53 protein-coding genes and 2 pseudogenes (1 of these 55 running past the window's edge) are annotated in these 55,280 nt (G+C 63.5%); 34 read left to right on the top strand and 21 right to left on the bottom strand.

What is annotated here, in order from left to right:
- From ACYVHT_RS10800 to ACYVHT_RS10820, 5 genes and pseudogenes are all read left to right on the top strand, one after another.
- Positions 1–749, top strand: a pseudogene (locus ACYVHT_RS10800) (DNA polymerase III subunit gamma/tau); the annotation flags it as partial.
- Positions 750–952: 203 nt separating this feature from the next.
- Positions 953–4,015: a M16 family metallopeptidase gene (locus ACYVHT_RS10805; RefSeq protein WP_460551076.1), complete on the top strand. Its 3,063-nt coding sequence runs from the start codon at positions 953–955 to the stop codon at positions 4,013–4,015.
- A gap of 139 nt (positions 4,016–4,154) precedes the next feature.
- Positions 4,155–5,420 (top strand): isocitrate/isopropylmalate dehydrogenase family protein, encoded by a 1,266-nt coding sequence (icd, locus tag ACYVHT_RS10810; RefSeq protein WP_460551079.1) that lies wholly within the window; start codon positions 4,155–4,157, stop codon positions 5,418–5,420.
- A 90-nt stretch (positions 5,421–5,510) separates the two neighbouring features.
- On the top strand, positions 5,511–6,008 hold the full coding sequence (locus ACYVHT_RS10815) for a hypothetical protein (protein ID WP_460551082.1): 498 nt from the start codon (positions 5,511–5,513) through the stop codon (positions 6,006–6,008).
- Positions 6,009–6,246: 238 nt separating this feature from the next.
- On the top strand, positions 6,247–6,615 hold the full coding sequence (locus ACYVHT_RS10820) for a hypothetical protein (RefSeq protein ID WP_460551085.1): 369 nt from the start codon (positions 6,247–6,249) through the stop codon (positions 6,613–6,615).
- Between the two features lie 5 nt (positions 6,616–6,620).
- Here ACYVHT_RS10820 and ACYVHT_RS10825 read toward each other — a convergent pair whose 3' ends face one another.
- Positions 6,621–8,021 carry a mercuric reductase gene (locus ACYVHT_RS10825; protein ID WP_460551087.1) on the bottom strand — a complete coding sequence of 467 codons (1,401 nt, stop codon included), beginning with the start codon at positions 8,019–8,021 and terminating at the stop codon, positions 6,621–6,623.
- Between the two features lie 240 nt (positions 8,022–8,261).
- On the opposite strand from ACYVHT_RS10825, the gene ACYVHT_RS10830 reads away from it, so the two are divergent.
- Entirely contained in the window at positions 8,262–8,903 is a 642-nt protein-coding gene (locus ACYVHT_RS10830; RefSeq protein ID WP_460551089.1) for a hypothetical protein, read from the top strand.
- Positions 8,904–8,963: 60 nt separating this feature from the next.
- On the opposite strand, the gene ACYVHT_RS10835 is transcribed toward ACYVHT_RS10830, so the two are convergent.
- Together ACYVHT_RS10835 and sucD are read right to left on the bottom strand one after the other, a co-directional pair.
- Positions 8,964–10,538: a S1C family serine protease gene (locus ACYVHT_RS10835; protein ID WP_460551091.1), complete on the bottom strand. Its 1,575-nt coding sequence runs from the start codon at positions 10,536–10,538 to the stop codon at positions 8,964–8,966.
- 103 nt (positions 10,539–10,641) lie between these two features.
- Positions 10,642–11,523 carry a succinate--CoA ligase subunit alpha gene (gene sucD / locus ACYVHT_RS10840; RefSeq protein ID WP_460551093.1) on the bottom strand — a complete coding sequence of 294 codons (882 nt, stop codon included), beginning with the start codon at positions 11,521–11,523 and terminating at the stop codon, positions 10,642–10,644.
- A gap of 304 nt (positions 11,524–11,827) precedes the next feature.
- On the opposite strand from sucD, the pseudogene ACYVHT_RS10845 reads away from it, so the two are divergent.
- Together ACYVHT_RS10845 and ACYVHT_RS10850 are read left to right on the top strand one after the other, a co-directional pair.
- Positions 11,828–12,802 (top strand): annotated as a pseudogene (locus ACYVHT_RS10845) (PLP-dependent cysteine synthase family protein); the annotation flags it as partial.
- 85 nt (positions 12,803–12,887) lie between these two features.
- Positions 12,888–13,286, top strand: coding sequence for a response regulator (locus tag ACYVHT_RS10850; protein WP_460551095.1), 399 nt, complete (start codon positions 12,888–12,890; stop codon positions 13,284–13,286).
- Positions 13,287–13,383: 97 nt separating this feature from the next.
- On the opposite strand, the gene ACYVHT_RS10855 is transcribed toward ACYVHT_RS10850, so the two are convergent.
- Entirely contained in the window at positions 13,384–13,866 is a 483-nt protein-coding gene (locus ACYVHT_RS10855; protein ID WP_460551097.1) for a hypothetical protein, read from the bottom strand.
- A 133-nt stretch (positions 13,867–13,999) separates the two neighbouring features.
- Positions 14,000–15,655, bottom strand: coding sequence for an adenine deaminase (ade, locus tag ACYVHT_RS10860; RefSeq protein WP_460551099.1), 1,656 nt, complete (start codon positions 15,653–15,655; stop codon positions 14,000–14,002).
- Between the two features lie 88 nt (positions 15,656–15,743).
- Here ade and ACYVHT_RS10865 point away from each other — a divergent pair, with 88 nt between their 5' ends.
- The 5 genes from ACYVHT_RS10865 (at position 15,744) to ACYVHT_RS10885 (ending at position 18,951) form a co-directional block, all read left to right on the top strand.
- On the top strand, positions 15,744–15,893 hold the full coding sequence (locus ACYVHT_RS10865) for a hypothetical protein (RefSeq protein WP_460551102.1): 150 nt from the start codon (positions 15,744–15,746) through the stop codon (positions 15,891–15,893).
- A gap of 54 nt (positions 15,894–15,947) precedes the next feature.
- Positions 15,948–16,637, top strand: a complete 690-nt coding sequence (locus ACYVHT_RS10870) for a hypothetical protein (protein WP_460551105.1) — start codon at positions 15,948–15,950, stop codon at positions 16,635–16,637.
- 175 nt (positions 16,638–16,812) lie between these two features.
- A complete protein-coding gene (locus ACYVHT_RS10875) occupies positions 16,813–17,220 on the top strand; it encodes a hypothetical protein (RefSeq protein WP_460551108.1) in 408 nt (135 codons plus the stop codon).
- A gap of 31 nt (positions 17,221–17,251) precedes the next feature.
- Positions 17,252–17,944: a (d)CMP kinase gene (gene cmk, locus ACYVHT_RS10880; RefSeq protein ID WP_460551111.1), complete on the top strand. Its 693-nt coding sequence runs from the start codon at positions 17,252–17,254 to the stop codon at positions 17,942–17,944.
- A gap of 125 nt (positions 17,945–18,069) precedes the next feature.
- Positions 18,070–18,951: a 4-hydroxy-3-methylbut-2-enyl diphosphate reductase gene (locus tag ACYVHT_RS10885; protein WP_460551113.1), complete on the top strand. Its 882-nt coding sequence runs from the start codon at positions 18,070–18,072 to the stop codon at positions 18,949–18,951.
- Positions 18,952–18,994: 43 nt separating this feature from the next.
- Here the strand turns inward: ACYVHT_RS10885 and ACYVHT_RS10890 are convergent, their stop codons facing one another.
- Entirely contained in the window at positions 18,995–19,534 is a 540-nt protein-coding gene (locus ACYVHT_RS10890) for a macro domain-containing protein (protein ID WP_460551115.1), read from the bottom strand.
- Positions 19,535–19,745: 211 nt separating this feature from the next.
- On the opposite strand from ACYVHT_RS10890, the gene ACYVHT_RS10895 reads away from it, so the two are divergent.
- The 9 genes from ACYVHT_RS10895 to ACYVHT_RS10935 all read left to right on the top strand — a co-directional run bounded on the left by ACYVHT_RS10895 (position 19,746) and on the right by ACYVHT_RS10935 (position 28,279).
- Positions 19,746–20,057, top strand: coding sequence for a 2TM domain-containing protein (locus ACYVHT_RS10895; RefSeq protein ID WP_460551118.1), 312 nt, complete (start codon positions 19,746–19,748; stop codon positions 20,055–20,057).
- Between the two features lie 238 nt (positions 20,058–20,295).
- The gene (locus tag ACYVHT_RS10900; protein WP_460551120.1) at positions 20,296–20,787 is read left to right on the top strand and encodes an ATP-dependent zinc protease family protein; all 492 of its coding nucleotides are present in this window, start codon (positions 20,296–20,298) and stop codon (positions 20,785–20,787) included.
- Between the two features lie 54 nt (positions 20,788–20,841).
- Positions 20,842–21,795 carry a 30S ribosomal protein S6--L-glutamate ligase gene (gene rimK / locus ACYVHT_RS10905; protein ID WP_460551123.1) on the top strand — a complete coding sequence of 318 codons (954 nt, stop codon included), beginning with the start codon at positions 20,842–20,844 and terminating at the stop codon, positions 21,793–21,795.
- Positions 21,796–21,987: 192 nt separating this feature from the next.
- A complete protein-coding gene (locus tag ACYVHT_RS10910; protein WP_460551126.1) occupies positions 21,988–22,950 on the top strand; it encodes a succinylglutamate desuccinylase/aspartoacylase family protein in 963 nt (320 codons plus the stop codon).
- A gap of 19 nt (positions 22,951–22,969) precedes the next feature.
- Entirely contained in the window at positions 22,970–23,521 is a 552-nt protein-coding gene (locus ACYVHT_RS10915; RefSeq protein WP_460551128.1) for a GNAT family N-acetyltransferase, read from the top strand.
- A 46-nt stretch (positions 23,522–23,567) separates the two neighbouring features.
- Positions 23,568–24,275, top strand: a complete 708-nt coding sequence (locus tag ACYVHT_RS10920; RefSeq protein WP_460551131.1) for an OmpH/Skp family outer membrane protein — start codon at positions 23,568–23,570, stop codon at positions 24,273–24,275.
- Between the two features lie 241 nt (positions 24,276–24,516).
- Complete coding sequence (locus ACYVHT_RS10925; RefSeq protein ID WP_460551134.1) at positions 24,517–26,889, top strand: TonB-dependent receptor; 2,373 nt, start codon at positions 24,517–24,519, stop codon at positions 26,887–26,889.
- 12 nt (positions 26,890–26,901) lie between these two features.
- A complete protein-coding gene (locus ACYVHT_RS10930; protein ID WP_460551137.1) occupies positions 26,902–27,891 on the top strand; it encodes a DUF4249 domain-containing protein in 990 nt (329 codons plus the stop codon).
- A 103-nt stretch (positions 27,892–27,994) separates the two neighbouring features.
- Complete coding sequence (locus ACYVHT_RS10935; RefSeq protein ID WP_460551140.1) at positions 27,995–28,279, top strand: hypothetical protein; 285 nt, start codon at positions 27,995–27,997, stop codon at positions 28,277–28,279.
- Positions 28,280–28,358: 79 nt separating this feature from the next.
- On the opposite strand, the gene ACYVHT_RS10940 is transcribed toward ACYVHT_RS10935, so the two are convergent.
- Entirely contained in the window at positions 28,359–30,008 is a 1,650-nt protein-coding gene (locus tag ACYVHT_RS10940; protein ID WP_460551143.1) for a hypothetical protein, read from the bottom strand.
- A gap of 265 nt (positions 30,009–30,273) precedes the next feature.
- Positions 30,274–31,926, bottom strand: a complete 1,653-nt coding sequence (locus ACYVHT_RS10945) for a hypothetical protein (protein WP_460551146.1) — start codon at positions 31,924–31,926, stop codon at positions 30,274–30,276.
- Between the two features lie 314 nt (positions 31,927–32,240).
- Here ACYVHT_RS10945 and ACYVHT_RS10950 point away from each other — a divergent pair, with 314 nt between their 5' ends.
- A complete protein-coding gene (locus ACYVHT_RS10950) occupies positions 32,241–32,846 on the top strand; it encodes a hypothetical protein (protein ID WP_460551148.1) in 606 nt (201 codons plus the stop codon).
- Between the two features lie 78 nt (positions 32,847–32,924).
- Here ACYVHT_RS10950 and ACYVHT_RS10955 read toward each other — a convergent pair whose 3' ends face one another.
- The 3 genes from ACYVHT_RS10955 to ACYVHT_RS10965 are packed head-to-tail and all read right to left on the bottom strand — an operon-like array spanning position 32,925 to position 34,408.
- Positions 32,925–33,470 carry a dihydrofolate reductase family protein gene (locus tag ACYVHT_RS10955; RefSeq protein ID WP_460551150.1) on the bottom strand — a complete coding sequence of 182 codons (546 nt, stop codon included), beginning with the start codon at positions 33,468–33,470 and terminating at the stop codon, positions 32,925–32,927.
- Positions 33,467–33,925: a VOC family protein gene (locus tag ACYVHT_RS10960; protein WP_460551152.1), complete on the bottom strand. Its 459-nt coding sequence runs from the start codon at positions 33,923–33,925 to the stop codon at positions 33,467–33,469. Before ACYVHT_RS10960 ends, ACYVHT_RS10955 begins: the two co-directional genes overlap by 4 nt.
- Before the next feature lie 57 nt (positions 33,926–33,982).
- Positions 33,983–34,408: a DoxX family protein gene (locus ACYVHT_RS10965; protein ID WP_460551155.1), complete on the bottom strand. Its 426-nt coding sequence runs from the start codon at positions 34,406–34,408 to the stop codon at positions 33,983–33,985.
- Between the two features lie 281 nt (positions 34,409–34,689).
- Here ACYVHT_RS10965 and ACYVHT_RS10970 point away from each other — a divergent pair, with 281 nt between their 5' ends.
- The 3 genes from ACYVHT_RS10970 (at position 34,690) to ACYVHT_RS10980 (ending at position 39,524) form a co-directional block, all read left to right on the top strand.
- Positions 34,690–35,682 carry a GlxA family transcriptional regulator gene (locus tag ACYVHT_RS10970; protein WP_460551158.1) on the top strand — a complete coding sequence of 331 codons (993 nt, stop codon included), beginning with the start codon at positions 34,690–34,692 and terminating at the stop codon, positions 35,680–35,682.
- Between the two features lie 95 nt (positions 35,683–35,777).
- Positions 35,778–37,025 (top strand): serpin family protein, encoded by a 1,248-nt coding sequence (locus ACYVHT_RS10975; protein ID WP_460551161.1) that lies wholly within the window; start codon positions 35,778–35,780, stop codon positions 37,023–37,025.
- Between the two features lie 288 nt (positions 37,026–37,313).
- Positions 37,314–39,524, top strand: a complete 2,211-nt coding sequence (locus ACYVHT_RS10980; protein WP_460551164.1) for a TonB-dependent receptor — start codon at positions 37,314–37,316, stop codon at positions 39,522–39,524.
- Here ACYVHT_RS10980 and ACYVHT_RS10985 read toward each other — a convergent pair.
- The 4 genes from ACYVHT_RS10985 to ACYVHT_RS11000 all read right to left on the bottom strand — a co-directional run bounded on the left by ACYVHT_RS10985 (position 39,490) and on the right by ACYVHT_RS11000 (position 43,669).
- Positions 39,490–39,951 (bottom strand): response regulator, encoded by a 462-nt coding sequence (locus tag ACYVHT_RS10985; RefSeq protein WP_460551166.1) that lies wholly within the window; start codon positions 39,949–39,951, stop codon positions 39,490–39,492. The two genes, ACYVHT_RS10980 and ACYVHT_RS10985, sit on opposite strands and share 35 nt — an antisense overlap.
- 33 nt (positions 39,952–39,984) lie before the next feature.
- A complete protein-coding gene (locus ACYVHT_RS10990) occupies positions 39,985–42,456 on the bottom strand; it encodes a PAS domain-containing sensor histidine kinase (protein WP_460551168.1) in 2,472 nt (823 codons plus the stop codon).
- Positions 42,457–42,526: 70 nt separating this feature from the next.
- Positions 42,527–42,889, bottom strand: a complete 363-nt coding sequence (locus tag ACYVHT_RS10995; protein WP_460551171.1) for a glyoxalase superfamily protein — start codon at positions 42,887–42,889, stop codon at positions 42,527–42,529.
- 132 nt (positions 42,890–43,021) lie between these two features.
- Positions 43,022–43,669, bottom strand: coding sequence for a zinc ribbon domain-containing protein (locus ACYVHT_RS11000; protein WP_460551173.1), 648 nt, complete (start codon positions 43,667–43,669; stop codon positions 43,022–43,024).
- 176 nt (positions 43,670–43,845) lie between these two features.
- Between ACYVHT_RS11000 and ACYVHT_RS11005 the strand changes: the two genes are divergently transcribed.
- The 4 genes from ACYVHT_RS11005 (at position 43,846) to ACYVHT_RS11020 (ending at position 46,857) form a co-directional block, all read left to right on the top strand.
- A complete protein-coding gene (locus ACYVHT_RS11005; protein ID WP_460551176.1) occupies positions 43,846–44,748 on the top strand; it encodes a helix-turn-helix domain-containing protein in 903 nt (300 codons plus the stop codon).
- A gap of 82 nt (positions 44,749–44,830) precedes the next feature.
- Positions 44,831–45,670: a Rossmann-fold NAD(P)-binding domain-containing protein gene (locus ACYVHT_RS11010; protein ID WP_460551178.1), complete on the top strand. Its 840-nt coding sequence runs from the start codon at positions 44,831–44,833 to the stop codon at positions 45,668–45,670.
- Between the two features lie 23 nt (positions 45,671–45,693).
- Positions 45,694–45,978: an Atu4866 domain-containing protein gene (locus tag ACYVHT_RS11015; protein WP_460551181.1), complete on the top strand. Its 285-nt coding sequence runs from the start codon at positions 45,694–45,696 to the stop codon at positions 45,976–45,978.
- Positions 45,979–46,008: 30 nt separating this feature from the next.
- Positions 46,009–46,857, top strand: a complete 849-nt coding sequence (locus tag ACYVHT_RS11020; protein ID WP_460551184.1) for an SDR family oxidoreductase — start codon at positions 46,009–46,011, stop codon at positions 46,855–46,857.
- A 117-nt stretch (positions 46,858–46,974) separates the two neighbouring features.
- Here ACYVHT_RS11020 and ACYVHT_RS11025 read toward each other — a convergent pair whose 3' ends face one another.
- Entirely contained in the window at positions 46,975–47,580 is a 606-nt protein-coding gene (locus ACYVHT_RS11025; protein WP_460551187.1) for a hypothetical protein, read from the bottom strand.
- Between the two features lie 156 nt (positions 47,581–47,736).
- Between ACYVHT_RS11025 and ACYVHT_RS11030 the strand changes: the two genes are divergently transcribed.
- Together ACYVHT_RS11030 and ACYVHT_RS11035 are read left to right on the top strand one after the other, a co-directional pair.
- Positions 47,737–48,087, top strand: a complete 351-nt coding sequence (locus tag ACYVHT_RS11030; protein WP_460551190.1) for a DUF3140 domain-containing protein — start codon at positions 47,737–47,739, stop codon at positions 48,085–48,087.
- 209 nt (positions 48,088–48,296) lie between these two features.
- Positions 48,297–48,587, top strand: a complete 291-nt coding sequence (locus ACYVHT_RS11035; RefSeq protein WP_460551193.1) for a hypothetical protein — start codon at positions 48,297–48,299, stop codon at positions 48,585–48,587.
- 172 nt (positions 48,588–48,759) lie between these two features.
- Here ACYVHT_RS11035 and ACYVHT_RS11040 read toward each other — a convergent pair whose 3' ends face one another.
- Complete coding sequence (locus ACYVHT_RS11040) at positions 48,760–50,079, bottom strand: glycoside hydrolase family 28 protein (protein ID WP_460551196.1); 1,320 nt, start codon at positions 50,077–50,079, stop codon at positions 48,760–48,762.
- 244 nt (positions 50,080–50,323) lie between these two features.
- Between ACYVHT_RS11040 and ACYVHT_RS11045 the strand changes: the two genes are divergently transcribed.
- Complete coding sequence (locus ACYVHT_RS11045) at positions 50,324–51,019, top strand: helix-turn-helix transcriptional regulator (protein ID WP_460551199.1); 696 nt, start codon at positions 50,324–50,326, stop codon at positions 51,017–51,019.
- A gap of 182 nt (positions 51,020–51,201) precedes the next feature.
- Positions 51,202–51,609 carry a VOC family protein gene (locus ACYVHT_RS11050; protein WP_460551202.1) on the top strand — a complete coding sequence of 136 codons (408 nt, stop codon included), beginning with the start codon at positions 51,202–51,204 and terminating at the stop codon, positions 51,607–51,609.
- A gap of 123 nt (positions 51,610–51,732) precedes the next feature.
- Here ACYVHT_RS11050 and ACYVHT_RS11055 read toward each other — a convergent pair whose 3' ends face one another.
- The 4 genes from ACYVHT_RS11055 to ACYVHT_RS11070 form a co-directional block, all read right to left on the bottom strand.
- On the bottom strand, positions 51,733–51,963 hold the full coding sequence (locus ACYVHT_RS11055; protein ID WP_460551205.1) for a PIN domain-containing protein: 231 nt from the start codon (positions 51,961–51,963) through the stop codon (positions 51,733–51,735).
- Positions 51,942–52,142, bottom strand: coding sequence for a PIN domain-containing protein (locus ACYVHT_RS11060; protein ID WP_460551208.1), 201 nt, complete (start codon positions 52,140–52,142; stop codon positions 51,942–51,944). Before ACYVHT_RS11060 ends, ACYVHT_RS11055 begins: the two co-directional genes overlap by 22 nt.
- Positions 52,142–52,363 (bottom strand): hypothetical protein, encoded by a 222-nt coding sequence (locus ACYVHT_RS11065; RefSeq protein ID WP_460551211.1) that lies wholly within the window; start codon positions 52,361–52,363, stop codon positions 52,142–52,144. The genes ACYVHT_RS11060 and ACYVHT_RS11065 overlap by 1 nt, the downstream gene beginning before the upstream one ends.
- 345 nt (positions 52,364–52,708) lie before the next feature.
- On the bottom strand, positions 52,709–55,280 hold the final stretch of the coding sequence (locus ACYVHT_RS11070; RefSeq protein WP_460551213.1) for a T9SS type A sorting domain-containing protein. The gene runs 7,223 nt beyond the window's last position; only the last 2,572 of its 9,795 coding nucleotides appear in the window; its start codon lies beyond the right edge, outside the window — the gene reads right to left on this strand; it ends in the stop codon at positions 52,709–52,711.

Genomic DNA, 55,280 nt, shown 5'->3' on the forward strand with positions numbered 1-55,280 from the left:
CCGCGCCGCTGCCCATGCCGGCCGGCCCGCCCGTGGCCACCGGCCCGGCCCCGGCCGATGGCCCCGAGCCGCTGCCCGTGGAAAACGGCGTGGACGAGCTGCACGACACGCCCAGCATTGAGGCCGACCCGGACGCCGCCATCACCGAGCGCCACCAGATGCGCGACACGCTGCCGCACGTCGAAATCGGCGTGCCCAGCTTCGAGGGAATTGAGCCCGCGCCGCGCGCCACGCCACAGGCGGCCTTTGCCAAAATTCCCAGCCTGGCCAGCAAAATCCCCAGCCTGAAGGACCTGAGCAGCCGGGCTGCTGCCGCCGCCAGCCAGTCGGCCCAGGCTGCGGCGGCGTTGGCCGAGCCGCAGCATACCGGTGGCCCGATTGCGCCCATCGACCCCGCGCTGCTACAGCGGGTGTGGAAGGAAATAGCGGAAGAGCGCCGCGCTCAGGACCGCATGAGCGAATATTGGGTGCTGAACCGCCCCGTCACGGCCAATGCCGAGCACAGCATCGAGCTGGCCGTCGATAACCCCATTCAGATTGACCAGTTCAACGAAATGCGGGTAGAATTCCTGGCCGACCTGCGCCGCCGCACCGGCCACCCCCGCCTCAGCGTGCAGCCCGTGCTGACGGAGGCCGCTCCCACGGCCAAACGGCTCTATACTACTTCGGATAAATTCGAGTACCTGGCCGAGCGGTTCCCCGCCCTGCGCGAGGCCAAGCAACGTCTGGGCCTGGAAGCCGACTATTAGCGTAGCGCGGGCGTAGTCCGCGTCTCCGAACGATGCCCGAGCGGCTCTGCCGGTGGATGGGCGCGGGCTGCAAAATCGGCACTGCAATCCTGCAAACGATTGGGAAAGCTTGCTAGCGCTGATACGGCGGCTGGCTGGCAACGAAACAATCTGCCAAGATAAGACCAAATTTTGTTTTTTATTCCCCTATCACCCAGCTACCTTTGTTTTTTGAATCCCCCAGCTACCCGCCCGCGACTTTCGTGAAAAACAACTTTTTGCTGCTGTTTCCCGCCCTGGCGGTACTGGGCCTCACCACGCAATGCCAATCGAGCAAGCCGGCTGCTACTACTTCGGCCACTGCCGCCGCCCCGGCTTCAACCGCCGCCGCGCCCGCTGCCCCGAAGGAATACCGCTACGAATCGGTGCCCGGCGACCCGCTGGGCGTGCGTATCTATAAATTGGATAACGGCCTGACCGTCTATCTGTCCGACTACAAAGACGCGCCGCGCATCCAGACCTATCTGGCCGTGCGCGCCGGCTCTAAAAACGACCCTGCCACCGCCACCGGCCTCGCGCACTACCTCGAGCACATGGTGTTTAAGGGCACCTCGCAGCTGGGCACGCAGGACTGGGCCAGGGAAAAAGTAGAGCTCGACAAGATTGAGGCGCTCTACGAAGTGTACCGCGGCCAGCGCAACGACCCGGCGGCCCGCAAGCGTACCTACCACCAGATTGACTCCATCTCGGGCGTAGCGGCTAAGTACGCCGTGCCGAACGAATACGACAAGGTGATGGGCGCCATCGGCGCGAAGGGCTCCAACGCGCACACCTCGAACGAGGAAACGGTGTATCAGGAGGACATTCCGAGCAACCAGCTGGAGAAGTGGGCCGCCATTCAATCGGAGCGGCTGCGCGAGATGGTGCCGCGCCTGTTCCACACCGAGCTGGAGGCTGTGTACGAGGAGAAAAACCGCGGCTTGGATTCCGATTTCAATAAGGAGTTTGAGGCACTGAATGCGGCGCTCTACCCCACGCACCCTTACGGTACGCAGACGACCATCGGCACGATTGAGCACCTGCAAAACCCGTCCATCACGGAGATTAAGAAGTATTTCGGCGAGTATTACGTGCCGAACAACGTGGCACTGTGCCTGAGCGGCGACCTGGATTTTGACCAGACCATCCGGCTTATCGACAAGTATTTTGGCGCGATGCCGAGCAAGCCGGTGCCGGCTTTCAACGCGCCCGTCGAAAAGCCCATCACGGCCCCCATTACCAAGGAAGTGCTGGGGCCGGCGTCGGAAAACGTGATGCTGGGCTACCGCCTGCCGGGCAAGGCCTCGAAAGATGCGGTGCGCCTGCGGATGCTGGACAAAATCCTGACCAACGGCCAGGCCGGCCTCATCGACCTCGACCTGAACCAGCAGCAGAAGGTACTGGAAGCGGCCTCGTTCACGGACATGAACGACGACTACTCCACGCACGTCATCTACGGGACGCCGCGCCAGGGGCAGAAGCTCGATGATGTGAAGCGCCTGCTGCTGGGCGAGCTGGCCAAGGTGAAAGCCGGCAACTTCCCCGACTGGCTGATTCCGGCCATCATCAACAACGAGAAGCTGACCCGCACCAAAAGCTACGAAAGCAACGAGGCCCGCGCCAGCGCCATGTACGAGGCGTTTATTGAGCGCATCAGCTGGAAGGACTACCTGGAGCAGCAGGAAGATTTCGGCAAAATCACGAAAGCCGAAATCGTAAAATTCGCCAACGACAACTACGGCGAAAACTACGTGACCGTGTTCAAGCGCACCGGCACCGACCCCAACAAGGTGAAGGTGGTGAAGCCCGCCATCACGCCCGTGCCGGCCAACCGCGATGTGGCTTCGGCCTACTACAAGCAGCTCACCGCCATGCCGAGCACGGAGCTGCAGCCGGTGTTTGTGGACTACAAAAAGGACATTCAGGAAACGGAAATCAAGCCCGACCTGCCGCTGTACTACACCCACAACGACGAAAACGGCCTGTTCAATCTGTCCTACGTCTTCGACCTGGGCAAGAACAACGACCCGCGCTGGAGCCTCGCTTCCGATTACCTGCAATACCTCGGCACCGGCAACTACAGCGCCGCGCAGCTGCAGCAGGAATTCTACAAGCTGGGCTGCTCCTTCAATGTGAGCAGCGGCCCCGACCGCATTTTCGTCACCCTCAACGGCCTCGACAGCAACCTGGAGCCCGCGCTGAAGCTGTTTGAGCAGTTGCTGAACGCGCCCAAGCCCGACGCCGTGGCTCTGAAAGACATGGTGGCCGGCGTGCTCAAGCAGCGCCAGGATGCCAAGCTCGAAAAGCGCGTGATTCTGAATCAGGCGATGGTGAACTACGTGAAGTACGGCCCGAAAAACCCCTTCACCAACGTACTAAGTGAGAAAGAGCTAAAGGCTCTGAAGCCCGAGCAGCTTACGGCCATGATTAAGAAGCTGGAGTCGTACCAGCATCGGGTGCTGTATTTCGGGCCTAGTAATATGGTGAGTAGTGCCCATCCAGGCAGCCCCACTTTCAGAATCAAAGGTGTTAAATCCATTCTGAATGAGTTGCACCAAACCCCCGCTAAACTTACGCCCGCCCCGGCCGCGAAAGACTTCGTTGAGCAGCCGCTGAAAGACAAAAAAGTCTATTGGGTGGACTATAACATGGTGCAGGCCGAAATCCTGTTCCTGACCAAGGGCGACCTGTATAGCAAGGAACTGGCCCCCACGGTGGCGCTCTACAACGAGTATTTCGGCGGCGGCATGGGCAGCATCGTGTTCCAGGATTTGCGCGAGAGCAAGGCGCTGGCCTATTCGGCCTACTCCGGCTACAACAATGCCGACAAACTGGGCCGGTCCAACTACAACCTGAGCTACATCGGCACGCAGAGCGACAAGCTGCCCGAGGCCATGGCCGGCATGGAAGCCCTGCTGACGGATATGCCGGTGGCCGAAGCCAACCTGGAAATCGCCAAAAACGCCATCCGCAACAGCATCAGCACCGAGCGCATCACCAAAAACAACGTGCTGCTGAGCTACGAGCGGGCCAAGCGCCTGGGCCTCGACTACGACATCCGCCGCGACGTGTATGCCAGCACCCAGAAAATGACTTTCGATGAGTTGAAGAAGTTTCAGCTAGCCAAGATTCACGGCCAGAACCAGGTAATTCTGGTCATCGGCTCGAAAGAACGGCTGAATTTCAAGGAGCTGGCCAAGTACGGCCAGGTGCAGCAGCTTACGCTGAAGGAGATTTTCGGGTATTAACCGCCCCGTTAATTGTCATGCTGAGCACAGCGAAGCCCCTTGTCCCGCCTGCGCTCAGTTGAATTATTTCCCACGACCCTGACGCGATAAGGTCCTTCGCTGCGCTCAGGATGACAGACTTACACAAACGAATACCCACATGGCAGAGCAAAAAATCACCATTAAAAACGGCAAGCTGACCGTTCCGGACAAACCCACCATTCCCTTCATCGAGGGCGACGGGACGGGGCCGGACATTTGGCGCGCCTCCAGGCTGGTGTTCGACGCCGCAGTGGAAAAAGCTTACGGTGGCAAAAAGCAGCTGGTGTGGAAGGAAGTGCTGGCCGGTGAGAAAGCCTACAAAGCCACCAACAACTGGCTGCCCAACGAAACCCTCGATGCGTTCCGCGAATACCTCGTGGGCATCAAAGGGCCGCTGACCACGCCCGTGGGCGGCGGCATCCGCTCGCTCAACGTGGCCCTGCGCCAGGAGCTGGACCTCTACGCCTGCGTGCGCCCCGTGCGCTACTACGACGGCGTGCCCTCGCCGGTGAAGCACCCGGAGCTGACCAACATGGTCATCTTCCGCGAAAACACGGAGGACATCTACGCCGGCATCGAGTACATGAACGGCACGCCCCAGGCCCAGAAAATGCTCGAATTCCTGCAGGACGAGATGGGCGTGAAGAAAATCCGCTTCCCCGATTCGTCGTCGTTCGGCATCAAGCCGGTGAGCAAGGAAGGCACCGAGCGCCTCGTGCGCGCCGCCATCAAGTACGCCCTCGAAAACAAGCTGCCCTCGGTGACGCTCGTGCACAAGGGCAACATCATGAAATTCACCGAAGGCGCGTTCAAAACCTGGGGCTACGAGCTGGCCGAGAAGGAGTTTGGCCCCAAAGTGTTTACCTGGGCGCAGTACGATAAAATCGTGGCCAAGCAGGGCGTGGAAGTGGCCGAGGCCCTGCAGAAGCAGGCCGTGGAGCAGGGCAAGCTCATCATCAAGGACAGCATTGCCGATGCCTTCCTGCAGCAGATTCTGCTGCGCCCCGCCGAGTATTCGGTGGTGGCTACCCTGAACCTGAACGGCGACTACATCTCCGACGCCCTGGCCGCCATTGTGGGCGGCATCGGCATCGCGCCGGGCGCCAACATCAACTACCTCACCGGCCACGCCATCTTCGAAGCCACCCACGGCACGGCCCCCAAATACGCCAACCAGGACAAGGTGAACCCCGGCTCCGTCATCCTCTCCGGTGTGATGATGCTGGAGTACATGGGCTGGAAGGAAGCCGCCGCCCTCATCAACAAAGGCCTCGAAGCCGCCATCGCCAGCAAGCGCGTGACCTACGACTTCGAACGCCAGATGGACGGCGCCACCCTCCTCAAAACGAGCGAATTCGGCCAGGAGATTATCAAGAATATGTAGTAGCTTGGCCGCTGCCTAAGCACCAACAGAAACCCCCGCGTCGGCTGCAAGGCTGGCGCGGGGGTTTTGGTTTTCTAAACGATGCAAAATATGGAATTGATTCTAATATTATTCGTCACTTTATTCTCTACTAATAGTCCGAAGCAAGTTGTTCTTCCAAACGATTTTGCTATCAGGTTAAACAATGGAACAGATGCTTTAGACACTTTTTATGGAATGTATTCGCGTAGGGATGTTTCTAGGACACATGCCGATGGCTCTGATGCCGAGCCTGCAGATTCTACGATTAACTTTAAATTTTCTGCAAGCGAAAAACTTATCATTTACAAAGAATTATTAAAGGTTAATTATACTTCCTTTCCCAAAGAAATTAAGGTTAAGTGCCAGGCAGAGATGCTACCTAGTTCACTTTTTATTATGATTGTTAGGGCAAATGGCAAACAGAAGCTGATAAGATATGATGATGCATGCATCAGCACAGATAAAAGAGTGAAGGATTTCCAGCATTTGATTGCTTTCGTCTATGGTATGGCGAAGCGTCATGAAGAAGTGAGGAAATTACCTGCATCGATGAGCATCAAATTATAGTTGACTTCTCGGCTGGCGCGCGTCTGCGACGCGCTGCCTACTGGCGCCGAGCCTGCGGCTCGGGTATTGGCTGACGTTGCAGTCGTAAGCACGGCCCGAGCCACAGGCCACCCGGCAGCGCGTCGCAGACGCGCGCCAGCCGAGGGAGTTTCTCTCTCTGCCGCCCCTAGTGGAGCATTGAATTCTCTCGACCAATTCTTTTCTTCACGTATCCTTCCGCCCATTCGCCTGCCTCGCCATGAACATCAACAGCCAAGGTTTCCGCCTGCTTCTTCTGGTATCGGTTTGCATGCTGCTCAGCGCCTGGCTGCCGGCGCATTTCAAGCTGTGGTTTGTGAGCGAAACCGGCCATGTCGGCCACGGGCAGACACTGAACCTGCTGATGATTCTGCTGCTGTTTGGGCGGTGGCGGCACGCCATCACCCTGGCCCTGTTCGTAAACGGGCTGCAGTTCATTTTCGGCGCCATCATTCTGTTTACCGCCTGGAAATGGGGCAGCCCCATCCTCGGCTACAGCCTGACCACCCTGCTGCACTTCGTGGTGCTGAAGGTGCTGAACGACTCCCGCGCCGTGCGTGCATTCATGCAGGACAAGCAACTGGCCTAGCCATTTTATTCCCCCGGCTTCAGCCGCTGAAAGGCATTGTTCAGCACCTCGGCCCAGGTGGGGTGGGCCAGAATCATGTCTTCCAGCTCCTGGTAGCGCAGCTTGCCGGCCATCGCCAGCTGAAACATGGTCATGATTTCGCCGCCCTGCTCGCAGAACACGGCCGCGCCCAGCAGCCGGTCATCCTCACCCACCAGCACCTCCACGAAGCCATCGGTTTCGCCCGTCTGCACGGCCCGGCCGATGGTGCGGGCCGGCAGCCGGCTCACCCGGTAGGGGATGCCTTTTTCTTTGGCCTGGTTCTTCGAGAGGCCGATGCGGCCCAGCTGCGGCTCGGTGAACACCACGTAGGGGAGGGGCCGGTCGTGGGTGGTGCGCCGGCCGTGGTGCAGCAGCGCGTCGCGCACAATGCGGTAGTCGTCGTAGGCAATGTGGGTGAACTGCGGCCCGCCCTTCACATCGCCCAGGGCATACACGCCGCGCGTGCCGGTTTGCAGGTGCTCGTTGACTTCGATGTAGCCGTCTTCGTCCAGCTTAATGCCGGTGTGTTCGAGGCCCAGGGCTTGGGTGTTGGGCTCGCGGCCCACGGCCACCAGCAGGTGGCTGCCGTGCAGGCGGCGCTCGCCGTGCTTGGTGGCCACGGTGAGGGTGATGCTGCCATCGGCGGCGCGGCTCACGCGGCGGGTTTCGGCGCTGAGCACCAGCTCCACGCCGGCCTCGGCGAGACAGGTTTCCAGCGGGTGGCTCACGTCGGGGTCTTCGCGGGCCATCAGGCGCGGCTTGCTGTCGATGACCGTGACGCGGCTGCCCAGCCGCCGAAACAGCTGGCCAAACTCCACCCCAATGTAGCTGCCGCCCATGATGAGCAAGTGCTCGGGCTGCTCCGTGAGGTGCAGCAGCAGCGCGTCACTGGTGAGGTAGCCGCTGTCGGCCAGCCCTTCAATGTCAGGCACGGCCGCCCTGGTGCCGGTATTGATGAAGATGAGCGGGGCCGTGACCTGCTGCTCGCCGCCGCCCACCAGCGCCACCCGTAGCGTGTGCGGAGCTGTGAATTGCGCCCGCCCGCGAATGAGCGTGATGCCGTCGCGGTCCTCCGTCAGCTTGCGGTGCAGGCTGTCGCGCGAGTTCTGGCGCAGGCGGTGCATGCGCTCAATCACGGCCGCGAAGTCAATTTCCGGCTCCGGTGCCTTGATGCCCAGCTCGCCGGCCGTGCGCACGTGGTGCGCCCGCTGGGCCGAGGCCAGCAGCGCCTTGGTGGGTGCGCAGCCGTAGTTGATGCACGACCCGCCCAGCGCCTCGCGCTCAATCATGGCCACACTCCGGCCGGCTTCGGCCAGGGCGTAGGCCAGCGGCGTACCCGCCTGGCCGGCTCCAATAATAATGGCATCAAACGAATCGGCGGGCATAGCGGGCGGGGTGAGGTTGGCTCCTACATACGGCCCGGCTTGCCCTTGCGACTGACCGCCGCGAGTGAAATCCGCCGGAAAGTCCGGCAGAAGCACGAAATTGCCGGCTCAGGCGTTGCCTGGCCCTTGCTCACCACGCCCCGCCCCATGAAGCACTTGCTGCGTTTAGCCGTTTTGCCTGTCCTTACTGGCCTCCCGGGCTGCGCTTCGCTTTACTTTCCGCCGCCGCCGCACGCGCCCATGCTCACGCACCAGGGCGAGTTCTACGGCACCGTGAGCACCAACCAGCACACCAACTACGCCCTGCAAGGGGCCTACGGCCTCACCAACCACCTCGCGGTGGCGGGCACTTTTTCCTCCCTGCACCGCAAAAAATCCGACAAGACCGAAAACATCGACTTCGGCGAAGCCAGCCTGGGCTACTTCACCCGCCTGCCCGACAAGCGCGTGCTCGAAGTGTACGTGGGCGGCGGCGGCGGCGCTACCCAGCGCATCGAGCGCAACGACGCCCAGCTCACCACCCGCACCCTCGACGGCAGCCTGTCCAAGATATTCGCCCAGGTGAACTATGCCAAGAAGAAGCAAAACAGCCTGCACCTCTTTCACCGCGACTTCCCGCTCACCTACGGGGCGGCCATGCGCCTGAGCTACATGCAGCTCAACAACTTCACCATCGACGGCCTGGCCGCCCCCGGCGAAAACAACGTCTTCTTCGAGCCCATCACCTTCACCCGCACCCAGATTGCCGGCCCCGTGCAGCTGCAGCTCATGAGCGGCCAGATTTTCGGCTTCCGCAACAACAAGTACCTGAAAGCGGCTAATTCGGTGTTTCAGATTGGCATCGTCATCAATTTGGACAAGAACACGACGCTGGACGAATAGGGTATCAAAAAAGGCCCTGGCAGAAGCCAGGGCCTTTTTTAGGCCGGAAATACTTCCTGTTTAATCCACGAATTTGAGCTGCAAGGCGTCGGCTACCTGCTCGGCCGGAATGGCGAAGCCGATGCCCTCGACGCCGCGGCCCACCAGCTTGGCATTCACAATGCCCAGCAGCTGGCCCGAGCGGCCGACCAGGGCCCCGCCGCTGTTGCCGCCGTTGATGCTCACGTCGGTTTGCAGCAGCGCGTGGCCGTCAATCTTGCGCCGCCCGCTGATGATGCCTTTCGTCACCGTCTGGCTCAGTTCCTTGTCGGCGGGCGTGCCGATGGCGAATGCATCAGCGCCAATCTCGGCCACGCTCGCGGCCGGCAATTGGAAGGCGGTCAGGCCATCGGAATCCGTTTTGATTAGCGCCAGGTCCATCTCCGCATTCACGCGCACCACCCTGCCTTTGGCGGGCACGCCATCGGCCAGCAGCACTTTTACCTCGCGCGCATCGCCCACCACGTGGGCGTTGGTGACGATGTAGCCATCGCCCGAGATGATGCAGCCGCTGCCATGCCCGTCGCTGGTTTCCACCACGACGACGCTCCGGGCGGCCTGGGCCACGCCATTGTCGCTCGTGGGCTTGGCGGCGGCGGCGCGGTGCAGCGTAATGGCTGCCAGCGGCTCGGTACTGGTCGCCACCTTGTCGCTGCCGCTGCTGGTCTTCGACAGGGCCGTTGCCACGTCTTTATTCTCCAGGAAAGTCAGCAGCGAGTTGTCGAAGGCATCTTCGAGAGCAGCGCTGCCGCCTTTTTCGGCCTTGATGCTGGAGCCGGTTGTCTTCTGCTCGGCCACCGTCTGCCGGGCCTGGTTAACCAGTTTCCAGGTGACCGCAACCTTGCAGTTGGTGGAGTAATGGGCAAAATCCACGTACTTATTGGTGGCCATGACATCGTATTTTATCTCGTGCATCTCTCCCTGGAGCGTATAGCGCGCGGTGGAGTTGGTTGAGAACACGCTGCGGTCTTCGCCGCCGGGCACGGTGTAGCCCAGGTCCTTGAGGGTGGTATTGACGTTGTTGCGGAGGTTGCCGGCATCCACGTCGAGCGACTTGCCGAAGTACAGCACATCCGTTGGCTCGTTCACGATGTAGAAATTGCCCATTTTTTCGCCGCCCTTAATTCGCACATTGATGGGCCCGGCCTGAATGCTGGGGCTGCCCGCCACCGCCTTGTTCAGCCGCGGCATGACGGCGTGCACGTCGGTTTTGCTGAACTTGCGCCCGGCCCCGGTGCCCGCATCCACGAAGTAGCCGACAATAAACGGAATGACCAGCACCAGACCCAGAAAGTCGAGGTAGGCAACGGGGTTGGGCCGGTCGGCCGTCAGCGCCTCGTTGTAGTCCTTGTAGCCTTCGTGCTTCACTTTGAGCTCCGAGGTGCCCTTGCGCTTGAGCAGTACGCTTACGGTGCCAGGCGCTGAAGCTACCGGCCGGGCTTTGATGGCCTTGTCGTTGACGTAATACGCGCTGCCCTCCGGCTGCCCCGAGATGTGCATTGACTGCCGGGAACCGGAGATGATGGTAGCGCAGCTCTGCAACAGCACCAAGCTGATAAGCAGGCCACAAACAATTGGAGTAAAGATTTTTCTCATGCAGGGTAGGTAAGGGAGGCAACAAAAGAAATCGGTAGCAGCCGAAGTACAATACTCCGACTGCTACCGATTCAGTAAATATAGTCCAGCTGAAAAACGAGGGCTATTTGCCGCCCAGCACGCGCAGCATGGTGTCGCCAATCTCGGCGGGCGAATCCACCACGTGGATGCCGCACTCGCGCATGATGGCCATTTTCGCAGCGGCCGTGTCGTCGGCACCGCCTACGATGGCGCCGGCGTGGCCCATGCGGCGGCCGGGAGGGGCCGTCTGGCCGGCGATGAAGCCCACCACGGGCTTCTTGTTGCCGGTTTCCTTAATCCAGCGCGCAGCTTCGGCTTCCATGCCGCCGCCGATTTCGCCAATCATCACGATGCCTTCGGTTTCGGGGTCGTTCATGAGCAGCTCCACCGCCTGCTTGGTGGTGGTGCCGATGATGGGGTCGCCGCCGATGCCGATGGCCGTGGTCTGGCCCAGGCCGGCTTTGGTGAGCTGGTCCACGGCTTCGTAGGTCAGCGTGCCCGACTTGGACACGATGCCGATTTTGCCTTTCGAGAAGATGAAGCCGGGCATGATGCCCACTTTGCACTCGCCGGCGGTCATCACGCCGGGGCAGTTCGGCCCAATCATCGTGACGTTGGGACGCTCCGAGAGGTACTGCTTCACGGCAATCATGTCCTTGGTCGGGATGCCTTCGGTGATGGTGATAATCACCTTGATACCCGCGTCAGCGGCTTCCATGATGGCGTCGGCGGCGAAAGCCGGGGGCACGAAAATGATGGTGGTGTCGGCGCCGGCCTTCTCCACGGCCTCGGCCACGGTGTTGAACACGGGACGGCCCAGGTGCTCGGAGCCGCCTTTGCCGGGCGTCACGCCGCCCACCACGTTGGTGCCGTAGTCCATCATCTGCTGGGCGTGGAACGAGCCCTCGGAGCCGGTGAAGCCCTGCACGATAACCTTGGAATCTTTATTGACCAGAACGCTCATTCGGAGGTGTTTTTGGGTGTTGATGAAGTGGGGCGGCCGCCCGGTCGGGCAGCGGTGCTGCAAAAGTAGGGCATTTTGGGGCTAGGGCAAGGCCGGTGTATATCATCGGCGAACCATCTCTCAGCCTGAGCACAGTGCAGGACCTGTTCACGTCTGTTCTGCCTGCTTTAAATGAGGATTGCCACAGGCTGTTCAGCGGCGGCAAGGTCCTGCGCTGCGCTCAGGATGACAGACGCCAGCCCCGTCCCGCCTGCTAAATTCCTACCTTTGCTGTCTCACCCCAAAATCCCACCATTCATTTTCGATGTATTTCAACCACGTCATCGACGCCGTTGGCCACACGCCGCTCGTCAAGCTCAACAGCGTAAGCAAAGGCATTAAAGGCACCATCCTGGCCAAAGTCGAGTATTTCAACCCCGGCAACTCGGTGAAGGACCGCATGGCCATCCGCATGATTGAGGATGCCGAGAAAGCGGGCATTCTCAAGCCGGGCGGCACCATCATCGAGGGCACCAGCGGCAACACCGGCATGGGCCTGGCGCTGGCCGCCATTGCGAAAGGCTACAAAACCATCTTCGTGATGAGCGACAAGCAGAGCAAGGAAAAGCAGGACATCCTGCGCGCCGTGGGTGCCCAGGTGGTGGTGTGCCCCGTGGACGTGGCCCCCGAAGACCCGCGCAGCTACTACTCCGTGGCCCGCCGCCTCAACGCCGAAACGCCCAACTCCTTCTACCCCAACCAATACGACAACCTTTCGAACGCCGCCGCGCACTACGACACCACCGGCCCCGAAATCTGGCAGCAGACCGAGGGCAAAATCACGCACTGGGCGGCCGGCGTGGGCACGGGCGGCACCATCTGCGGCGTGAGCAAGTATTTGAAGGAGCAGAACCCGGCCATCGTAACGGTGGGGCTCGATACCTACGGCTCGGTGTTCAAGAAATACAAGGAAACCGGCATCTTCGATAAAAACGAAATCTATCCCTACAAAACCGAAGGCATCGGCGAAGACATTCTGCCCAAAAACGTGGACTTCGATGTCATCGACCTGTTCATCAAAGTGACCGACCAGGACGCGGCCGTGATGACGCGCCGCCTGGCCAAGGAAGAAGGCTTATTTGTGGGCTGGAGCTGCGGCTCGGCCGTTTTTGGGGCGCTGGAGTACGCCCGCGAGCACCTGAAAGAAGACGACACGATGGTGATTGTGCTGCCCGACCACGGCACGCGCTACCTCGGCAAAATCTACAACGACGACTGGATGCGCGCCCAGGGCTGGCTGTAAGTAAGCTGCACCATTGTGGAAAGAAGCTGCAATTGGTATCTTCGTAAGCTCTAAAAATAACCGTCTATCAATGTCCGCAAATTTGAATCATATCGTACTCGTTGACGACAACGAAACCACCAGCTTCCTCAACAACCGGCTGCTGGGCCGGCTGGCGGTGGCGCAGCACGTCAGCACGTTCTCGCGCGCCGACGAGGCGTTTGAACAGCTATGGGGCGACAACACGAGCGACAGCGCCGTGCCCGCGCCCGACCTGGTGTTTGTGGACCTGAAGATGCCCGGCGTGTCCGGCTTCGAGTTTCTGGAGCTCTACAACGCGCTGCCCAAACCCGTGCAGGACCAGACCGTAATGGCCGTGCTCACCACGTCGATGCACGGCGCCGATACCGCCCGCGTGGCCCAGTACCCCAACGTGGAGTACCTCACCAAGCCCCTCACCGAAGAAAAGATGCGCAAGCTGCTGGAAAAGCGGTTTCAGTAGCCTGCCATTGCGAACAGCGCGAATCAATCCGCCTTGTGCTCCGCAACTGCCCTCGTAACGTGAAAAGCCCCGGTGCTGCTACAGCATCGGGGCTTTTTTATAGCTTATCCAGCACCCGGAAAATCCCCTCCTTTTTCTTCCTGACGAAAATATAGCGGATGGAAAATGCGGTCGGAAACCGGTTCCAGTCGGCCGAGCCGTATTCGATGGTCGGCTTGAAATCGAGGGAAACGACGAACGGGATGAAGGCAATTTTATACTCGGCCCCGATGATGCCGTCGAAACCCCAGAAGTCGCCGTCGTCTTTGTTGCGGCCGTAGTGGCCGCCCGCGCCGAAATAGTAGTTCAGGCTGGGGCCGAGAATGCCGAAATGTCGCTCGGCCAGGAGCGTGGCGCTGCGCTCGCGGGGCGCAAACATGGCCAGGCCTTCCAGCGTGGCCTTGGGCAGAAACACCTGCTGAACGGTGAGGCCGTAGTTGCTGCCGTCGCTGCGCAGGCCGGCGGCGGTGCGGTATTTCTGCGCGGCGGCGGGCAGGGAGGCCAGCAGCAGCAGCGGTATAAGACGGAGCAGCAGTTTCATGAAGGGCGGAGTAGGAGCGGGGCTTGCCCCCGCCCGCTGTGTAGAACGGCCAGCTGGTGAAACCGTTCTGATGGCGGGCGGCGACAAGCCCCGCACCCATACGCAGAAACAACGCCAGAAATTGCGCGGGCAGCTACGCCACTGCGTCCACAAACGTGAACTGCTGCCCGTCGAACAAGCCTTTGTCGCTCAGCTTGAGGCTGGGAATTACCAGCAGCGCCATAAACGAAAGCGTCATAAACGGGGCGCCCAGCGGCGAGCCCAGCTGCTTGGCCAGCGCATCGACGGCGGCGTAGGCCGCGGCCACCGACTGCCCGTCCTGGTCCGACATGAGGCCGGCCACGGGCAGCGGCACCAGTATTTCCTGGCCGTCGGCGCCCACGGCGGCCAGGCCGCCTTTGGCTTCAATCACGAGGTTTACGGCGCGGGCCAGGCTTGCGTCGTCGCAGCCCACGGCGGTGATGTTGTGCGAGTCGTGGCCCACGCTGCTGGCCAGCGCACCGTGCTTCAGGCCGAACCCCTGGATGAACGCCAGCGCCGGCGCCACCTGCGGCTGGTAGCGGTTGATGACGGCCAGCTTGAGCACGTCATCGGCCACGCTGGGCACCACGAAGCCGTTTTCGATGGTGGCCGGCAAATCGACGCGGGCCGTAATGAGCTGCCCATCGAAGCACTCGATAACGCGCAGCGTGGCCGAATCTTTCGCGGTGGGCAGCTGAAAATCGGCCGCCGTCACGGGCCGGGCGTGGAAATTGTTGACCACGGCAATGGGCGCGGCGGGCAGCAGCGACTTCCCGTTCTCGGCCACCAGCTCGCCATTGAGGTACGTCTGCAGCACCTCGAAATCGCGCAAGTCCCTTACCACGATGAAGTCGGCCGGGTCGCCTTCGCCCAGCAGGCCCACCGGCAGGTGGTAGTGCTTCACGGGGTTGATGCAGGCCACGCGCAGCACGCTGAACACGTCGTGGCCCAGCGCCACGGCCCGCTGCACCAGCTGGTTGATGTGGCCGAGGACGAGTGTATCGGGGTGCTTGTCGTCGGAGCAGAACATGAGGTGGTGGTAGTGCTCGGGCATCAGCTCGATGAGGGCGTCGAAATTGCGCGCCGCCGAGCCTTCGCGAATAAGGATTTTCATGCCCACGGCCAGCTTGTCGAGCGCCTCGGCGGCCGTGAAGCACTCGTGGTCGGTGCTGATGCCGGCGCTGGCGTAGTGGGCGGCATCGTCGGCGCGCAGGCCGGGGGCGTGGCCGTCCACGGGGCGGCCGGCGGCGTGGGCGAGGGCAATTTTCTGCATCACGTCGGCGTCGCGGTGCAGCACGCCGGGCCAGTTCATCATCTCGGCCAGGTAGCCGATTTTGGGGTTTTCGAACAGCTTGGCAATGTCCTGAGCCGTGATTTCGGCCCCGGCCGTCTCGAATGGCGTGGCCGGCACGCAGCTGGGCGCGCCAAAGCAGAACTTGAACGGCGAGTGCGCCGCGTTTTCCAGCATGAACTCCACGCCGGCCACGCCCAGCACGTTGCCGATTTCGTGTGGGTCGGATACCGTGGCCACGGTGCCGTGCGTTACGGCCAGGCGCGCAAACTCGGTGGGCACCAGCAGCGAGCTTTCGACGTGGACGTGGGCATCGACGAAGCCGGGCAGCACGTAGGGCAGCGCCGGGTCCGCTTCGGCCTCGGCAATGGGCGCAATGGCGGCAATGCGGCCGTTTTCAATCTGAATAACGGCTGGTTGAATGGAACGGGCAAATAAGTCGACGACGTTGGCGGTGAGCGAGAAATCGGCAGGCATAAGCAGAGCAGTGGGCGGGGAAGAAACCGACCCAGTGCCGGTTTTGCGCAGGCAAAGAACCTTATATTTGACAAAAAACCAGTTTCCGGTGAAAAAGAACCTTGTCCTTATGCTGCTCGTGCTGCCGCTGCTGCTGGCCGAGGGCGGCTGCGCCCGCCGCACCGCGCAGCAGAAAAAAACCGCCTGGTACAAGCACCACAGCGGCGGCAAATCGGTGCCCTGCCCCTGCGGGCACTAGCGGCAGGGTAGCGCGCGGCCTATATTCGCCGAAACGATATACCCGCCGCGCTGTATGAAAATTGCTGCACTGGGCCTTGCCGCCCTGGCAATGGCCTTTGTTCAACTGGTTCCGGCAGCCCGGGCCCAGACGGCCCCGCCGCTGCCCAAGAAGCTGCCCCCGGCCGTGCCCGGCCGCATTCACCTGCTGAGCGGCAGCACGCTCGCGGTGCCGCTGGTGTACCTCGACTACAATAAGATTGTGGCCGTTGACAAGGAAGCCAGAAAAGTATATACCCCGCTGGAGGTGAGCAGCTTCGTGATGCAGCAGGATTCCTTCATCGTGCTGAAGGACTTCAAAGTAGCTGTGGGCGAAGACGAGCAGGAATATCGAATTGCCTTCGTGCGGGTGGGCGTGGTGGGGCCGGGTTTTGCGCTCTACCACTTCACGGGCACCATGCGGCGCGACGATGCCGTGCATTACGACGGGGCGCGGGCGTTTACCGGTTCCGGCTGGGTGGGCGGGGCGTACAAGTCGCAGGTGACGGAGTATGAGATGAGCAGGGTCTGGTTCGTCAAGCGCGACGACGACCCGCACTGGCTGAGCCTGCCCAAATCGGGCAGCCGCATTCGGACCATTGTGGAGCCCATTATTGCCGATGATAAGAAGCTGGTGAAAAGCGTAAGCTGGGCCTTCATCACCGCCGAGAAGGTGCAAAAGGTGCTGGCCGAATACGTGGCCGACAAAAAGGCCGGGCTGAATTAGCGCGGCGGCTGCGGGCGGGGGGCCTACCTTGCGCCCGCAAAGCCCGGCGGCCAGCCGCTGCTTTTGGGCGGCGGGCGTTGCGGGCTGTTTTATGGCTGAGCCGTAATTTGCTGACTTCAGCCCGTTGCGAATCCGGCGTCACGCGCCGCCTGTTAGGTTATTATCTACGCTATCTATGCCCGACGACACCCCGCAATCCCCCCTCGATACGATAACCGCCGCCGCCGAGCAGGTGCGCCAGCAGCTCAACCTAAAAGCCTTCGATGCCGAAGGCGTGGCCCACCTGGCCAACTTCATTCAGGCCCAGCGCGGCCAATTGGGGCCGGCCGAGCGGCCGGGCGTCATCATGGCGTTGGGCTGTTTTCTGGGGCAGTGCCTGGTGCAGGTGTACCGGGGCGAATGGGGCACCGGCAAGGACGGCAGCACCGGCATCGGACTGGCCAACCGATTTTTTTTTAACCCCTTTCATTTGGTCGATGCGCAACTGAATGAGGGAGAAAGCGCCTCCGTGGCGGCCTTTTTTGCCTCGGTTCCGCAGCGGCTGAAGACCCCGCCTGCCGTTCGTAAGGGTTGGATTTCGTAATCTTGCGGGGCCAATGGCCGCTCGCGTCGTTATGAAACAACTCGTTATCGCCATTGACGGCTACTCTTCCTGTGGCAAAAGCACCACGGCCAAGGCCGTGGCCAACCTCCTGCACTACGCCTACGTGGACACCGGCGCCATGTACCGCGCCGTGACGCTGTACCTGCTCGAACAACAAATCGGTTTCGACGATTTGGCCCGCATCGAGCAGGCGCTGCACGAAATCAGCATCAGCTTCCGCCGCAACCCCCGCACGGGCCGCAACGAGCTGTTTCTGAACGGCGCCAACCGCGAGGACGACATTCGCCAGATGCGGATTTCCAACTCCGTGAGCGAGGTGTCGGTCATTCCGATGGTGCGGCACGCTATGGTGGCCCAGCAGCAGGAAATGGGCCGCAAGCGCGGCGTGGTGATGGACGGCCGCGACATCGGCACCACCGTTTTTCCCGATGCGGAGGTCAAAATCTTCATGACGGCCGAAGTGGAGCTGCGCGCCCAGCGCCGCCAGGACGAGCTGGCCGCCAAAGGCGAAATCGTGCCCCTGGCCGACATCATCGAGAACCTGCGCAAGCGCGACTACCTCGACTCGACCCGCGCCGAAAGCCCCCTGCGCCGCGCCCCCGATGCCGTGCTGCTCGACACCACGCACATCACCATCACCGAGCAGGTCGATTTCGTGCTGGACCGCGTGTCGTCGGCGCTGTTTGCGGCGGGCTGGGACTAGGACACTGCTTTGGCAGCGCTCGGCATGACGCGCCTTTTTGCCCGGCCAATGTGCAACCCCGCCCGGCCGCCGTACCTTTGCGCCCGGCGAACTCCTCGCCGCCGCAGTGATGTTAAAGGCACAGCATGAAGGTCACGATTGATAAAAATTCCGGCTACTGCTTCGGCGTAGAATTCGCCATTCAGATGGCCGAGGATGAGTTGGCGCACGAAGAAACGCTGTATTGCCTCGGCGATATTGTGCACAACAGCATGGAAGTGGAGCGCCTGCACAAGCAGGGCCTGCGCATCATCGACCGTGAGCAGCTGGCCGGGCTGCACGATACCAAAGTCCTCATCCGGGCCCACGGCGAGCCGCCCGAAACCTACCAGTTGGCCCTGCAAAACAACCTGGAGCTGATTGATGCCAGCTGCCCGGTGGTGCTCAAGCTGCAAAACCGTGTGAAGCACGCCTTCGACCTGAGCCAGCGCCAGGACGGCCAGATTGTGATATACGGCCAGCCCGGCCATGCCGAAGTGGCCGGCCTCACGGGCCAGACCGGCAACCGCGCCATCATCGTGATGAACGAGGCCGACCTCGACCAGATTGACTTTTCGCGCCCCGTCACCTTGTTCAGCCAGACCACCAAAAGCACGGCCGGCTTCTACAAGATGAAGGCCCTGATGGAGGCGCGCATCCTGGCGGCCGGCGGCGAGTTGGACAGCTTTGACGCCAACGACAGCATTTGCCGGCAGGTGAGCAACCGCGAGCCCGCCCTGGCCAAGTTTGCCGTCGAGTACGACGTGGTGCTCTTCGTGAGCGGCCGCAAAAGCTCCAACGGCAAGGCCCTGTTTTCGGTAGTGAATGCGAAAAATCCGCGCAGCTATTTCATCGAAAACGAAACGGAGATTGAAGACGAGTGGCTGGCCGGGGCGCACACCGTGGGCATTTGCGGCGCCACCAGCACCCCGCTGTGGCTGATGAAGCAGGTGGCCGAGCGCGTGGAAGGCGTGGGCGAGCTGGCGTAGCACGTTTTTGGGGCGGCGCTCTGGACGACCGGCTTGCTTTTGGCTATTCAACAGCCCCCAGCGCCTGCTCGTAGAGCCGCTGGTTTTCCGCATCAAAGGCCACGAATACCACCGTTTGCGGAAACGCATGGGCCGCCAGCCACTGCCGCACTTCGTGCACGGCAATGGCGGCGGCTTCGGCTTTGGGGTAGCCGTAGATGCCCGTGCTGATGCCGGGGAAGGCTACGCTTTCCAGGTGGTTTTCTTCGGCCAGGCGCAGGCTGTTGCGGTAGCAGCTGGCCAGTAGCGCGGGCTCGCCTTTGTGGCCGCCGTTCCAGACCGGGCCCACCGTGTGGATGACGTGCGCCGCCGGCAGCCGCCCGCCGGTGGTGATGACGGCCTCGCCGGTTTTGCAGCCGCCCTGCCGGGCCCGGATGGCGCGGCATTCTTCCAGAATCTGCGGGCCGCCGGCGCGGTGAATGGCCCCATCGACCCCGCCGCCGCCGAGCAGGCTGGAATTGGCGGCGTTGACGATGGCCGCCACGGGCTGGCGGGTGATGTCGCCCTGCATAAGCTGAATGCGGGTGGAAAGGGGAGAAGCCATGCCTGGAAAATTTGGGAAAGGTGTAATGCAAAGTACGGGCGGGCGATTCAGTGCTTACATCGCCTAGCCGCGCTTGGGAAGTGATACAGTTCAGGACCACCAAATGACGCTTGAGCAGCCGCTAACAACCGTTCGGCAACAATAACTTGCCGGCAGCGCGACGAAAAACGAGCTTTGACCATCAATTCCAACCAACTTCATCCCCACACCCATGGAAACCCTGCAACGCGACCCCTACCTGTGGCAAAAGGCCAAAGCCCGCGCCAAGTTTCAATCGCACCTGGTCACCTACCTGGTGATAAATGCGATGCTGTGGGTGATTTGGGCCCTCACCAGCCGCCACTACGGCGGCATTCCCTGGCCCATCTGGACCACCGCGTTCTGGGGCTTTGGCCTGGTGATGAACGGCATTGCGGCCTACGGCAGCACAGGCATGAGCCGCGAGCAGCGCACCCAGCGCGAATACGAGCGGCTGGTGCGCGAGCAAAGCCCCGGCGCTGACCCGCTGGACCGCTACCGCTAGCCGGGGTCCGCAGCACTGCCCCGCAAATGGCGCCTTGGCAGTAATTAAAATACCGGCTGAACCGCCCCGGCCGGGGCCGGAAGCCCCGCAAGAGCATTTTGAGGAGAGCCGGACCGCGCCGGGCTCCTTAAAATGCTTTTTTAGGTAGTGGGCCAGCCGGCGGCGTAGCAGAAGTTGGCAGCGGCGGCAGTAGCTTCGCCAAACCCGTTCGCTCACGCGCCATCCTGCTTCGCCTGTCATGTCTCTTGTCGCCAAGCCTCGCCCTGTAAAACGCCTGCTCGGCCGCCGTGAGCTGGTTGATTTTCCGGCCTTTGCCCTCAGCGAGGTAGAGGCGAAGGTGGACACCGGGGCCTACACCAGCGCCATTCACTGCACCAACATCCACATCGAAACCCCGGCCGGGCAGCCGGCCGTGCTGGTGGTGAACCTGCTCGACCCCGGCCACGAAGGCGCCGACGGCCGGGCGCTCACCTTCACCGATTTTGCGCTGCGCGACATCCGCTCCTCCAACGGCGAGGTGCAGGAGCGCTACGTCATTCGGGCGGTGGTGCGGCTGTACGAGGAAGATTTTGAAGCCGAGTTTTCGCTCTCCGACCGCTCCGACATGAAGTACCCCGTGCTGCTGGGCCGCAGCCTGTTGCGGCAGGGCCGCTTCGTGGTCGATGTGGCCAAGCGCAACCTTTCTTACAAAGCCCGGGTTCGCCCCGGCGCCCGGCGCACCCGCTCCTGAGTAGTTTTGTGGCTCCCCGTTCGCTTCACCACCCCACATCACCAACCCTCCACGATGAAACTGGCCATTCTCTCGCGTGAGCCGAAATCCTATTCCACCCAGCGCCTGGTGGAGGCCGCCGCTGCCCGGGGCCACGAAGCCGTGGTCATCGACCACTTGCAGTGCAACATTGTGCTGGAGAAGGGCAAGCCGGGCATCATCTACCAGGGGGCGCCGCTCGAAGGAATTGATGCCATCATTCCGCGCATCGGGGCCTCGGTCACGTTCTACGGCACGGCCGTGGTGCGGCAGTTTGAGATGATGAAGGTGCGGACCGCCGTGGACAGCCAGGCCATTGTGCGCTCGCGCGACAAGCTGCGCTCGATGCAGATTCTGAGCCGCGCCGGCGTGGGCATGCCCAAAACGGCCTTCACCAACTACTCCGAAGACGTACCCGCCATGATAAGCCAGGTGGGCGGCGCGCCGGTCATCATCAAGCTGCTGGAGGGCACCCAGGGCCTGGGCGTGGTGCTGGCCGAGTCGGCCAAGGCCGCGCAGTCCGTCATCGAGGCCTTTCACAACCTCAAGGCCCGCATCATCGTGCAGGAGTTCATTGCCGAGAGCAAGGGGGCCGACCTGCGCGCCTTCGTGGTGGATGGCGAAGTGGTGGGCGCCATGAAGCGCCAGGGCAAGGAGGGCGAGTTTCGCTCCAACCTGCACCGGGGCGGCGTGGGCACCCTCGTCAAGCTCACCCGCGCCGAAAAAGCCGCCGCCCTGCTGGCCACCAAGGCCCTGGGCCTGGGCATTGCCGGCGTCGACATGTTGCAGAGCAAGCGCGGCCCGCTGGTGCTCGAAGTCAATTCCTCGCCCGGCCTCGAAGGCATCGAGAAAGCCACCACCCTCGACATTGCCGGCCGCATCATTGAATACACGGCTAACCTCACCGCCCGGAAAAAAGCCAAGCCCAAGGCCAAAAAGGGCCCCGGCCAGGCCGTGGATGCCCAGTCGGACGTGCCGGCCGGTAAGTAAGGAGCGGCTGACTCCCCTCCTTACCAAGGAGGGGATGTTTCAGCGAAGCTGAAACGGGGGTGGTTGTGGGCGGCGAACAACTGACAGGCGTAGCATTTGGCTACCGTTCATCGCCCACAACCACCCCAGCTGCCGCTGCGCGCCAGCGTCCCCTCCTTGGTAAGGAGGGGAGTTTTTTGTTCTTTCCCGCTTATGGCTGCTTCCTCTTCCGCCGCTTTTCACCTCAACGGCCTCACCATTCAGCCCGGCGAGCGGGTGCTCACGCGGCTGGTGATTTCGAAGCTGCCCTCGGGCACCGTGATTGACGTGCCGGTGCACGTGCTGCGCTCGGCCGTGCCCGGCCCCACGCTGCTGCTGATGGGCGGCATGCACGGCGACGAGGTGAACGGCATCGAAACCATCCGGCGGCTCATCCGGCGCGAGCTGCTGACGCCGCTGCGGGGCTCGGTCATCGCCATTCCGATTCTTAACATCTACGGCTTTCTGAATTTCAGCCGCGACGTGCCCGACGGCAAGGACGTGAACCGCTCGTTCCCCGGCTTCCCGCGGGGCTCGCTGGCCGGGCGCGTGGCCCACCGCTTCATGCGCGAAATCATGCCCCTGATTGACTACGGCATCGATTTCCACACGGGCGGCGCGGCGCGCTCCAACTACCCACAGGTGCGCGCCCTGCTGGGCATCGACCCCGAAGTGGACGCCATGGCGGCGGCCTTCGGGGCGCCCTTCACGCTGCACGCGGGGCTGCGGGGCGGCTCGTTGCGCGAGGCGGCGCAGGAACTGGGCAAGCGCATCATCGTGTACGAAACCGGCGAGAGCCTGCGCCTCGACGAGCCCGGCATTGAGGAGGCCGTGGCGGGCACGCTGCGGGTGCTGCACCACCTGGGCATGGGCCCCGAAGCGCCCCGGCCGGCCCGGCCGGGCATCATCTGCCGGCGGCATACGTGGCTGCGGGCGCGGTTTGCGGGCCTGTTTCGCGCGCACGTCGAGAACGGGCAGTTTATCGAGAAGGGGCAGATTTACGGCTCCGTGGCCGACCCCTACGGCGCGCAGTCGGTGCGGCTGGAGTCGCCGGTGAGCGGCTACGTGATTGGGCTCAACTACATGCCGGTGGTGAACCAGGGCGACGCGCTGCTGCACATTGCCGTGCCGGAATAATGCGTTGACTTTACCTGCCATGAGCTTCTCATTCCCTGCCGGCCGCGTGCGACTGCGCCACCTGCGGCCAACCGACTTACCCGCGTTCCTGGCCTACCGCTCCGACCCGGCAGTGGCCCGCTTTCAGGGTTTCGATGCCTACACCGAAGCCGAAGCGGCGGCGTTCATTGCCCGTCAGGCCGAAGCCGCCATACCCGCGCCCGCTGGCGAGTGGGTGCAGCTGGCCATTGCCCGGGCCGAAGACGACCTGTTGGTGGGCGATTGCGCCCTGCACCGCTACGCCCACGAGCCGCGCCTTGGCGAGATGGGCATCACGCTGAGCCCGCGCTGGCAGGGGCAGGGCTACGCCCGCGCGGCGCTGGCGGGCCTGTTGCGCTACTGCTTCGCCGAGCTGGCCCTGCACCGCGTGGTGGCCCTCACCGATACGCGCAACCTGCCGTGCGTGGCACTGCTGGAAGCCGTGGGAATGCGCCGCGAAGGGCATTTTCGGGAAAATGGCTGGTACAAAGGCGAGTGGTGCGACGAATACCAGTACGCCCTGCTGCAAGCCGAGTGGGTGCCCCGGCCGTAGGTTCGCCCGGCGGCGTACTTTTGTTTTTTCTCATCATTCGTTGTCAATGAAAAACCCTCTTCAGCTTACCATTAACCTTGTGCTGGCCCTGGCCGTGGCCGGCTTGTATTTCCTGCACTTCAGCCACAAGCCCGTCGCCCCGGCCCTCGCCACCGACAAGAATACGGCCGTGCTGGCTACGCCCGAGCCGGCCGCCGACACCACTGCCGACAGCGCCCCGGCCGCTGAAACCACCGATTCGGAGCCCGCCCCGGCCGCCGTGGTGGCGCCCGTGCAGGACATGACCGGCGACTTCTCGGGCAAGCTGGCCTACGTGGAGTCGGGCAGGATGCTGGACGGCTACCAGGGCATGAAGGACGCCCGCCGTTCGTTTGAGGGCAAGGCCCGCGGCTGGGAAAAGCAGAACCAGAGCATGCTGGCCAGCTTCAAAGCCGCCGTGGAGGCCTACCAGAAGCAGGCCCCCGGCCTCACCGCCGAGCAGCGCGCCGCCACCGAGCAGAAGCTGCAGGAGCAGCAGCAGCAGGTGGCCCAGCAGCAGCAGATGCTGCAGCAGCAGGCCCAGCAGGAAGAAGCCAAGCTCACCCAGACCGTGCTCGAGAGCGTGAACAAGAAGGTGGAAGCCTACGGCAAAGCCCACGGCTACAAGCTGATTCTGATTGCCGCGCCCAGCGGCACCATTGCCTACGGCGAGAAAAACCTCGACATCACCACGCCCGTGCTGGCGTACCTGAACGCGGCCTACCGCAAGAAGTAAGCGCCCGGCTTGCCCGCAGCAACGGCCAACCCTTAAGCACGTCAAGCTCAGCTTGACGTGCTTTTTTGTGCTCAGCCTGTGCCGCTTGGCAGCACGGCCTCTTTTTCCTGCAAACGCAGGCAACCCCTGCTGCCAAATCGTGCTCTTCATCCCACATTCATCTGGCCAATAAAACCCACCACCTGCCGTTAGGGCCGCGCGTCGGCCCATTTGGGCAGGGCCTTTCCACCTTTTCGTCTGCATGAAGACCTTTTTCCGCCTGGCTGCGCTGAGCAGCTTGGGCCTGCTGGGGGCCGCTACCACGGCCCTGGCACAGCAAGCCAACCGCTTCACCATCAGCGGCTACGTGCGCGATGGCGCTACCGGCGAGAGCCTGCCCGGCGTAGCCGTGGTGCACCCGGCCAGCGGCCAGGGCACCACCACCAATACCTACGGCTTCTACTCGCTCACGCTGGCGGCCTCCTCCGATTCGGTGCGGCTGCTGGTGTCGGCGCTGGGCTACGAGAAGCAGCGGCTGGCCCGGAAAGCCGACCGCAGCTTCGCGCACGATTTCCGGCTGAAAACGTCCTCGGCCGAGCTGGCCGACGTGGAAGTGGTGGGCAGCCGGGAGGAGAAAATTACCGAAAGCACGCGCATGGGCACCATCAACATCCCGGTGGCCCAGCTGAAGCTGGTGCCCGCGCTATTCGGCGAAACCGACGTGCTGAAGGTGCTGCAGCTGCTGCCCGGCGTGCAGGCCGGCGGCGAGGGCAGCAGCGGCCTCTACGTGCGCGGCGGCTCGCCCGACCAGAACCTGCTGCTGCTCGACGGCACGCCCATCTACAACGCCTCGCACCTGTTCGGCTTCTTCTCAGTGTTCAACGCCGACGCCATCAAGAACGTGGAGCTGATAAAGGGCGGGTTTCCGGCGCGCTACGGCGGGCGGCTGTCGTCGGTGGTCGATATTTCGATGAAGGAGGGCAACATGCAGAAGCTGCACGGCGAAGGCGCTATCGGGCTCATTGCCTCGCGCTTCACGCTGGAAGGCCCGATTAAGAAGGACACGGCCTCGTTCATCTTCTCGGCCCGCCGCACCTACATCGATATCCTGGCCCGGCCGCTCATCCTCTCGCAAACCAACGGCCTGACCGCCGGCTACTACTTCTACGACCTCAACGGCAAGCTGAACTGGAAGCTGAGCGCCCGCGACCGCCTGTACCTGAGCGGCTACATGGGCTACGACGAGTTTTACGCCAACGACGAGTCGCCCAACGACGACGGGGGCTATTTCAAGCAGAAAAGCGCCCTGGGCTGGGGCAACCGCATCGGGGCCCTGCGCTGGAACCACGTGGTGAACGACCGGCTGTTTCTCAACACCACGCTTACCTACACGCGCTACCAGTTTGATGTGGGCTCGACCCAGGAAAACCGCTACCATGACAGCAGCGGGCAGCAGCGCGACGAGAAATACTCGCTCAGCTACCTGTCCAACATTCAGGACATCAGCGCGAAGCTGGACTTCGACTACGTGCCCAACCCCATGCACTACATCCGGTTTGGCGGGCAGGTTATCCGGCACCAGTTCCGGCCCGGGGCCCTGCAAAGCGACGACAGCGTGGACCCCACCCAGAACCAGGCCCGGGGCCGCCGCATCGGGGCCAGCGAAGCCAGCCTGTATGCCGAAGACGACCTGAAGCTCACCAACCGCCTGAAGGTGAACGTGGGCCTGCGCGTAAACAGCTTTCTGGTCGATAGCAAGCTGTACCCGAGCGTGGAGCCGCGCGTGTCGGGCCGCTTCCTGCTCACCGAAGCCTGGGCCCTGAAGGCCTCCTACGCCCGCACCACGCAGTACGTGCACCTGCTCACCAACAGCGGCATTGGCCTGCCCACCGACCTGTGGGTGCCCGCCACGGCCAAAACCAAGCCCCAGACCGCGCAGCAGTTCAGCGTGGGGGCGGCCCGCAACCTGCGCTTCGGCGGCGAGGATTTTGAGCTGAGCCTGGAAACCTACTACAAGCCCATGCAGAACCTGATTGAGTTCCGCGAGGGCGCTGATTTTGTGGGAACTACCGACGATAACTACGAAGCCAAAATCACCAGCGGCCAGGGCTGGGCCTACGGCGCCGAGCTGTTTCTGCAAAAGAAAACCGGCAAAACCACCGGCTGGATTGGCTACACCCTGGCCTGGAACAACCGCCGCTTCCCGGACCTGAACCAGGGCCAGCTCTACCCTTACAAATACGACCGGCGGCACGACTTCAAGCTGGTGGTCATCCACGAGTTCAGCCCCACGCTCACGCTCTCGGGCACGTTCGTGTACGGCACGGGCAATGCCGTGACGCTCTCGCAAGGGCGCTACAGCCTGGGGCCCAGCGCTGGCCCTCCGTTTGAAGACTACGGCTCGCGCAACAGCTACCGCATGGCCGCTTACCACCGCCTCGACCTCGACCTGAGCCACACCAAGAAAAAGCGCTGGGGCGAAGTGGTGAACAGCTTCAGCGTGTACAACGCCTACAACCGCAAAAACCCCTATTTCATCTACCTGGGCCGCGCCGCCGGCAGCAACCAGCTCAGCTACCGGCAGGTATCGCTGTTTCCCATTCTGCCTTCGTTCAGCAAAACGTTCCGGTTTTAACGCCTCGTCCGCATGAAAAAACGTGTCCTTCTCGCCCTCGCCGCCAGCGCCCTCGCCAGCTGCGAAACCACCGTAGACCTGCCCGAGCCGCCGCACACGCCCCGCGTGGCGCTCATGTACACCCTCACGCCCACGCCGCAGGATTCGTCGTTCGGGGAGCTGTTTGGCGGGCGGCAGCTCTACATCAGCAACAGCCAGCGCGTGTTCGACACCAGCCAGCTCACCGGCCGCGCCGATGCCACTGTGGAGCTGCGCAACGCCGCCGGCGCCGTGGTAGAGCGCTACCGGCCGGTGAGCACGGGCGCCAACCCGCAGTATGGCTACCCCGGCACGCCGGGCTACTACCGCCCGGTGCTGGGCTTCCGGCCGCAGGTGGGGCAGGCCTACACCCTGCGGGCGGCACTGCCCGGTTTTGAAACGGCCGAAAGCACCCTCACGCTGCCCGCGCCGCCCGTGGTGGAGAGCGGCAGCTACGTGGCCCGCACCGCCGCCAACCCCAACTCCGGCGAATACCAGGGCCGCCTGAGCGTGGTGCTGCGCGACGACCCCGCCACCCCCAACTACTACCTGGCCTTTGCCCGCCTGCTCGACCGGCAGGGCCAGCCCGGCAACTGGGGCGCGGTGCAGGTGGACTACGACAGCCAGAGCAACACGGCCGGCAGCATCGGGCAGTTCCAGCTGTCGAGCCCGCAGCAGGGCTACAGCCTCTACCCCTTTGCCGACACCGACGTGAATGGCCAGCGCATCAGCCTGACCTCGGACGTGCGCTTTTACAGCAGCTGCTATCCGCCGAGCAGCAACTGCCCGCAGCCGGGCTATATCGAGGTCTATGTGAGCAGCATCACGCCCGAGGCGTATAATTTTTACCTCTCGCGCCGCCGCTACTACGACAGCGACGGCAACCCTTTTGCCGAGCCCGCGCCGCTGGCCTCCAACGTGCGCAACGGCTACGGCCTGTTCGGCGGGGCCACCGATGTCACCTATCGCATCGCCCTTCCGTAAAATACCTCACCGAACCATTAAACTCCGGTTCGGTGTTTTCGTCTAAATCCCATAAATTGGTTTTCCATCTGTAACCTAAACGACGCGCTCCGGCGCGAATATTATGCGGACTAAACCCTTGTTTCTGACGCTGCGCCTGTTTTTGCTGCTGTTGGGGAGCCACGCCGCCAACGCCCAGGTTTCCGTGACCATCGGGGCCGGTGGGTATTATCCTCCCCGCGCTTACTACGGGCCCCGCTACTACTACCCGCCGCGTCCGGTGGTGGTATACCCCGCGCCTCCGCCCGTTATCGTAGCGCCCCGCCCGGTTTATTACGCCCCGCGTCCGGTGTATTATGCGCCCCGGCCTTACTACTACCGTGGCCACGGCCACGGCCGTCGTTGGTAGGCATTCTGTAGTTTGTTAAATTGAAAAAGGCCGCGCTACTGTAGTAGCGCGGCCTTTTTATTGGCAGGTGACCTACCGTTTACTGCGCAGTGCTACGGAGCAGGCGCACGGTGAGCTTTCCGTCGGCGGAGCGGGCGGAGTAGAGTCCGGCGGGCACACTGGCCGCCGGGGCCCACTGCACCTTGCCATCGGGCTGGCTGGTGAGGTGGGCCACCACGCGGCCCAGGTTGTCGCAAACGGTGAGCTGCTGCACGCCGGCTGTGGGCAGCTGGAACTGCACCTGCTCGGTGAAGGGCGTGGGGTAGGCCGAAACGGACTGGGCCGCCGCGCCCCGCGTGGCCAGCGTGGTGCGGTACACATGAAACGTAACGGGCACGGTGGTGAGGTTGCGCAGGGGCGAGGCATCGTCGGTGACGCTCACGCTGACGCGGTAGGTGCCGTTGGGCAGGCTCAGGGGCGGGGTGAAGGTGAGGCGGCCGGTGCCGGCGGTGGCCCCGGCCTGGATGACGGCGCCGGGCACGGTGTTCTGCTCGAGGGTGAAGGCCAGGGGCGTGGAGCCGGTGGTGGTGGCCGTGAAACCAACCGAGACGGGCTCGCCGGCCTGCACGGCAATGGGCGTGGTCAGGGCCTGAGTGCGGGTTTGCGAGCCATTCTGCACCGTCACCATCGGGGCCACGCTTGGCATCGACGCAGTGGGGGTGTTGTACACCACCCACAACATGTCGCGGCGGGTGGTGCCGATGGCCACGTACACGCCGTTTTCGCGGCGCCACTCCGTCACCTTCACCACGGCCACGTACTTATTATCGCCGTTGGCGGAAGCCGTGGGGAGGTAGCGGTTGGGCGTAAAGGCGAAAGTGCCCTGCAGGGCCGAAAACGCAAACCGGGGCTGGACGGTTGCTACCACAATGTTATTGGGCGGGCACGCCGGACGAGTGGTTGACCCGTTCTCGAACACCGTATCCATGGTTACGGCCATGGGCGACGACTGCGTGTAGGTATTGGACGAATTGCCGCAGTTGATGAGCCGGCGGCCACACCGGGGGTCGATGAGGGGGGTGCAGGACGTAGTGGGGTATACTGCGTAGGGTTCGTAGCTGTTGCAGCCATTCAGGGGCCGTTCCAGGCTATACGAGAGCGAGTCGCCGTCGGCATCGAAGGCCCCGATGTGCAGCAGGTCGAGTTGATTGACCGGAATGAGCAGCGTCGGGATATTGCTGAAAACCACCGAGGTGTTGGTGCGCCCGCGGTTGTCGAGTGTCGCTTCGAGGCGGACCGTACCCGCCGAACTGAGGTTGGTGACCATTGGCCGGGATGCTTCTTCCACGGCCAGTATCCATTGGTTCGGGGCCAGCGTCACGGTGCCTTCGTAGCGGTGCACGGCATAGTTGGCGGGCGTGCTAACGGGCGCGCCGGTGTTGAGGGGGCACTGCACCAGCGGCTGAACCGCCGAGCTATAGGGCGCGTCAATAAACGGCTGCCCCACCGGAACCAGGGTGGTGGTCAGGCTGGTGCCGCCACAGGTTGTCTGGCAATTCAGCGTGAAGCTGGTAGGAGCCGAAATGCCCGAGCAGTCCCGGATGAAATCGGCCCGTACCCGGTAGCTGTTGCCGCCCAGCGAGGTGTAAGTAAGGCTGCCGCCCTGCGCGTGCGAGGCATGCGCCGGCCGGGCAAAGCCCAGGCCCAATCCAAACAGCAACAGCATTAAAAAACGTAGGCGTGAAAACATAGCATTGTGGAAAAATTGGAAGGAAAAAAAGCGAAAAAGTGACTGTGAAAAGCGAATGTGCCTACCCGTGCCAGGCTGCGTCACAGCGGTTTAACCGCTTCAAAAGCCAGCTTGGCAACTCCGTAGTCAATGCATATCCGCGTGCAATTTTAGCCTGCTAAAATGATGCCACTATATAGCTGCGCCTGAGATATTGGCCCTCCGTTTCACAAAAAAAAGAGCCCCGTCAGCGTGTGACGGGGCTCTTTTTTAGAAGAAGCGAAACTTACTGGGCGCTGCGGAGCAGTCGAACGGTGAGCTTTCCGTCGGCGGAGCGGGCGGAGTAGAGGCCGGCGGGCACACTGGCCGCCGGGGCCCAGCGCACCCGGCCATCGGGCTGGCTGGTGAGGTGGGCCACTACGCGGCCCAGGTTGTCGCAAACGGTGAGCTGCTGCACGCCGGCCGTGGGCAGCTGGAACTGCACCTGCTCGGTGAAGGGCGTGGGGTAGGCCGCAATCAGGGCCGAAGCAGCGGCGTTGTAAGTGGCCAGCGTGGTGCGGTACACGCGGAAGGTGACGGGCACGGTGATGAGGTTGCGAATCGGGGCCGCGTCGTCGGTGACGGTGACGCTGACGCGGTAGGTGCCGTTGGGCAGGCTCAGGGGCGGGGTGAAGGTGAGGCGGCCGGTGCCGGCGGCGGTCCCGGCCTGGATGACGGCGCCGGGCACGGTGTTCTGCTCGAGGGTGAAGGCCAGGGGCGTGGAGCCGGTAGTGGTGGCCGTGAAACCAACCGAGACGGGCTCGCCGGCCTGCACGGCAATGGGCGTGGTCAGGGCCTGGCTGGCGCTCTGCGAACCATTCTGCACCGTCACCGTGGGCGAGAGGCGCGGCTGGGTAGCGTTGGCTGCCCCGTCGTAGGTAATCCAGAGCATGTCGCGGCGGGTGGTGCCAATGGCCACATACACGCCGTTTACCCGGCGCCACTCGGTCACCTTCACCACCACTACCGACTTATTGTCGCCATTGGCCGAGGGCGTGAGCAGGTAGCGGTTGGGCGTGAAGCTGAAAACCCCTTGCAGGGCCGAGAAAGAGAAGCGCGGCTGCACCGTGGCCGTTACGATGTTGCCGGTAGCCGGGCAGGCCGGCCGGGTCGTCAAGCCGTTTTCAAAAATCGTGTCATTGGCCACGGAAATCGGCAGCGCCTGCGTGTAAACGCTGGAAGTACCGGTGCAGGTGATGAGGCGGCGGTTGCAAAGCGGGTCGAGCCCGGTCTGGCAGCCCGTGGGGTAGGCCGCGTAGGTTTCGTAGACATTACAGCCATTCAGCGGCCGGTCCAGCGCGTACGAGAGCGAGTCGCCGTCGGCATCGAAAGCGCCAATCTGCAGCAGGTTCGGCTGATTGACGGGGACGAAAAAGGTGGGAATATTGCTGTAGGCTGCCGAGTTGTTGGTGCGCCCACGGTTATCAAGCGTGGCTTCGAGGCGCAGGCTGCCGCTCGAGCTGAGGTTGGTAACGGAAGGCCGGGCCGACTCTTCGGCCGACAAAATCCACTGATTGGGGGCGAGGGTCACGGTTGCCTCGTAGCGATAGGCGGCAAAGTTGGCCGGGGCACTAGCCGGGGCGCTGCCTGTCAGGGGGCACACGGCCAGGGGCTGAATGGTAGAGTTGTAGGGCGTGCCAATAAAGGGCTGGCCTACTTGGTTTAGCGTTGTTGTTGTGCCGCTGCCGGCACAAACCGTTGTGCAGTTCAGCGTGAAGCTGGTAGGCGCGGCAATGCCCGAGCAGTCGCGGAAGAAATCGACCCGGACGCGGTAGCTGTTGCCGCCCAGCGAGGTGTAGGTGATGCTGCCGCCCTGCGCGTGCGAGGCCCGGGCCGGCCGGGCAAAGCCCAGGCTGAGCCCAAGCAGAACCAGTGTGAGAAAACGTAAAGTTGACAACATGGAAAGGAAGTGAAAAGGTGAAAAATGAGGTGAAAAATGAAAAAATGAATGAACGGAAACGCTGGGGAGTAGAAGCTGTTGCGGCGCTAATATGCGGCCCAATTGGTAGATTGACAAATCGATAGCTGCATTAATCAGAGCCGGGCGGGCTGGTTTTGCAGAGAGCGAAAAAAAACGTCCGATAGCAGCTAAAATTATGCCACTATATAGGCTTTCGTAGAAAAATATGGCTGGCTGCGAGGCCATTCACTTGGTGCGGGACGATTAGTTTTGCCTTAATCTTACAGACGCAAATTCCCGTTATCGGGCTTCTGATGAAGAACACAATTTTTATGTTGGGCGCCGCCGTGCTCCTGGCCGGCTGCAACCAAACGGCCCCCGTTACCTCCGCGCCCACGGCGGCACCTGAGGCCGCTGCCACGCCCGCTGCTACCGAGCGGGCCGATTCGGCCACCGCTGCCGCCGCCGCGCCGCCCGCCGATGGCACGGCAGCCACCACGCCCGCCGCCCCGGCCCTGGCCGAGGCCGAAACCATGAGCGTGTCGTTCAGCTTCAAGCCCGCGCCCGACCCCGACGACCCCGCCCACCCGCGCACCAGCGCCCACCTCGTGCTGCAGGGCCGCAAGCCCATGGACATCGACCTGGGCAAATTCGCGGGCCGGCCCGACGTGGTGGATGCCGCCAAAGCCAGGGCGGCCAACTTCCCCGCCGGCATGCTGCTGGGCTTCCGCAGCTACTCGGCCGCCACCGGCACCAGCCAGGACCTAGCCGTGCTGAGCGTGGACGGGCACCGCCTGCGCATTGTGCAGCGCCGCGTGGAGGAAACCGCGCCCGAAGCCGGCACCTTCGAAACCGCCCGCGAGGTACCGCTCCCGGCCAATACCCGGGTGGTGGCGGCACCTGCCGCCGCCAAAAAATAAGCGTTGGGCTTTCGCTGGCGCGCCAGCGAAAGCCCAACGCTTTCTTGAACCGTTACCAGCAGCCTGGCGCGTGCGGGCCTATGGCTGGGCGCTGGCCCGCACGTAGCTGAGCACGAGCACGCCCGTGCGGGTGGTGTGGCTCGAAAGCAGCTTCAGGCCGGCCTGGGCACTGCCGTCGGCAAACAGGCGCTTGCCGCCGCCCAGCACCACTGGGAAAATCATGAGGCGGTACTCATCGATGAGGCCTTTTTCGTGCAGGTGCTGCACCAGCCGGGCGCTGCCGTAGATGAGCAGGTTCTGGCCGGGTTCCTGTTTCAGGCGGGCCACCTCGGCGGCCACGTCGCCCTGAATGATGCCGGCATTCCACTCGGCGGCTTGCAGGGTGGTCGAGGCCACGTATTTGGGCAGGCTGTTCATGCGGTCGGCGCCGGGGGCATCCGGCATGTTGGGCCAGGCACCGGCAAAGGCTTCGTAGGTGACGCGGCCCAGCAGCAGGGCATCGCAGGCCGACAGCAGCTCGCCCTGAAACTCGCCCAGCTCCTCGTTGAAATAAGGCGCGGTCCAGGCAGGGTTTTCCATCACGCCATCGAGGGTGAGGTATTCGGCGGCAATTACTTTGCTCATGCGTTATGCGCTGGGGAACATTGGAGCACTGGCTCGCTGGTGGGAGTATCAAAATTGAGCATCCACTCCGTGCCAAACCGGTCGATGAGCGTGCCGAACTTGCCGCCCCAGAACATGTCGGCCAGCGGGTCGATGACGGTGCCGCCCTCGCTCAGCCTGGCAAAAAGGGTGCTGGTTTCCTCGTCGCTGGTGCAGTTCAGGCACATGGCAATGTTGTTGCCGGGCGCAAACGGGCGGCGGGTATCGAGGGCATCGCAGGCCATGAGCACAAACGAGCCGGTGGTGAGGGTGCCGTGCATAATCTGGTCCTGGGCTTCGGCGGGCAGGTGCCCGGCCATGGCCGTATCGCCCACGCGCATCAGCTTGAGCTCGCCGCCAAGGCAGCTTTGGTAGAAGGCGAGGGCTTCGCGGCAGGTGCCGTCGGGAAATGCGAGGTGAGGACTGAGGAAGGCCATGATTTGGAGGGTGTTAAGGAGTGAAAAATGGTGTCAGGTAAATGCATGAGCCAGGGGCTAGGTCGTGGCCGTGGTTGCGTAAGCCGGCGTTTCGCCGGCAGTGGCGGCCGGGCGGGCGGCCCGGTACTGCTTCCAGAGAAAGTAAATACCGGCTACGACCACCAGCATCACCAGCGCCGGAATGGTGGCCACCCCGCCCATGCCCGCCAACAGCACCGAGGCCGCCGCCCCGATGAAGTCGATAACGAAGCCCGCGAAGGCCCATTCCTGCAGGGTGCGGTACCTGGTCTGGAGCAGGGCCAGCGCGCCCAGGATTTTGGCCGCGCCCGTGATGTCCATGAGGTAGATGGGATAGCCGAGCTGCTTCATCGCGGCCACGCCGTTCGGCTCGTGCAGCAGGCCGGCTACGCCGTCGGCCAGCATCATCAGGCAGAAGAGAACGGTGAGCGTCCAATAGAGGCGGGCGGTGGTGCGGGGCTTCATGAGAAAAGGGGGTTGGGGGTTGAAGAAGGGTAAGCAAAAAGCAAAAGCCGGTGAGGCTGCGCGCCGCCGAAGCACTCGCGCGCAGCGGTAATCCAAGCGGCCCAGCGAAGCGGCAGCGATGCTTCGGCGGCGCGCAGCCTCACCGTTTTCTGACGGACGATGCTAAAAAATCGTGCGTCTAACTGGTTTAGCAAAGGTATTAGCAAAATATATCGGCCAACAGGGGCAATTGCGCCGAAACAGGGGGCTGAATGCGGCAGCGCCGTGCCTACATTTGGGCCATGAAGCACATCTCGATTCTGGTGCCGGCCGGCGATGCCGTGGTTGGCAGCATTGAAGGTCCGCACAAGGTATTCAGCCAGGTAAACGACCTGCTGGCGGGCATGGGCCAGCCGCCGGCCTTCCAGGTTGAGCTGGTGGGCCTCACCCGGCACAAGACCTTCAACCGGGGCCTGTTCACGCTGCACGCCGCCCGCACCATCGACGAGGATTTCCATACCGACCTCATCATCATTCCCGCCCCGCACGGCGACCTGGCGGAGGCCGTGGCCCTCAACGAAGACCTCATTGCCTGGATTCGCCGGCAGCACGAGGCCGGCGCCGAAGTGGCCAGCCTGTGCCTGGGCGCTTTCCTGCTGGCCGCCACCGGCCTCCTGAACGGCCGGCAGTGCGCCACGCACTGGCTGGGCGCGCCGCAGTTTGCGGCCATGTACCCCGCCGTGCACCTCGTGGCCGAGCAGGTGATTACCGACGAGCTGGGCCTCTACAGCAGCGGCGGGGCGTATTCCTACCTCAATCTGGTGCTGTACCTGGTGGAGAAATACGTGAGCCGCGAAATGGCCGTGTGCTGCGCCAAGGTGTTTCAGATTGACATTGGCCGGCGCAGCCAGTCGCCGTTCGTCATTTTTCAGGGCCAGAAAGCCCACGAGGACGAACCCGTGAAAAAGGCCCAGGAATTTATTGAGCAGCACTTCGCCGACAAGATTTCCATTGACGAGCTGGCGGCGCTGGCCTGCCTGAGCCGCCGCAACTTCGAGCGCCGCTTCAAGAAAGCCACCACCAACACGGTGGCCGAATACATTCAGCGGGTGAAGATTGAGGCGGCGAAAATGAGCCTGGAATCGTCGCGCGGGAACGTGAACGAGGTGATGTACTCGGTGGGCTACTCCGATACCAAGGCCTTCCGCACGCTGTTTAAGCGCATCACGGGCGTGTCGCCGCTGGCGTATCGGGACAAGTACAGCCGCAGGGGGACGGCGGCACTGGCCGCGTAGGGCAGGCGGCGCAACCATTGCGGGAGCAGGCCGGTCAGGGCACTACAGGCGGCTGCGGCGGGCCGCCATCCTCCCACCTCATTTCCCCTTTCCCCATGCTGACCACTACGCTTAAAACCACCGCGCTGGCCCTGCTGACGGGCGCGCTGTTCTTTGGCACGGCCTGCCAGAAGCAGGATGTGGCCGTGGCCGACGACGACCGAAAGGCCACGCCCCCACGCCCCCTCACCACGGCCGAGCGCAGCACCCTGACCAGCGCCAACGACTTCGCCTTTCGGGCCTTTGGGGCCTTGCACACGGCCGCGCCCGCTGAGAACCTGTGCATCTCGCCGCTCAGCATTTCGGCCGCGCTCACAATGGCCTACAACGGGGCCGACGGCACCACCAGGGCCGATATGAAGCAGACGCTGGGCTTCCAGCCACAGACGGATACCGAAATCAACGAGTCGTTCCAGAGCCTGTTTGCGCTGTTTCAGGGCCTCGACCCGCAGGTGACGTTTACCACCGGCAACTCCATCTGGTACGGGCAGCAGTTTCAGCTGCAGGTGCCGTTTGTGCAGACGAACCAGACGTATTTCGGGGCCACGGTGCAGCCGGTGGCTTTTGGCGCCCCCGCCACCACCAGCCGGATAAACAGCTGGGTGAATACCCAGACGCGGGGCAGGATTCCGACCATCGTGAACTCCACCACCCCCGATGACGTGATGTACCTGATAAATGCCCTCTACTTCAAGGGCGCCTGGACCTACCGCTTCGACCCGCGCAACACCCGCGCCGGCCTGTTTTACCCCGAAACCGGCGCGCCCGTGAGCAAGGATTTCATGAGCCTGACCACCGGCCGCTACCGCCGCTACCAGGACGCCCAGCAGCAGGTCATCGACCTGCCCTACGGCAACCGGCAGTTCAGCATGACCTTCGTGGTGCCGCAGGGCCAGAACACGCTGGCCAGCGTGGCCGGCCGCCTCACCCGCCCGCAGCTCGATGCCTGGCTGGCGGCGGCCGACAGCACCGGCCTGGAGCTGCGCCTGCCCAAGTTCCGGCTCGAATACGAGAAGGAGCTGCGCCAGTCCCTCACGCAGCTGGGCATGGGCTCGGCGTTCACCAACGCCAATTTTGGCCGGATGCTGGCCGGCGGCGGCTCGGGGCTGGCCATATCTTCGGTGAAGCACAAGACCTTTCTGGAAGTGAACGAGGAAGGCACCGAAGCCGCGGCCGTGACCTCGGTGGGCATAGTGGTGACCTCCCTGCCGCCAGTGGTGCAGGTGAACCGGCCCTTCCTGTTCCTGATTCGCGAGAAGTCGTCGGGGGCCATCCTGTTCATCGGCCAGATTACCAACCCGTGAGGTAGGGGCTTTGGGGGAGTAAAAAGGTCGCCGGGAAACTGCGCCAACGCGCCCCTTCGCGTCGCGTCGAACGATTGCCGCTGAATAGAGCCCATACGGCGCAAGCGCCGGGACGCGAAGGGGCGCGGCTCAATACAGCGGGCCGGTGCCAGCAAAAATTAACGTAAACATCTTCTGATTTGCCCGGGCCGGGAGCTGCAAATACAGATTTTGCACAGAGACACCCACCTACCTTCGCCAGACCAGGCTGCTGTGCTGCGGCCCGGATTTTCACGAAAAAAACGGTGCATGATGTGGGGTATTAGTGTTTCTTTCTGGCGGTTCGGCCTGCTGTCGGGCGTGTTTTTCCTGCTGCTGACGCTGAGTGGCCGGGCGCAGTCGCTCCGGGTAGTACTGCGCGACTCGCTCACGCAGAGCCCCGTGATAGGAGGGAGCGTGAGCGTGCCCGGCACGGGCGTGGGGGCCGCCACCGATGTGAAGGGCGAAGCCGTGCTCACGCCCGCGCCGGCCCCCGGCACCCGCCTGCGCGTGGAGGCGCTGGGCTACCGGCCGCAGCTGGTGGCCGCGCCGGCCGCCGGCACGCCACTCACGCTCCGGCTGGCTCCCAGTGCCGAGGTAACCGAAGAAGTGCTGGTGACGGCCACCCGCACCAACTCGCGCCTCGAAGACCTGCCCACCCGCGTGGAGGTGCTGGGCGAGGAGGAGCTGACCGAAGAAAACGGCATCAAGCCCGGCAACATTGCTTCGCTGCTCGGCGACATTGCCGGCACCCAGATTCAGCCCACCTCGCCCACCACCGGCAACGCCGACCTGCGCATTCAGGGCCTGGCGGGGCGCTACTCGCAGATACTGCGCGACGGCCTGCCGCTTCTGGGCGGCTACTCGGGCTCGTTCGGCATTCTGCAGATTCCGCCGCTCGATTTGCGGCAGATTGAGCTGATAAAGGGCTCCAGCTCGACGCTCTACGGCGGCGGGGCCATTGCGGGCCTGGTGAACCTGGTGAGCAAGACGCCGGTGCTGGGCACGCCGCAGCTCACCTTCACGGCCAACCAATCGACGCTCAACGAAAGCAACCTCAACGGCTTTGCCAGCGGGCGCAGCCAGCGGGTGGGCTACACGCTGTTTGCGGGCGGCACCCGGCAGCAGAGCGTGGACGTGGACGGCGACGGCTTCGTGGACGTGCCCCGGCTGCGCAACTTTACGGTGCACCCGCGCCTGTTTTACTACCCCAAAAACGGCCAGCTGGCCCTGGGCTACACCGGCACCGTGGAAGACCGCCAAGGCGGCGACGCGGCCGTGGTGCAGGACCTGACCCGGACCATCGACCGGAGCTTTTTCGTGACCAACAAAACGCAGCGCCACTCCGCCGACCTTATTTACACCCAGGACAGCGTGGCCGGCGGCAGCCTCACGGTGAAGGCCACGGCCAGCTGGTTTCGGCGGGCGGTGAATACCAATACCGTGGCCTACGCGGCCCGGCAGCTGAGCTACTATTCCGAAGTAAGCTACCTGCGCCGCTACGGGCACCACACGCTGGTGGGCGGCCTCAACGTGCTGGGCGAGGACTTTGAGCCCCTGCCCGCCGAAAGCCGCACGCCGCTGCTCAACGACTACCGCTACGCCACGGTGGGCGGCTTCGTGCAGGACGACTGGCAGCTGACGCCCACCCTGAACGTGCAGGGCGGCCTGCGCCTCGACCACCACAACGCCTACGGCAACTTCCTGCTGCCCCGCGCCGCCGTGCTCTTCAAGGCCAGCCCCGACGTGACGCTGCGCCTGAACGGCGGCTTCGGCTACCGCGTGCCGGTGCCCTACGTGAACGAGCTGGACGAGCGGGAAATGCCGCTGGTGCAGCCCCTGCAAGGCCTGCGCGCCGAGCGCAGCCAGGGCCTGAACGGCGACGTGAACTACCAGCACCGCTTTGCCTCGGGCCTCAGCCTGAACCTGAACCAGGGTTTTTTCTACACCCGCCTGCAAGACCCGCTGGTGCTGAGCGAGCCCCTGGCGCTGAACTACACCACGCCCCTGCGCTGGGCCAATGCCGCCGCGCCCACCGTGAGCCAGGGCCTGGAAAGCTACGTGCGGCTGCGCTACGACGAAACCGAAATCTACCTCGGCTACCTCTATACCTACGCCCAGCGCCGCTACGACGCCGCCAACCCCAACGTGCCGCTGGCGGCCCGCCACAAGCTGGCCACCGTGGCCACGCAGGAGCTGGGCAAGCACCTGGCCGTGGGCATCGAAGCCAGCTACACCGGCCGCCAGTACCTCGACGATGGCTCGGCGCGCCCCGGCTACCCCATTGTGGCCGCGCTGGTGCGCTACACGGCCGGCCCCTGGACGGTTATTCTCAACGGCGAAAACCTGTTCGACTACCGCCAGACGCGCCGCGAGGCCGTGGCCCTGGGCGACCGGGCCAACCCGTATTTTCCCGAGCTCTGGGCCCCGGTGGAAGGCCGCGTGCTCAACGTGTCGGTAAACTGGAAGTGGCTGCGCTAGCCGGGGCCTTGGGCGGCTCCGGGCGGCCCGGCGGCTGGCGCTGCCTGTGCAGCGCCAGCACGGCCTCAATCTTCTCGGCCGTCAGGGGCTTGTTGATGCGGCCGGCGGCGGGCAGCGCCTCGAGCCGGGTGAGGTCGCGCGTGTCCATGGAAGTGGTGAGCACTACCACGGTAGTGCCCTGGCGCTGAGCCGGCGGCAGCAGCTGGTACGCTTCCAGAAACTCGATGCCGTTCATGATGGGCATCTGAATATCGAGCAGAATGAGGGCCGGCGGCAGGGCAGTCTGGTGCAGCACCGTCAGGGCTTCCTGGCCATTGACGGCCACCAGGATGTGGTCGGCCACGTCGAGACGCTTGAGCAGCCGCTCGTTCAGGAAATTATTGGTCGGGTCGTCGTCGACCAGCAGCACGCTGGTAAGTTTGGGCATAGCCCAAGCCTACGCAGAACCCACGGTTGAGGTTCAGCTGTGCTCGGGCAGCAGCACCGTAAACGTGGAGCCCACCCCGGGGGTGCTCTGCACCCGAATGCTGCCGCCGGCATTCTCCACAATGCGCTTCACCATGTAGAGCCCCACGCCCGTGCCCTCGACGTGGGTGTGCAGGCGGCGGAACATCACAAACAGCTTGCCCTGCTCTTCCTCGCTAAGGCCCAGGCCATTGTCCTGCACCTCGAGGTGTATCTGGTCGTTGAGGCAGAAAGCGCGCAGCTGCACCACTGGCGGCCGGCCGGCCGCCTGGTACTTGATGGCGTTCGAGAGCAGGTTGTAGAGCACGCTGCGCAGGTTTTTGGGCGAGAAGCGCACCGTGGGGCAGGTCCTGACATCGACCAGCAGCCGGCCCTGCGCGGCGGCCAGCGCGGGCGCCAGGTCGAGGCGGATGGCTTCGACCTGGGCGGCCAGGTCCACCAGCTCGGCGGGCTCGGCGTGGGCCTGCTGCAGCTTGCTGATGTCGGTGAGGTGCACCAGCGTGCGCTGAAACCGCTCCACCGAGCCGTGCATGAAACCCAGCAGCCGGGCCACTTCGGGGTCGTTGCGCACGGCGCCGGGCAGCTGCTCGCGCAGGGCCAGCAGCAGGCCTTCGATGTTGGCAATGGGCGCCTTGAGGTCGTGCGAGGCCGTGTACACAAAGGTGTCCAGGTCCACGTTGGTGTGATTGAGGCGGGCGTTGGCGTCGCGCAGCTCCTCGTTGGCCACCAGCATTTCCTCGTTGATGGCGGCCAGCTCCTCGTTCAGCTCCTGCACCTGCCGGCGGGCGTCGGTGTGGCTGGTAATATCGGTGACGAGCGTGTAAAAGCCTTTCACCTCGCCGTGCTGGACATCGGGGATGTAGTCGGTGTGGATGTACTTCACGAAATCTTCGCGGTAGGGCATCCGGGATTCAAACGACAGCCGCTCGCCGGCCAGGGCGCGGGCCATGTAGCCTTTGGTGTTGGCATACGCCTGCTCGCCCACCACATCGCGCACCTTGCGGCCCAGCAGCGCCGCCGGGTCGATGTTGAACCAGTCCTGGTAGGCGAGGTTGGCAAACTGGTAGCGCTGCTCGCGGTCGAGGTAGCCAATGAGCACGGGCAGGGCATCGGTGAGCAGGCGCAGGCGCTGGGCTGCGGCCTCGGTGGCCTGGCGGGCGTGCACCTGCTCGGTCATCTCCGTGGCCACGCAGATAACGCCCGTGACCTGGCCCTGCTCGTCGTGCAGCGGCTGGTACACGAAGTTGAAGTAGCCCACTTCATCGGCCCGGTGGTGGGCCAGGCGAATGGCGCTTTCCTGCGCGACATACGGCTGGCCGGTCCGGCGCACCTCGTCAAGCACCGGATGCAGGTGGACCAGCTCCGGCACGGCCTCGCCAAACGGCCGGCCCACCAGCTTTTCCACCGGCCGGCCCAGCATGGAGGCCATGGGCGGGTTCACAATCTCCAGCTCGTACCCGGGGCCGCGAAACACGCAGATGGCCACCGGAGCCTGCTCAAAAACGCGCTGCAGCTCGGCCCGCTGGTTTTCGGTGGCCAGCTGGGCGGCCTGCAGCTGCCGGGTGCGCTCGGCCACGCGGCTGCCCAGCTCCTCGTTCAGCTGCTGCACGCGCTGGCGGGCCTGCACCTGCTCGGTTACGTCGATGGCAATGTCGATGACGCCCAGGGCGTTGCCGTCGGGGCCATACAAGGGCTTATAAACAAAGTTGTAGTAGCTGGTTTCCAGGTGGTCGTGGCGCAGAAGCTCGGCCGGTACTTCGGTGCCCACAAACGGGACCTGCGTGCGCGCCACCTCGCGCATGAGGTCGGTGAAGCCCTGGCCGTGCAGCTCGGGCACGCCCTCGAGCAGTGGCCGGTCCACAATCTCGGCCGGCGCGTGGCCCCACATGGCGCACAGCACGTCGTTGGCCAGCGTCACCACCATGTCCTCGCCCTGAAACAGCCCAATGCCCACCGGCGACTGCGTGAGCACGGCCTGAAACAGGTTGCGCTCGGTTTCGGCCTCGGCGCGGGCCTCCAGCTCGCGGGCCTGGCTGGCGCGCAGCTCCTCCACCATGGCCGTGCGGGGCTGGCCGTTGGTGTCGTCGAAGCTCACCAGCAGCACCTCGCCCTGGCGCCGGGCCACCAGCAGGTAGTAGCCGTCGAGGCCGTCGAACTGGTAGTTGTTCTGGCGGCTTTCCACCTGGCCCGACAGGAACGCGTCGCGGTAAAACCCGAACACCCCGGCCGCCTCCGCCGTCGGAAACAGCGTCAGAAACGACTCGGTGGGGCGCTGGGGCAGCCGCAGCATCTGCTGGGCGGCGGGGTTGAGGTGCACCCAGGCCAGGTCGATGATGGTGGTGCCGCCGGCATCGTACACGGGTCGCAGCGCCATAATACCCGTTTGGGAAATACTGAGCAGCACGCGCAGCAAGTCTTCAGAGGCGGGCAAATCGGCCGGCAGGGCTGGCAAGGAGGAGTCGGGCATGAAAAGCTAAAGCGGAAACACCACCACTAAGTTACCGGCGGCCGGGCAGAACCGGCCCCGTCACCGCCGCCTACCCTCGCTCCACAAACGTGAGGCGGTTGCCGAACGGGTCGTGCACGGTCATTTCCAGCGCCGTAGGGTCGTAGAAAGGGTTGTGCAGGCCGGGCCGGTTGTAGCGGTATTCCTTGCCCAGCAGGTGCTGGTGAAAGGCCGCCAGGTGCTGGAAGTCATCAATAAATACCCGCGCCCCCGGTGAGCAGTCGCCGTGGTGCTCCGAAAGGTGCAGCGTCACGTCGTCGCGGCTGATTTGCAGGTACACCGGGCTGCCTTCCGGCCGGTGCTCCCAGTCGATGCGAAACCCCAGCCACTCCTTATAGAATTCGAGGGCTTTGGCGTAATCAAAAATGCGGAGAATGGGTTTGACGGTGGCCATGCTTTCGTAGGAAAAAACCGGTTGGCGAAGCCCTCATGCCGCGCGCCGCCGCCGCCGGTAAGCTGTTTGCGGCGGCGGCAGCGATGCCTGGGCTGCGCTCAGCATGAGGGTTTTTTGCTCATTGCTTACTCCCTAATTCTTCGTGCCGCAATTGGCGCAGAATTTCTGCTCGGGCTTCAGCTTCTCGCCGCAGCCGGTGCAGTGGCGCTCCTGCGCCTGCGCGGCGGGGTTGGGCGTGCCGCAGCTGCCGCAGAACTTCTGGCCGGCCTGCAGCCTGGCCTGGCAGTTGGGGCACTGCACCAGCGGGTCGCGGTTCAGGAAATCGAGGTTTTTGGTGTAGTCCTGCTCGCGGGTTTTGGTGTGAATCTGCTCGCGGGCGGCCTGGGCCTGCTGGGCGCGCAGCTCCTCCTGCTCGTCGGGGGCGCAGTCTTCGCAGAGGCCGGCGCTGTGGTTCCAGCAGGCATCGGGGCACACCCAGTGGCCGCAGCGGGTGCATTGCTTAAACTGCTGCTTGCCCTCGGCCACGGCTTTTTCCAGGGCTTCGTCGTGGGCCTTGCCGCCCACGGCCCGCTGAATGTGGTAGGCCGCATTCTCGGCCCCGCCCAGCCCGCCAAACAGGCTGCTGGCCGCCTGCAGAAAGCTGCCCGCAATGCCGATGGCGTTGGGCTGAAACCGCGACATGTAGCCGTTGCGGCACCGGTCGCAGTGAAACTTGAACTGGAAGCCCTTGTCGGTGGAAAGGTCGTCGTAGTTGGCAACAAATTGAATCAGGGAGCTCATGGCAAGCGCAGGACGGTGATGGGGCAAAAGTAGGCGCAGCGAAGTATTTGCGGGCCTGAATATCCGGGCCGCTGCGCGGCCTGTTATCGCGCCCGGTGGCGGCCGCATTACAGCGGCTGCCGGGCCGCGCTGCCCGGCAACGCCGCCGGCTCGTTTGATTTACGTAACTTCGGGCCATGCCCCAGCACCACACCCTCGAAGACTTTTACCGCGTCAAAGTAAACTGGCTGCCCGACAACCTGCGCCAGGACCTTGGCCACTTCAACGTCTTCCGGCTCGATGACTTCGTGGGGCCGGCCGCGAAATGCCTGCCCTACAGCCGCAAGGACTTCTATAAAATCACCTTCGTGGTGGGCCGCAGCACCTACCACTACGCCGACAAGAGCGTGGGCGTGGAGGGCAACGCCCTGTTCTTCTCCAACCCGCAGGTGCCCTACCACTGGGAGCCGTTCGACGCGCAGCAGAGCGGGTTTTTCTGCATCTTCACCGAGCATTTTCTGCAGCAGCACACCAGCATCCGGCTCCCCGACTTTCCGGTGTTTCAGCCCGATGGCCAAGCCATCTACCTGCTCAATGAAACCCAGCAGGCCGCCACGCGCCAGCTGTTTCAAAAGATGGCCGACGAGCTGGATTCGGACTATGCCTTCAAGTACGACCTGCTGCGGGCCTACGTGCTGGAGCTCATTCACAGCGCCCAGAAGCTGCAGCCGGCCACCACGCTCTACCGCGAAAGCACGGCCTCCACGCGCATTGCCTCGCTCTTTACCGAGCTGCTGGCCCGGCAGTTTCCCATCGAGGTGCCCGGCCAGCAGGTGCCGCTGCGCACGGCCCAGGCCTTTGCCGCGCAGCTGGCCGTGCACACCAACCACCTCAACCGCGCCCTGAAGGAAGTGACCGGCAAAACCACCACCCAGCTGCTGGCCGAGCGCCTGGTGCAGGAAGCCCAGGCCCTGCTCCGGCACACCGACTGGCCGGTGGGCCTCATCGGCTACAGCCTGGGGTTTGAGGAGCCGGCGCATTTCAATAATTTTTTCAAGAAGCACACCGGCCACACGCCCACCGCCGTGCGGGCTGTTTGATTTTCGTAAGCATTGGTTTGATTGGGGCAAACGGGCCGGCCTTGGCTAGCCCAACCTTTGTGCTGTACTAACAGCACGCTTTATGAACACCCCCCAAACCTGGTTCATCACCGGCGCCTCGCAGGGCCTGGGCCTGGCGCTGGCCACCCAGCTGCTGGCGGCTGGGCACCGCGTGGCCGCCACCTCGCGCCACCTGGCCGGCCTCACCGCCGCCATCTCCGAACCCACCGATTCCTTCCTGCCGCTGGCCGTCGACCTGCCCAACGAGGCCAGCGTGGCGCAGGCCATCGAAACCGCCGTGGCCACCTTCGGCCGCCTCGACGTGGTGGTGAACAACGCCGGCTACGGCATGGGCGGCAGCATCGAGGAAATGACCGATGCCGAAACCCGCCACAGCTTCGAAACCAACGTGTTCGGGGCGCTGAACGTGATTCGCAAGGCCCTGCCGCACCTGCGGGCGCAAGGGAGCGGGCACGTCATCAACATTTCCTCCATTGCGGCCATGGCGGGCGCTGCGGGCTGGGCCATCTACGCGGCTACGAAGGCGGCGATGAGCGCCTTTACCGAAGTGCTGGCCCAGGACGTGGCCGATTTCGGCCTGCGGGTGACGGTGGTGGAGCCCGGCGCTTTGCGTACCAATTTCCTCACGCCCGCGTCGCTGGTAATGGCCCGGCAGCCCATTGCCGAGTACGAGGCCGTGCGCGCCTCCCACGCCCGCTACCTCACCATGAACGGGGCGCAGGCCGGCGACCCGGCCAGGGCGGCGGCGGCCATTATCCGCCTGGCTGCCGAAGAAAAACCGCCGCTGCACCTGCTGCTCGGGGCCGATGCTTACAGCCGCGCCCAGGCCAGGCTAAATGCACTGAACCAGGAGCTTGAAGCCTGGAAGTCGGTGTCCACCAGCATTGGCTTCACGGAGTAGGGCCCCGCGTTTAACCCGGCACGATGACTACTAAAAACCAAGCGCCACAGCCGGCCGCAAGCGCCGCCGAGCATCCTTACCTCGGCATGTGGGTGACCCGAGACGGCTACATCCGTCAGGAGCTGCTGCTCGGCGGCCGCTACGATGAGGCCCGGGGCCGCACCCAAAGCGCCTACACCGGCCGCTACACCGTCAGCGGAAATCACATCGACTACGTGGACGATACCGGCTTCACCGCCGATGGCGAATTCCGCGACGGCGTGCTCTACCACGGCGGCTATGTCTTCTACCGCGAAACATCGAAATAACCTTTTCCCATCAAATAAAACCGCTTTCCAATGACTCCTTCAACCAAGAAAACCTGGTTTGTAACCGGCGCTTCCAAGGGCCTCGGCCTGCTGCTGGTGCAGCAGCTGCTGCAGCAGGGCTACGCCGTGGCCGCCACCTCGCGCCGCGCCGCCGACCTGCGCCGCGCTGTCGATAGCACTTCCGAAAACTTCCTGCCGCTGCAGGTGGACCTGGCCGACGAGGCCAGCGTGGGCGAGGCCGTGCGGGCCACCGTGGCCGCGTTCGGCCGCATCGACGTGGTGGTGAACAACGCGGGCTACGGCCTCATCGGCAGCCTCGAGGAGCTGTCCGATGCCGAAGCGCGGCAGAACTTCGACATCAACGTGTTCGGGCTGCTGAACGTGCTGCGGCAGGCCACGCCGCAGCTGCGCGCCCAGCAGGCGGGCGTGGTGTTCAATATTTCCTCCGTGGGGGGCTTCACCGGCAATTTCCCGGGCTGGGGCATCTACTGCGCCACCAAGTTTGCGGTGGTGGGGCTCACCGAGGCGTATGCGGCGGAAGTGGCCCGGTTCGGCATCAGGGCCACGGTGGTGCTGCCGGGCTATTTCCGCACCGAATTCCTGTCGGCCGGCTCGGTGGGCACGCCGCAAAACCCGATGGATGCCTACCAGGAAGTGCGCGAGTCGCAGCTGGCCCACCAGCAGCACATCAACGGCCAGCAGCCCGGCGACCCGGCCAAAGCCGTGGCCCTGCTCATCGCAGTGAGCGAGGCCGGGCAGCCGCCCCTCACACTCTTCCTCGGGGCGGACGCGTACCGGATGGCTGACCAGAAAATGGCCGCCGTGCAGCAGCAGATGCAGCAGTGGCAGGCCCAGGCCACGGCCACGGATTTCAGCTGAGCCAGGCAGCAGCACCCCCGGCGGCGCTCCGCATGACCGCTCTTGTTTAGATGCCGCCCATCAAAAAGGCCCCGCCAGAATCTGACGGGGCCTTTTTGATGGGCAATTGAACCGGTTTTAGAACGTGAAGCGCAGGCTCACGGCCGCGTCGTTGTAGAAGCCGGTGTAGCCGTGAAATACCTCGAAGAAGGGCTTGTAGTCGACGCCGACCACGAAGGGCAGGTCGGGCAGCTTGTACTCGAGGCCGAGGATGAGGTCGGCGCCGATGGCGAGGTAGGTGTTTTCATCGTAATAGTAGCCGGCTTTGTTGCCCTTGATGAAATACACGTCGCCGTTGCGGCCGTTATAATAAAACCGCTCATCGGCGAAGTAGTAGCGGCCCTGGTAGGCCCCGGCATGGAAGCCCGCGCCGTAGTAAAACTGCAGGCCTTTGGCGTCGGCAATCTGGTGGTGCTTCTCGCCCAGAATGGTGAGCCGGCCGCCGTGGGCCTTGTACTCGGTAGTGAGCAGACCTTCGATGGCCACGCCCTTGCCGCTGCCCAGAAAGTGCTTTATGGTGAGCCCCGACGACCAGCCGCCGCCGCGCAGGCCAATGCCGGTGCTATAGCCCGAGGCGCTGCTGCCGCCGCCGCCGCTGTTATTCTTCTTTTTGGTTTGGGCGTGAGCCATCAGGCCGGGCAGCGAAAACAGGAGCAGAGCCAGCGTAATGCGTAAACGAAACATAAGCTTGATGAATAAGGAACGTTAGAGAATTTGGACAAAAGTAATGCCCCTGCGGTTGGCTGGCGGCAGCCGGGCCGCCCGCGGCGGCGCAACCCGGTGCCGCAATGGGCAGTAGTCTGCTAATAATCCTTTCCTGAAATACTATCCTCCTACACCATGGCAACCACTCCCGCTTCCGAGGCCGGCGACATCTACGCCGCCTTCAAACAAGACGTAAACATGACGGCCAGCGAGCTGGACAAATGGCTCAAAACCGACGAATCCAGGTCGGTGGGCCAGGACAGTGGCGACGGCCAGAGCATCGGCCACCATTCCGGCGAGCGCATCATCGAAATCCTGCACAAGAAAAAGGCCGACCTTACCGCCGCCGACGAAGCCCACATGCACAAGGTGCACAGCTACGTGGCCCGCCACCTGGCCCAGGGCCCGCACCATCAGAAGGACGTGGAAACCTCCCGCTGGCGCTACTCCCTCATGAACTGGGGCCACGACCCGCTGAAGAAGTGAAGCGCCAGGGCCTCAAACAGGCTGTTTTGGGCGCGGCGGCGGCGAAGCCTGGTAGGCAAAACACGCAGGCAAGCCGATATTCTGACCCGCTTCGACGGTGAATCGGGCCCAAAACGCTACTGGCCCCAGGAGGTGGTACAGGGCTTGCAATGGGATAGACAAGCGCATCAACACGCTTCTAACCACAACCCATTTAACCCTTTATCGCCATGAAAACCGCACTTTTTTCGTTCGTTGCCGCCCTGGGCCTGTTTGCCGCCACCACTTCGCAAGCCGCCACTGCCTCGTATCCTCCCATCCGCGACCGCCGCGAAATAGCCCGTATCGAGCGCGAGCGGGCCATTGAGCGGGCCCGCATCGAAGCCGCCCAACGCGAGCGGCAGCGCCTGGCCGCCGAGCGCGCCCGCCTCGAGGCCCAGCGCCGCGCCCAGCAGCAGCGCGCCGCCCAGCGCGCCCGCTGGGAAGCCCAGCACCGCTACGACGGCCACGGCCGCCGCTAAGGCCCCGCGCTGTTGCTCATAAAAAGGCCCCGCCAGCTACTGGGGAGGCCTTTTTATGTGGGTTCGTTCACCTCACCCCCCGGCCCCTCTCCCGCGGAGAGGGGGGAGCCTGACAATTTCAAGTAGCTGTCGTCTGGCACCCCTCTCCGCGGGAGAGGGGCCGGGGGTGAGGTTAGTCCGGTTTCAGCGGCGTCGCGGCCGGGCCGGTTTGGGCCGCGGCGGTGAGGGGCGCACCGTTGAGCGTGACGTGCTCGAATTTTACGTCGGGGTATTTGTTGGGGAAAGTGGGTTGGTCGGCGATGGCGTCCACGTTTCGGAAGGTGATGTTGCTCACCTTGTCGGTGGGGTTGCCGTTGAGCACGGCAAACTGCTTGCACTTCACTTTTACGTTGGAAACGGTGATGTTGCGGATGGTGCCGAAGGGCTTCTCGGTGCTGCCGGCCATGTTGAAGAACTGCGTCCAGGGCGAGAGCGTGACGAGGGTGCCGCACTTGCCGGTGATGCCGTCGATGGTGATGTTTTCGTAGAGCTGGTAGGTGTCGGGGCGCATTTTGAGGAGCAGAACGGGCCGCTCGTTGTCCATCTTGCAGTTGCGCATCACAATGCGGTTGGCGTGGATGCACTCGCTGCCGCAGGTGAGGGCGGCGTGCACTTCGCCGAAGGTGCAGTTTTCGACCAGCACGTCTTCGATGGGGCCGTTTTCGGGGAGTTTCTGGGCGGTGGGGCCCTTACCGCCCTTGATGGCAATGCCGTCGTCGTTGACAGAAATATAGCAGCCCCGGACGGTGACCTTCCGGCACACGTCGATGTCGATGGCGTCGGTGCTGGGCGATTTCACGGGGCGGAAGGGCGAGCGGATGTCGCAGCCTTCGATGAGCACATTAGTGCACTGGTAGAGGTGGGTGGTCCAGAAGCCGGAATTGTGCAGCCGGGCGTTTTTGATGGTCACGTTGTCGCAGCCCCAGATGAAGACCAGCCGGGGGCGGTGCACCTCCAGGTTGGTGGCGTATTTGCCCAACTTCTGCATCGAGTCGCGGTAGAACCAGAACCGCTTCCAGAACTTCAGCCCGTTGCCGTCGATGGTGCCCGGGCCGCTGATGCTGAAGCCGTTTACCTTGGTGGCGTTGACGAGGGCGGCGTAGTAGTCGAGCTTCTGGCCCTCCATGCGCGAGGGAATGAGGGGGTAGTCGGCAATGTTGTCGGAGCCTTTGAGCTTGCCGCCGGCCAGCACGCGCAGGTGGGTGTTGGGCTTGAAAAACAGCGCCCCGCTCAGGAAAACGCCTTTCGGGACCACTACAGTGCCGCCGCCGGCGGCGCTGGCTTTGTCGATTACCTTTTGAATGGCCACCGTGTTCAGCTTCGTGCTGTCGAGGCTGGCCCCGTATTGGGTGATGACGTAGTCTTTGGGCGCGGCGGCTTTTTTCGGCGGGGTGGGGGCGTGCAGCGAAAAGGCGGCCAGGGCGGCGGCCAGCGGCGCGAGAAGGAATTTCATGGGGCGGGAAAATTGATGACGAACGCAAAGAAGCGGCCGGCGAGCGGGCGGACTGTTCTGTAGTTACCTGACTTCTGACCGGGCAGGCTTGGCGCTGCCGCTTCGGCGGCGCGGGCAACCTCCCCCCGGCCCCTCTCCGCAGGAGAGGGGAGCCAGACGGAGCGGTAGAGATGCGTCGACAAGCTCAGCATGACCGGGCTTTTAGTGAATTTTGCGTCCTGTCTCCAAGTCCTGCCAATTCCTCATGAACCGCATCGACCGCCTGTTCGGCATCACCACCCTGCTGCAAACGAAAAAATACGTGCCGGCCGAGGCGATAGCCGCGCACTTCGGCATTAGTGTGCGGACGGTGTACCGCGACATCAGGGCACTGGGCGAGCAGGGCATTCCCATCAGCTTCGAGCCGAACCGGGGCTACTACCTGGTGCAGGGCTACTTCCTGCCGCCGGTGAGCTTCACGCCGGACGAGGCCAACGCGCTGGTGCTGCTCGAAAAGCTGGCCGCCGCTCTGGCCGACTCGTCCATTCAGGGGCACTATGCCACGGCGCTGCACAAGGTGAAGGCCGTGCTGCGGGCGCCCGAGAAGGCCCGGCTGGAGCAGTTCACGAGCCGCATCGAGCTGCATTTGCCGGAGTATTTCCAGGGGCCGGCGGGCTACCTGGCCACCTTGCAGGCGGCCATTGCGGGACGGCACGTGCTGGAAGTGGACTACCGCGACAAGAGCGGCGCCGACAGCCAGCGCCGCGTCGAGCCGATTGGGCTGGCCTTCTACAATTTCGCCTGGCACCTCATTGGCTGGTGCCACCTGCGGCAGGACTACCGCGACTTCCGCGTGACGCGCATTCAGCGTCTCACGGCCACCACCGTGCCGTTTGGCCGGCCGGAGCACATCACGCTCACGGAGTACATCGCCACGCTCAACATTCCGCGCCGGGCCTGAATTTCCTCGGGGCGAAGTGGATTGCGAAAAATGAAGTAGGGTGCGGGGCTTGCCCCCGCACCCTACTTCGTGACGGGCCCACATTTTTTTCGGGGGTGAAAATCGGACTGCCATAGGGCTGTCAGTGGACGGGGCGTGCTTTGGGGCATCAATCAACCCATTCACTTTTTACCCTCCGCTTTATGAATTTTGCCTCTGTTCGCCTCATCACCGAAGACATCAAGCCCCTGCTGGCGTTCTACGAGCAGGTGACCGGCCTGCCGACCACGCGCTACACCGACGATTTTGCCGAGCTGCAAACGGCCGTGGGCACGGTGGGCATCAGCAGCACGCGCACCCTGCAGCCGTTTGGCGGCACCCACCTGGCCCGCGCCGCCGCCAACCAGTCGGTTATCCTCGAATTCCGGGTGGCGGACGTGGATGCCGAATACCAGCGGCTGGCCGATTTCCTCGGCGAGCAGGTGGTGCAGGTGCCCACCACCATGCCCTGGGGCAACCGCTCGCTGCTGTTCCGCGACCCCGACGGCAACCTGGTCAACTTCTTCGCCCCCGTCACGCCCGAAGCGCGGAAGCGGTACGATGGAAAGTAAATAGCTGAAATAAAGAAAGCCTCGCCAGACACTGGCGGGGCTTTTTTGTTGCTCAGGCTACGGGAGCTTACTCCTTCACCAGGCGTTTCACCACGGTGCCTTTCTGGGCGTGGATGCACGGGGCTAGGCTGGAAACAGGGCCAGAAACTCCGCCAAGGATACTACCGGCACACTGGGAAACTCAATGGCGCGCAACACCTGAAAGTGGCGGTCATTGGTGATGATGCATTCGGCACCGGCCGCAATGGCGACATCCACAAACTTATTGTCGTCGGCATCGGCCGCGATGAGCTGCCAGTTGTAATAGGCTTCCTGAAAATGGGTATTGGGCTCTACGGTAAGGATGGTGAGCACCAACTGAGCAGTTGCCGCCGAGTATGCTTGGTTAGTTGTTCCTCGTACTCGGTTAAGATTTCATTGCTGACCACCCATTCAAACGCCTCGGCTTCGAACAACTGATACAGCCGGTAATACGGGCTGCGCGGGGAAATGGAAGCGAGCAGGCAGTTGGTGTCAACAACGACCCGGCGCATCAGGATGCCTGATTGAGCAGGCGGTCGAAATCGTCGGCAGTGTAGCCCCGCTCGTCGCTGGCGCGGGTGGCTTCCTGCTGCAATTGGGCCGAGTAATGGCGCACCAGCACTCGCTTCAGCTCCAGTATCTGAGCATCGCTCATGCCGTGGCCAAACAGCCGAAGCAAGCTGATTTGGAGCTCATTCAGCGGCGCAGATGGGGCGGTGAGTTGGAATGACATGGGGAAGCGTTTTGGTGAAAACGGGCCGGGTAGCGGGGAAGTTCTGAGGAGGACAGTTGGCTGCTGTTCAAAGATAGAAAACAGCTTGTGAATCCGGTTTCGATGGGACTGGTTTTCCCAAGCCGTCATATGCTGCCCCCTGCCCGTCATGCTGAGCGTAGCCGAAGCATCTCTACCGCTTCGTTGCAACGGCATTGGTTAGTGCTGCACGCGAGATGCTTCGACTTCGCTGCGCTACGCTCAGCATGACGTTCTGGATGGTTCTGACAACCCATTAAAAAAGCCTCGCCAGACACTGGCGAGGCTTTTTGTTGCTCAGGCGATAGAACGCGCCGTGGCACGTTCCTACTCCTTCACCAGGCGTTTTACCACCGTGCCTTCCTGGGCGTGGATGCGGACGGTGTAGACGCCGGAGGGCAGGCCGCTCAGGTTCAGGGTTTCGGTGAGGAACCCTTGTTTGGGGCGGGTGCTGAGCTGCTGCACGGTCTGGCCCAGCACGTTCACTACGTCTACTTTCACCGCGCCCTGCTCGCGCAGGCCGGCCAGTTCCAGGGTGGCGCGGTCGGTGGTGGGGTTGGGGTAGAGGGCGGTGCGGGCTTCCAGCTTGCCGGTCGTCACGGCCAGCGGCGAGGCGGCCACGAAGTTGAGGTAGAAGCGCGGGCCGCTGTAGCTGGCCAGCATCGCGAAGGCGTAGGTGGGGTTGGCGGCCAGGTTCTGGCGGCGGTTCAGCACCCGGTCTTCGAGCCAGACCTGCGTGCCGGCGGGCGCATCGGTCAGGGCCGTGAGGGTCAGCTCGTGGTTGCCGTCCTGGCTCACGCGCACCCCGAGGGGGATGACGGGGGCCGTGGCCAGGTCGGGCAGGCCGTTGATGGCGAAGCTCTCGGGGCCGGCCTGGCTCCAGAGGCTGGGGCGGCCGTTGCCGTTGAGCTGCACCTTGTAGGCATCGTGCTGCGGGCTGAAGCCGAGAGCAGCGGCCGGCTCGAAGTAGATGACCGTTTCATCGGCGGTGGCGTTGGCCACGTTGCGGGCTTCGAGGCGCAGCACCGGGCGGGCGGGGCCGCTGGCGGCAACCGGGCCGGTGCCGGGGGCACCCTGGCGCTCGAAGGTGGGCGACAGGTAGCTCGTGGCGCGCACGGCGTTGGTCATGCTCACGCTGGCGGTGGGGGCGGTGGCCCGCACGAAGAAGCCCTGCATGGCGGCCAGGTCCTTGGTGCCGCCGTTCTGGCCGAGGCCATTCACATAGGCTTTGTAGGTGCCGGTGTATTGGCCGCTGGGCTGGAACACGTAGAGGGCATCGGCCACGCCGGTAAGCAGGCCGGTGGTGCTGCGCACCACGTCCCAGTCGATGGGTGCCGGGTAGGGGTTGCCGAGCAGGTGCCAGCCGGCGTTGGCCAGGCTGCCGCGCGTGAGGTTGTAGCTCACGCTGCCGGTGTTCAGCTCGCCCGAAATGTCCACCGTGGTGGTGGGCAGTGTTTGGGCGGTGTAGCCGCGCAGGGGCTCCAGGTTCTCGGTGCCGGTGGGCACCATCCAGCCGTCGTCGAAACCGGGCTTGCTGGCCGTGAGGCGGGTTTCGTCGTACTTGAACAGGGTGGGGAAGGGCGTGGCCGAGTTGCCCACCGTGTTGTAAGCCGGGTTCAGCTCGAACACCGGCAGGTCGTCGGCAAACTCCTGCACGGTGGTGCTGATGGCGCCCGCGCTCAGCTTCATGGGCGACGAATAGTGGCGGTAGCCGGGCGCGCCGCTCAGGCCCGTGATGAAGCGCTCCATCGTGGCCACGCCCGTTACCACGCCGCCGCCCACGGGGTTCACCACCATGGCGGTGCCGCTGGCGTTGCTTACCAGGGTGAGGTGGCCGTTGGAGGCGAGGTTGCCGGTGGTGGGGGTCAGCACATGGGTCAGGAAGAAGTTATCTGTGGCCGTGACGCCGGTGGCGTTCTGAATGAACAGGTCGTAGAACCGCGTCGGCGTCGTCGAGATGCCGCCAATGGTTTGGGCGGCCGTGCCGATGCAGTACCAGCCGTAGGTGCCGCAGTTCACCAGGCCGGTGTTAACGAAGTTGCCGGTGAGGTACACGGGGCCGTTGTAGGTCACGCCGGCGGGGTTCGAGCAGCTCAGGCCGAAGAAGCGAATGGGCTGGGTGCCGCCGCAGGTCTGGGCCACGGTGCCGTTGAAGTACACCGTCCAGGTGGCGGGGTTGAAGGGGCCGTTGCAGAGCCAGTTGCCCTTCACGTAGATGTCGCCGGCCAGCACGCAGCCCACCGGGTTGGCCCAGGTGATGTGGTGGAAGGTGGTGAGGGCGCCCGCGCCGCTGGTGGTGATGGTTTGCAGGGCCGTGCCCACGAAGGTGGTCAGGAAGCCGTTGCCGCTGAACACGCCGTTGTTGGTGAAGTAGCCGCCCACGGTGATGTCGCGCAGCAGCTGCACGTTCACCGCGTTGGTCACCTGCACGTTCCAGAAGGCCGTGAGGGCGGTGCCGCCGATGCTTTGCAGCTGCGTCCCGTCGAAAATCACCAGCTGGTTGTTGGCCAGGTAGCCGCCGTTGTTCACCCACAGCCCGCTCACGTAGATGCCGTTGAGCAGCGTCACGCCGGCCAGGTTATCGAAGGTGATATCGTGGAAATGCGTGCGGCCGGAGGTGCAGGTAATGCTCTGCGGCACCGTGCCGTTGAAGCGGGTGCGGAAGCCGCAGCCGCAGTAGCCGCCCTGGTTCACGAAGTTGCGCACCACGTCGATGTTCTGGCCGAGGCTCACGTTCACTGCGTTGTTAAACGTCACGTCGTAGAAGGTCGTCAGGGACGTGCCGGCGATGGTTTGCAGGGCGGTGCCATTGAAATACACCAGCAGGCTGTTGTGCAGGAAGCTGCCGTTGTTGGTCCAATCACCGAGCAGCATGATGCCGAGGTTTTGCTGAACAATG

Source organism: Hymenobacter daeguensis (genome assembly GCF_054780555.1).

Excerpts from the sequence above, each read along its gene's own strand:
- ACYVHT_RS11000 (WP_460551173.1), bottom strand. The coding sequence starts at position 43,669 with ATGAGCTCCCTGATTCAATTTGTTGCCAACTACGACGACCTTTCCACC.
- ACYVHT_RS10940 (WP_460551143.1), bottom strand. The coding sequence starts at position 30,008 with ATGTTTTCACGCCTACGTTTTTTAATGCTGTTGCTGTTTGGATTGGGC.
- ACYVHT_RS10935 (WP_460551140.1), top strand. The coding sequence starts at position 27,995 with ATGCGGACTAAACCCTTGTTTCTGACGCTGCGCCTGTTTTTGCTGCTG.
- ACYVHT_RS11045 (WP_460551199.1), top strand. The coding sequence starts at position 50,324 with ATGAACCGCATCGACCGCCTGTTCGGCATCACCACCCTGCTGCAAACG.
- rimK (WP_460551123.1), top strand. The coding sequence starts at position 20,842 with ATGAAACTGGCCATTCTCTCGCGTGAGCCGAAATCCTATTCCACCCAG.
- ACYVHT_RS10835 (WP_460551091.1), bottom strand. The coding sequence starts at position 10,538 with ATGAGAAAAATCTTTACTCCAATTGTTTGTGGCCTGCTTATCAGCTTG.
- ACYVHT_RS10930 (WP_460551137.1), top strand. The coding sequence starts at position 26,902 with ATGAAAAAACGTGTCCTTCTCGCCCTCGCCGCCAGCGCCCTCGCCAGC.
- ACYVHT_RS10855 (WP_460551097.1), bottom strand. The coding sequence starts at position 13,866 with ATGAAACTGCTGCTCCGTCTTATACCGCTGCTGCTGCTGGCCTCCCTG.
- ACYVHT_RS10830 (WP_460551089.1), top strand. The coding sequence starts at position 8,262 with ATGCTCACGCACCAGGGCGAGTTCTACGGCACCGTGAGCACCAACCAG.
- ACYVHT_RS10875 (WP_460551108.1), top strand. The coding sequence starts at position 16,813 with ATGCCCGACGACACCCCGCAATCCCCCCTCGATACGATAACCGCCGCC.
- ACYVHT_RS10980 (WP_460551164.1), top strand. The coding sequence starts at position 37,314 with ATGATGTGGGGTATTAGTGTTTCTTTCTGGCGGTTCGGCCTGCTGTCG.
- ACYVHT_RS10870 (WP_460551105.1), top strand. The coding sequence starts at position 15,948 with ATGAAAATTGCTGCACTGGGCCTTGCCGCCCTGGCAATGGCCTTTGTT.
- ACYVHT_RS10955 (WP_460551150.1), bottom strand. The coding sequence starts at position 33,470 with ATGAGCAAAGTAATTGCCGCCGAATACCTCACCCTCGATGGCGTGATG.
- ACYVHT_RS11020 (WP_460551184.1), top strand. The coding sequence starts at position 46,009 with ATGACTCCTTCAACCAAGAAAACCTGGTTTGTAACCGGCGCTTCCAAG.
- ACYVHT_RS10945 (WP_460551146.1), bottom strand. The coding sequence starts at position 31,926 with ATGTTGTCAACTTTACGTTTTCTCACACTGGTTCTGCTTGGGCTCAGC.
- ACYVHT_RS10890 (WP_460551115.1), bottom strand. The coding sequence starts at position 19,534 with ATGGCTTCTCCCCTTTCCACCCGCATTCAGCTTATGCAGGGCGACATC.
- ACYVHT_RS10925 (WP_460551134.1), top strand. The coding sequence starts at position 24,517 with ATGAAGACCTTTTTCCGCCTGGCTGCGCTGAGCAGCTTGGGCCTGCTG.
- sucD (WP_460551093.1), bottom strand. The coding sequence starts at position 11,523 with ATGAGCGTTCTGGTCAATAAAGATTCCAAGGTTATCGTGCAGGGCTTC.
- ACYVHT_RS10960 (WP_460551152.1), bottom strand. The coding sequence starts at position 33,925 with ATGGCCTTCCTCAGTCCTCACCTCGCATTTCCCGACGGCACCTGCCGC.
- cmk (WP_460551111.1), top strand. The coding sequence starts at position 17,252 with ATGAAACAACTCGTTATCGCCATTGACGGCTACTCTTCCTGTGGCAAA.
- ACYVHT_RS10895 (WP_460551118.1), top strand. The coding sequence starts at position 19,746 with ATGGAAACCCTGCAACGCGACCCCTACCTGTGGCAAAAGGCCAAAGCC.
- ACYVHT_RS10985 (WP_460551166.1), bottom strand. The coding sequence starts at position 39,951 with ATGCCCAAACTTACCAGCGTGCTGCTGGTCGACGACGACCCGACCAAT.
- ACYVHT_RS10885 (WP_460551113.1), top strand. The coding sequence starts at position 18,070 with ATGAAGGTCACGATTGATAAAAATTCCGGCTACTGCTTCGGCGTAGAA.
- ACYVHT_RS10815 (WP_460551082.1), top strand. The coding sequence starts at position 5,511 with ATGGAATTGATTCTAATATTATTCGTCACTTTATTCTCTACTAATAGT.
- ACYVHT_RS11060 (WP_460551208.1), bottom strand. The coding sequence starts at position 52,142 with ATGCGCCGGGTCGTTGTTGACACCAACTGCCTGCTCGCTTCCATTTCC.
- ACYVHT_RS10910 (WP_460551126.1), top strand. The coding sequence starts at position 21,988 with ATGGCTGCTTCCTCTTCCGCCGCTTTTCACCTCAACGGCCTCACCATT.
- ACYVHT_RS11010 (WP_460551178.1), top strand. The coding sequence starts at position 44,831 with ATGAACACCCCCCAAACCTGGTTCATCACCGGCGCCTCGCAGGGCCTG.
- ACYVHT_RS10970 (WP_460551158.1), top strand. The coding sequence starts at position 34,690 with ATGAAGCACATCTCGATTCTGGTGCCGGCCGGCGATGCCGTGGTTGGC.
- ACYVHT_RS10900 (WP_460551120.1), top strand. The coding sequence starts at position 20,296 with ATGTCTCTTGTCGCCAAGCCTCGCCCTGTAAAACGCCTGCTCGGCCGC.
- ACYVHT_RS10915 (WP_460551128.1), top strand. The coding sequence starts at position 22,970 with ATGAGCTTCTCATTCCCTGCCGGCCGCGTGCGACTGCGCCACCTGCGG.
- ACYVHT_RS10920 (WP_460551131.1), top strand. The coding sequence starts at position 23,568 with ATGAAAAACCCTCTTCAGCTTACCATTAACCTTGTGCTGGCCCTGGCC.
- ACYVHT_RS11040 (WP_460551196.1), bottom strand. The coding sequence starts at position 50,079 with ATGAAATTCCTTCTCGCGCCGCTGGCCGCCGCCCTGGCCGCCTTTTCG.
- ACYVHT_RS10820 (WP_460551085.1), top strand. The coding sequence starts at position 6,247 with ATGAACATCAACAGCCAAGGTTTCCGCCTGCTTCTTCTGGTATCGGTT.
- ACYVHT_RS10975 (WP_460551161.1), top strand. The coding sequence starts at position 35,778 with ATGCTGACCACTACGCTTAAAACCACCGCGCTGGCCCTGCTGACGGGC.
- ade (WP_460551099.1), bottom strand. The coding sequence starts at position 15,655 with ATGCCTGCCGATTTCTCGCTCACCGCCAACGTCGTCGACTTATTTGCC.
- icd (WP_460551079.1), top strand. The coding sequence starts at position 4,155 with ATGGCAGAGCAAAAAATCACCATTAAAAACGGCAAGCTGACCGTTCCG.
- ACYVHT_RS11030 (WP_460551190.1), top strand. The coding sequence starts at position 47,737 with ATGGCAACCACTCCCGCTTCCGAGGCCGGCGACATCTACGCCGCCTTC.
- ACYVHT_RS11015 (WP_460551181.1), top strand. The coding sequence starts at position 45,694 with ATGACTACTAAAAACCAAGCGCCACAGCCGGCCGCAAGCGCCGCCGAG.
- ACYVHT_RS11035 (WP_460551193.1), top strand. The coding sequence starts at position 48,297 with ATGAAAACCGCACTTTTTTCGTTCGTTGCCGCCCTGGGCCTGTTTGCC.
- ACYVHT_RS10965 (WP_460551155.1), bottom strand. The coding sequence starts at position 34,408 with ATGAAGCCCCGCACCACCGCCCGCCTCTATTGGACGCTCACCGTTCTC.
- ACYVHT_RS10950 (WP_460551148.1), top strand. The coding sequence starts at position 32,241 with ATGAAGAACACAATTTTTATGTTGGGCGCCGCCGTGCTCCTGGCCGGC.
- ACYVHT_RS11065 (WP_460551211.1), bottom strand. The coding sequence starts at position 52,363 with ATGTCATTCCAACTCACCGCCCCATCTGCGCCGCTGAATGAGCTCCAA.
- ACYVHT_RS11050 (WP_460551202.1), top strand. The coding sequence starts at position 51,202 with ATGAATTTTGCCTCTGTTCGCCTCATCACCGAAGACATCAAGCCCCTG.
- ACYVHT_RS10825 (WP_460551087.1), bottom strand. The coding sequence starts at position 8,021 with ATGCCCGCCGATTCGTTTGATGCCATTATTATTGGAGCCGGCCAGGCG.
- ACYVHT_RS10990 (WP_460551168.1), bottom strand. The coding sequence starts at position 42,456 with ATGCCCGACTCCTCCTTGCCAGCCCTGCCGGCCGATTTGCCCGCCTCT.
- ACYVHT_RS10995 (WP_460551171.1), bottom strand. The coding sequence starts at position 42,889 with ATGGCCACCGTCAAACCCATTCTCCGCATTTTTGATTACGCCAAAGCC.
- ACYVHT_RS11025 (WP_460551187.1), bottom strand. The coding sequence starts at position 47,580 with ATGTTTCGTTTACGCATTACGCTGGCTCTGCTCCTGTTTTCGCTGCCC.
- ACYVHT_RS11005 (WP_460551176.1), top strand. The coding sequence starts at position 43,846 with ATGCCCCAGCACCACACCCTCGAAGACTTTTACCGCGTCAAAGTAAAC.